Below are 47,165 nucleotides of genomic sequence, written 5' to 3' on the forward strand. Positions count from 1 at the left end.
CAAAAACTACAATTGGAATGACCAATAGAATACTTCTCATAACTGAAAAAAATAAATTTTTCAGTCAAGGGGGAAGTATGCCCAAAATACCAGAGTTGTTCTATTGAAAATTCAGTTATTTTATGAATTGGCTACGGTTCTTAATTAAATACCGTTATTTTCAACTAATTTAACAAATTTTATCAAATGGGATTTGTAGCTATGAATATTTCAGGATTAGATTAGATTACCCTGAATTATTAACAGAAAATTATCGAAAGAGTTTTTTGTCGACTTGGATTTGACTCATCCGGATACAATGGGGATCAAGAATCTTCGGCGTATAATACTTATTATGACACTATAGGTTTTCATCCATTGGTCGCCTTTGATGGTGAGACTGGTACGAACTCTTTGTTTTCCAGAAGGTCAAAAAAACATGCAGATTGATGCGATACGTTCTCGGTAAATTAAAGTGGTAAGAAAAGTCGTGAAATCAGCCAGTTCACTTGACTTCAAAATATCATCGAGTTTTGAGTATCAAAAATTCTTGTAGGATGTACTGAATCAAATTCAATAACTGCAATTGGAATAACCAAAAGAATGCTTCTCATAACTGAAAAAATAAGTTTTTCAGTCAAGGGTGAAAATGCCCAAAATACAGGAGGTAGCAATTGAAGATTCAGTTATTTTGATAAGTTGGCTACAATTCTCCTCTAAATACCGTTATATTCAACTAAGTTAACAGATTTTCTGGGGCTTCAGGATTATTAAAAATATCCTTGTCTGGTAAAAAATATTGAGGTTTGAATGTAAATTTTTTGAAAGGTTTTGGTGGTTAACCAACTATTACTTTGGAAAAAACGTCAATTTATGTTGGGAATCCCCTGTTAACCAAAAAATACTTATACTACAGAATTTTTACTAAGATAATGATTTATTTTAAAAAAATAGTCGTATTCCAAAATGTAATATGAAAACTTATTAAGATTTTCAACCCTTTTTCTCGTTCTTGTTTTCCCTTATACTAGATATAAGGGGGGTAAGTCGATGGCAAGAGAACGGAAATTTACAAGAGATGAAATCTTTCAAGCTGTCAAAATATTACTTCTTGAACACGGGTACGAAGCGTTTACTTTTAGTTTGTTGGCAGAGTACTTGGACGTGGCCAGAGGGACAATATATAAATATTATGACAATAAAGATGAACTGATTACCGAGTTCATGATCAATGAAATGAACGCTTTTATGAACGATTTAAAGAAAATAGATACGTATCCGAATTTTGATGCACAATTCGATTACTTGTTTAGCATTATGTTTGAAAATACCTCCATCCACCAGCTTATTGAAATTGGCAAACAGATGATGGATAAAAATAATGAAAAAGTGGTAGACAACCAAAGGACATTAGAGCGTCTTCACCTGAAAATGTATCATTATCTCGATGACTTGATAACGGCAGGAAAGAAGGAGCAAAAAATTAAACAACAACTTCCTAATCCATTAATCTTGGGATATATTTTTCAAGCGGTTGCGATTCCTAATCATTTTGGAGTTCCTCATCAACAATGGGTAAAAGGGTTAAAAGAAATCATTAAATATGGCATGAGTGCGGAATCAAAATAATTGACACTACTGTCACCTTGATCGATAATAGAACTGTTAAAAACTGGTCGTACGTTTAAAATGACAGTTGTGTCACTTTGGTTTTTATCGTTGTTAACATAAAAAGGAGGAGAATAGATGAGGAAATTTTTACAAGCGGTAACAGATCGTGTATCAACAAAAAAAGGAATGTGGATGACCCTTGCCGCATGGTTCATTATTACGGTGCTTCTTGCAATCTTTACTCCGAGTGTAAGGGATTATGAGGTTTCCAGTATTGATTCATTACCGGATGATGCAAAGTCAGTCATTGCCCAGAAAAAAATCGATAATTATTTCAAAGACAATGAAGGAATTCCGGCAATCCTAGTCTTTCAATCAAAAAATGGTCCAATTCAGCTAAATCAACTTGCTCAAATTCTTGAACAAATAACAGCCGGAAAAATCAATGGTGTAGAGCAAGTTGTCCCGTTAGCACAACTTCCGCCGCAAGCAACGGCCGAATTTTTTTCTGAAGATCAAACAACGGCAATCATTCCATTAACGTACAATGCTTCAATGGAAAGTAAAGAAATAAAAGAGGCGAATGAACAATTGCAAAAAATCGTGCAACAATCATCTGATTATACCCTTTATATTACCGGACCTGCCGGGATTGCTGCCGATACGTTGTCACTTTTTTCGAGAGCCGATTTCGTGTTGATTATGTCTACAGTCGGACTTATATTAGTTTTACTAATTGTTATATATCGTTCACCATTGTTAGCTTTCATCCCGTTATTTGCTGCGGTATTTGTATATGAAGTGGTGACACAAATATTAGGATTAATGGGAAAAGCGGGTCTCATGATGAGCAAACAGACCATTTCGATTATGTCAATTTTACTTTTTGCAGCCGTTATTGATTATTCATTATTTGTTTTTTCCCGTTATCGAGAAGAGTTGAAACAGCATGAAGACAAGTTTGTTGCAATGAAAGAAGCAATGAGAGAAACGGGTATGCCGGTATTTTTCTCAGGCGGTACGGTACTCGTAGCAATGCTTGTATTATTTTTTGCCCAATTTGGCGATTATCGCAACTTTGCGCCGACGTTTGCTACAACGATGGCCGTTATTATGATTGCCTCCATCACCCTTGTTCCGGCACTATTCATGTTGTTCGGGCGGAAATCATTTTGGCCGAAAATCCCGCACGTCGGTGATGAATCAGTTGCCAGCCACTCATTTTGGAGTAAAGTTGGTCGCTTTGTTGTGAAAAAACCATGGGTAGCCATTGGCGCCATTAGTATCGTCCTCTTGCTATCTGCCGGCCATTTATTTAAATTGGAATATGAATTCGATACGATGAAATCTTTCCCGGAAGACATGCTGTCGCGTCAAGGTTATGAAATTTTGGAAGAAAAATTTGCAAAAGGTGATTTGGCGCCGACGACGGTTCTATTGGAAGGGTCAGAATCTTTTCATCAAGCCCAAATTGCCAAAGTACAGGAAGAACTTAGCAACCAATCGCTGGTCGATAATGTACGAATCAATGGGGTAACGGAAGATGGAAAGGCTGTTAATTATAGTCTGACCTTTGCCGAGAGCCCTTATGCGGTTGAAACAATTGATGCAATGGAAAAAATCATTGGCAACTCGGATGAAATCATGCAAAAGAGTAACGTGGACGGAGAACTGTTTTTTGCGGGAGAAACGGCCAGTCTCGTTGATGAGCGTGGGATTAATAACCGCGATGTTATCGTTATTGTTCTCCTTGAGACAGTATTGATTTTTATAATGCTCATTGTGCTAACAAAATCAGTGAAGATGCCGATTTATATGATGGGAACCATTTTAGTTTCGTTCTTGGCCGCACTTGGTTTAGGTACGTTTCTAACAAATCTCTTTTTCGATATCAGTACGATAAGCGATCGGGTTCCGCTGTATGCTTTCGTATTTCTTGTCGCACTCGGCATTGATTACAATATCATATTGATTTCCCGATTCCAAGAAGAAAGGCAGAAACATCCGGTTAAAAAAGCCGTTGAAATCGCCGTTGCCAATACAGGAGGGGTTATATCGTCCGCCGGTTTGATTCTTGCTGCTACATTTGCTGTCTTAATGACCCAGCCGATTGAGCTCCTGTTTGTGTTTGGTTTTACTGTTACCGTGGGGATTTTATTAGATACTTTTTTAATCAGAGGCGTATTGTTGCCGGCTCTCGTCACTGTTATTGAAAAAGATAAACATGAAGATAAGAAATTAGCGACCACGCCTCATTGACATGATGACCAAACTGATGAGAGGAAATATTGAAAATGTTCAGCCCGCCATATGAATAAGCGGCGGGGAACATTTTTTATCGCAAAGAATTTGGAAGTTCACAACTCATCAGCAATCCCGAGTAGCGCAATCCCGATCAACACAATGACGACAAATATATAATGTTGTGTACTTAATTTTTCCTTTAAAAATATTCGTGACAAGATGACTGATACAACACTGTAAGAAGCAATTAACGGTGCAGCAATGATCGCTCTATCTGTCATGGCATACACATAAAAGAACTGGCCGGCCGTTTCAAAAATAGCTGCCGAGGCCCGAGTTGGCTGTTTGAACACATTGAACCGGTCTTGCTTAATGAACCGAATATAGATATAGGACACCACAGCAATGATTAGCCAAGTAAACTCATAAGCCAACAATGCCGCATCTTCACTGATTAAATTCAACTCATCTAAATAGATTCCATCCGCAAATGTACCGAGCGCATCAAACAACGCATATAAAATCGGGAATGTGATGGCTAAAACACTTAATTGATATTTCGGATCAATCTCTGCTTTTTCCGCCCTAAGTACTTCCGTTTGTGCCCTTTTTTCCAAGATGGCCAACCCGATGACACCCAATGTAATAACAATAATTCCAAAAACGTTTATCCATCCAACCGGTTGCGGGAAAAAGATATATAATAGAATCGCCGTGATGGCACCGGACGAATTTTGTACCGGAGAAGAGATTGACAATTCAATGTAACGTAAACCAAAATACCCGATTAACATGGAAAGAATATACAAGGCGGAAACCGGTAAATATTTCAGCAAATCCATTGGGGCTAACGTGATCCCTTTAATAAGCATGTAAAGTGTACCGTGAATCCCCATGACCAAACCGACCATAACACCAATTTTTAGATGACTAAGGGAATCCTTGCTATCAGATCCTTTTTTATAAAAAAGATCGGCAATCCCCCATGATAAAGTTGTTAAAAGTGCAAAAAGAAACCACATAATGACAAACTCCTTTACTAAAATACAACTGAATACATACGAAACGATTAAAAAACGGTATAATTATATACAAAATTACGTACGAAATCTAGAAAAAAGTTCTTTTTGGAAATGAATGGAAGGTATTGTCATAAAAGAATATTAAATGTATGGTTATTATAGAAAAATATAAACTTCTAATTACATATATGCACTAGGGCAGTTGTCCAGAATTTGCGATTTGCAAATCCCCGCAATCCCTAGTGAAGCGATCGACACTGCCTGGCCGGAATCAGAAGCCGAATCTGCATTATTTCTATATTATGAAAGGACTTTTTTTATGGATCGGATTAGTTATTTTGTTGATGATATGGCCCCTTATTTAATGATTGCACTCCCAATTATTTTAGTTGTAAGATTCATTCACTATTTTTCAAAAAGGAAAAACGGATTTCAAACAACTTTATTTCATGAACTTCTAATCATCCTTTATTTTTTATTCCTAGTAGGACTGGCCTCCCAAACGATTTTCCCGGATTTTGTGAATGGTCCGGACGGCTTAAAAATAGTAGAAAGTGAGGTACAGCGGTTCAATCTCGTTCCGCTTAATAAAATAAAGGAAATAAAAAATGCGATTATGTATGATAATGTAGACTATGTTATCATTGAAGTGTTCGGGAATATTGCCATATTTGTAATTATCGGTTTTTTAACCCCCTTACTCTGGAAAAAGTATGAAAAAATGAAAAATACAGTGGGTATTTCCTTCTTGATTTCACTTTTTATCGAAACGACGCAAATCTTTCTTCCCCGTGCGACCGATGTGGATGATCTCATTATGAATACATTGGGCGGTTTGATTGGATATATTTTGTATTTGCTTGTAAAAAAAAGGTTTCCTCAGTTTTCTAATCGATGTAAAGCCGATAACAGAAAAAATCAGGTGGTCGGTATGGCGGAAGAGCCATAAATACACCTTTTTGTTGACAGTCATATTTTGATATAGTAGTCTAGTAATATAATTTAATCGAAAACCTCACTACTTTTTTGGTGAGGTAGAGGCGCGGTATTTAACAGTCTTTAGTGGAACTCGAGATAGTGATGAAACTAAAGAGAAGGAAATATCGCCGAAGCTTGCAATATGATCTCGCTATTGCTTGCTGGGCTTACAGTGAATAACTGTAAGACTGTCTCAGGTAGAATGGTCCCGGTTTGCCTGAGTTGTGCTATCTCCAAAAAAAAGGGAATGTAGTGGGGGGACTAGGTGCAATCTGAAATCATGCGACCTGAGTTCATCTCAGGTCGCTTTTTGCATTGTTGTTATTTTCTTCATTGACAATATATTAGAAGGAGAGTAAATCATGAGAAGAAAATTGTTGTTATTGTTAACTTTATCTTTATTGGCTATGCTCACACTCGCAGGCTGTGGATCAAATACTTCTTCAAGTAAAAGTAATGGTTCAAATGGAAATAATGACGATACCTTTAAAGTTGGCATGGAAGCGGGTTACCCTCCATTTAACTGGACGCAAAAGGATGATGCCAATGGGGCTGTGGCTATTGAAGGAAGCAAGGAATATGCCGGTGGTTCTGATGTCGAAATTGCGAAAAGAATTGCGGAAGGTTTAGGGAAGAAATTAGTTATTGTAAAAACAGAATGGGACGGTTTGATCCCGGCATTACAATCCGGTAAAATTGATGCCGTTATTGCGGGGATGTCGCCAACCGCTGAACGGAAAGAATCTATTGATTTCTCGGATAACTATTATAAATCTGACTTGGTTATGGTTGTAAAAAAAGGAAGTCCATATGAAAATGCGAAATCCATTCAAGATTTTAGCGGTGCAAAAATAACTGCTCAATTAAATACATTCCATTATTCAGTTATCGATCAAATTAAAGGTGTCAAAAAACAACCGGCAATGGACAACTTCCCGGCCATGCGGGTTGCCCTTGAGTCCGGTGTAATTGACGGTTATGTATCCGAACGTCCGGAAGCGGTCAGTGCTTCTTCAGCAAATGAAAACTTTGTTATGGTTGAATTTACGGAAGGATTTCAAACATCTGAAGAAGATACAGCCATTGCGGTCGGACTTCCTAAAGACAGTGATTTAACAGAAAAAATTAATAAAATTTTAGCCGGCATTTCAGAGGAAGAACAAACCGAAATCATGGATACGGCCATTAAAAACCAACCGGCAGCAGAATAGAACTCGAATTTCAATTAGATAAAAATAAAGTGAAACTTCCATCAGTGGGGTTCTTCACCCCACTGATGGTTAGTTGAACCAATCGGGCACAAGCAGGCAGTCCGTCCCCACCTATCTTTTTTGTAAACTCGGGAAATCTTGAGATGGGCGTCTCGCCTCGCTGTTAAAGTGGGATCAAACAAAAGAGAAAGGAAGCCACAGAAGTTTCTGTGGCTTTATACCTTTGAAGCGTTAAAAATTCTAAATTTTAGGAGGATCGATATGAGCTTCGATTGGATAATAAAGATTTTTACAGAAAATTGGCCAATGTTTATTAGAGGGGCCGGAATTACGCTCTTAATTGCATTGATCGGTACAATTATCGGTGCAATGATCGGATTAATTATCGGTGTGATCCGCACGATTCCGATTCCGGAAAAAGGAATGAAACGGGCTTTATTGAAGTTCATAAATGCGATTTTATCCATTTATATTGAAATTTTCCGTGGTACGCCAATGATTGTGCAGGCAATGGTTATTTATTACGGTATGGCCATAGCGTTTGGAATCGATATGGACCGATTACTTGCGGCATTTTTTATCGTTTCCATTAATACGGGGGCATATATGTCGGAAATTGTCCGTGGCGGGATTTTATCGATTGATAAAGGACAATTTGAGGCCGCCCACGCCATTGGTATGAATCACCTGCAAACGATGACCAATGTCGTTTTGCCCCAGGTGTTACGGAATATTTTACCTGCCACCGGGAATGAATTTGTAATCAATATTAAAGATACCTCGGTTTTGAATGTCATCTCTGTTTCGGAACTGTTTTTTGCAACCAAATCGATTGCCGGAAACAACTTCAAATACTTTGAATCCTTCTTTATTGCTTCTGTTATTTATTTAATTATGACCTTTACGGTGACCCGGATTTTGCGCTATTTAGAACGAAAATTGGAAGGTCCGGAAAATTACAACTTAGCTGGAAACCAAATGCAAGTTGATACACCGAAAATTCCGTCTAATCATTAATGAAAAGGGGGGTAACGAATGGAAACGATGATTACTGTTCAACATTTAAGTAAATCATTTGGAACTCATGAAGTTTTGAAAGATATTAATTTTTCCGTAAAAAAGGGGGAAGTTGTCAGTATTATTGGTTCTTCCGGTTCAGGAAAATCCACATTGCTTCGTTGTATTAATCTTTTGGAAAAACCAACCGGCGGAGAAATTATTTATAAAGGTGAAAATATTTTGGATGATAAACATAATGTCAATCAGTATCGGACAAAATTAGGGATGGTTTTCCAACAGTTTAACTTGTTTAATAACCATGATGTGTTGAATAACTGTATGGTCGGTCAGGTGAAAGTGTTGAAACGTTCCAAGGAAGAAGCACAGAAGTTAGCCATGAAATATTTGAAAGTCGTTGGCATGGATCAATACATTCACGCAAAACCAAAACATCTGTCTGGAGGGCAAAAGCAGCGGGTTGCAATTGCTCGGGCGCTCTGTATGGAACCGGATGTCATGCTCTTTGATGAACCGACGTCGGCTTTGGATCCGGAAATGGTCGGTGAAGTATTGAAGGTTATGAAAGAATTGGCGGAGAGCGGATTAACAATGCTGGTGGTCACGCACGAAATGGAATTTGCCCGCGAAGTATCCGATCGTGTTGTTTTTATGGATAAGGGCGTCATTGCCGAGGAGGGAATACCGGAGCAAATTTTCAATCATCCGACACAAGAGCGGACACGGGAATTTTTAAAAAGGACATTAAAGCAAAATATTTAGATTTTACAATTTGAGGGATGGTTCATAAATGGATTTGAACACATCCCTTTTTTGCTTCTGCTAATATGCGGAATTTCGGGCGGGAACTCGGGTCTGGGACGAGAGACCTGTCCAACTAACTATATCCGCTCGTACACATCCTTCAATGAATCTATACCTTTGTCTTTTACTTTTTCAATATAAACCGTCCAGAGTTTGGCGGCTAAAAGGGCATCACCGAGTGCATGATGGCGATTGATGACCGGAATCCCATTATGGTCACAGAGATCCTCCAATTTTACTAAATTCAGATCCGGTTCTGCTATCCGATATAAAAAAGAAGTGTCAATTATCCGTAGTTGCAGTGGTTTTCGGTATAATTTCCAAAAAATATTTTGCAGGAAGGATTTCTCATGTACTGCATGATGGGCGACAAGCGGGAGGTCTTTGCTGAAATGTAAAAATTGACCGATGACTTCGGGGAGGCTTGGTGCATCCAACAATTGGTCATTATTAATTCCGGTTAAAGTTTCAATTTCCGGAGATATTTCTATTTCTGTATGAACAAGGGAATAAAAGGTTTCCTCTTCCCGAATTTCTCCGTGAATAATTTTTACAGCACCAATGGATATCATTTCATCTCCCTGATACGGATAAAACCCCGTTGTTTCTATATCAAAAACGACTAAATCTAATCGATCGAACGGGATATGCAAAACGTCTTTCTGTTTGATTTCCCTCTGCAATTGTCTCATGTAGGCCATTTGTTCTTTATTTTGTACAATGGGTCTTTCCGGCGATGTACCTGTGGAGAATTTATGTTGGATGCCCCGAAAGAATTCGATAAACGGTTCAAATGCCATTTTGAACACCTTTCTTTACCTGATTAATCGTCTGTTTATGCAGTTTTTGCCCCTCTTTTATAATCTGCTTTAATAACGCTTTTTGATGGTTTGATAAGTTTCGAGTGTTTAAATAATGGGAGTCTTCATATGTGTCTTCTTTTATTGACAAAAGGCGAAGTTGCAGTAAAGCTTCAAAATGTTCCTTTTTTCCGTGCAATAATCGTGCCAATACCATGTTCTCCATAAGTCTGTCCATTCGATCACAGGTCGAAGTTTCATATAGTCCTTCCTTGATGGCTAAAAGACGAATGCTGTTAACATAGGGAAGGAATGCAGTGTATTTAATATTTATTGATCCATGATGTTCCCCTTTTTCTTCAATTAAAATATTCCCCATCGGTCCGACACCTTTTTTCGTATGCTTGACATTTTCAGCAAATCGAACAATTAATGCTCGATCGTCTTTTTGATATTGAAAAATCAAATCTTTTAACTGGTGGATCATTTGGTTGGTACCAACGATATTTCGGGCATCATAAAAGATTTGTAAATACCGGATCGTCTCCCAACTTTTTTCCTCCATCCATGAGTATAATTGTTTTTTCCAACTATCAAACGATTTACACCAGAGGGGATTGGAACTCATGATATTGCCGGTACAGTACGGATAACCGACTGCGTTCAATCCGTCCGAAAGTTCTTTTCCGAGTGTAAAAAAATAATCATGGTTTTCTTTATTTTCAATTTCATAAATAAGACCGTGGTCCTGGTCGCTTGTTACCCCCTGTTCCAAGCGACCGCCACTGCCTGTAATAAACCAAGAAAATTTGCACGGTGGCTGACCTTTATCTATTTTTTGTACCGCCGCTTCAAAAGCTTTTTTCATAACCGTATCATGAAAATCATTTAAGCTGCGTGTATCCGTCATAGATTCTCGGATATGTTGATCTTTCCACTCCTGGATCTTTCTATAAGAATGGTCAGTCATATGTGATCATCCTTTTCACATTCATAATCAAAAGAGGAGGGGAAGAAGTCTTCTCCTCTTATTCCCATTATATCAGGAACTTATTTTCGAAGTTGAATTAGCTGACATTTGTTCCGGATAGCCATAGCTTCCATGTTCGCTTATATCGAGACCCATGATTTCCTCTTCTTCTGATACGCGGATACCGACTAATTTTTTCATAACGAATAGGATGACAAAAGAAATGATAAATGCATATAAACCCGAAGTAACAACGCCTAATGCTTGAACGCCCAACTGATGGAGTCCGCCACCGTAAAACAATCCGGCCTGACCAACCGTTGCCAGTTCTTCTGTAGCGAAAAATCCGGTTGATAAGGTTCCCCACACACCGGCAGTTCCATGAACCGATAGTGCGAAAATCGGGTCATCAATTTTTCTCTTTTCAAAAAATCTAGCACTATAGAAAACTAGTACGCCGGCAATGAACCCGATGACAACTGCTGCCCATGGTTCAACAAAGGCACAGGATGCGGTAATGGCAACTAAACCGGCCAATGCACCGTTTAAAAGCGTTGGGACATCAGGTTTTCCAAGTACCAGCCATGAAATGAATGTAGCTGCAACAGCACCGGCACCTGCCGCCAAATTCGTATTTAAGGCAACAAATCCGAAAAATGCCCCGTCGACAGAAACCGTACTACCTGCGTTAAATCCAAACCAGCCAACCCAAAGGATAAGGACAGCTAAAGCGGTATAAACTTGGTTATGCCCGGCAATATTATTGGCAGAGCCGTCTTTATTATATTTGCCAATCCGTGGTTTTAAAAGAATCGTAGCTGCAAGGGCCGCCATAGCACCGGTCAAGTGAACGACGGTAGAACCAGCGAAGTCTTGTTTCCCGTGCTCTGCTAACCAACCGCCGCCCCAAATCCAGTGGGCGATAACCGGATAGACAAGTATGCCAAAAAGAATCGTAAAAACAACATAAGCGGAAAATTTAGCTCGTTCAGCAAAACCGCCAAGAGCAATGGTGATGGAAATACCGGCGAATGCTAATTGGAATAAGAAAAATACCGTGTCAGCCAAGCCCCCGTCCTCGGCTAACGCACCATTATAAAAGAAATCACTCATGCCAACAAAAAAGTTTGCGTTATCGCCAAAAATAAATGCATAGCCGATAGCCCAGAAAACAATGGATGCTAAACCAAAAGTGAAAATGGTTTTACCGGCAATATGTCCCGCGTTCTTCATTCGAGTTGACCCGGCTTCCAGTAATATGAATCCAGCAATCATAAAAATAACTAAAATTGCACTAACCATGGTCCACAAACTGTTCATTAAATACATTTCATCCATTTACATTTCTCCTCCTTGTATAATTTTTATTACATTATTATGTTAGAAAACATAACATAATGTTTATAATACACATTTTAATATTAGCACTTTGAATTGTCAATATGTTTTTGAAATATTATGTGAGAAAATATAACGTGATTTTTAATAAAAAGGGTTGTTGTTAGGGGAAAATAAAGAAAACTCGGCAAATACCGAGTTTTCTTTAAGAGTGGGGTGTTCTTCTATAAACACCCCTATTTGATTTGTTGAATTACATCATTGTTTTTCTTTTTCTTCTGTATTGGAAATAGACAGCAGCTACACCAATCATAACGAGTACAAAACCAATGATAAAATAATTATTGTATGGTGTCGCTGTATTTGGCAATTCTCCGCCATTCTTTCCACTGTTTTGGTTGGAACCATCATAAATACTTTGGTTTTTATCGCCAGCATCTTTTGGACTAGGTCCCTTAGGATCTTCTTTTCCACTAGGATTTGGTTCTGGAACAGGATCTTGCCCGCCAGGAGTTGGTAATGGAACAGGATCTTTCTTATTCGGATCTTTTGCGAATACTGCGAATGTACTAAAATGATTTATCCCAACGGAAACTTTGCCGTCTTTATGCACCGCATTTGGTATAAGCTCCCATTTTTTCATTTCTTCGTTGTAGTAATATACGTTTAGCTTGTCTGTGCTTTTAACTTTGTCATTATCGACAGTAAACACGAGGATAATTGGCTCACCAAAATCACTCACTACCTTATCACCGGCATAAATGGTAAAGTCGTAAACGCCACTAACCGCTTGATCTGCACTGGCTACATCGTCTACTTTTCGTACGTCAATAGAAATATCCTCACCATCCGCTAAATTATTCGATGGGATTTGGATTTCGACAGCGTAATTCCGGATAATCAAAGATACTTGTTTTTCTTTTAGTGTTTTAATTTGATCTGCTGTTAGGAAGACGCGTACTTTATCTGCTTTACCAAGTTCAATAATGAAGGTTCCGCCATTTTTCACTCTATCAATATCATCATCCGAAATTGTTGCTACACCATTTGCAATAGATGGTGTTGTAATAACGATCTCTTCTTTTTCCACAACTTTAATATTATCAATCGTAATAGTTTGTACTGCTTCTGCACCACCACTGTTTTGTGCATAAACAGTGTACGTTCCATTTTCAGTTACATCGAATTGTTTCGCTTCAAGGTCGATTGGATTTCCGGCATTATGAAAAGCGTCCACATTTTGTTTGCCTTCTAACCATTTTAATTCGACAAGCGCCGAAGTACTGTCTGCATCAACTTTAATAGATACCGGTCCCTCTGTTTCTTCCGTTGTAGAAGGTGTTAACGCAATACTTACCGCAGGAATGACAATATTGTTAATTTCAATGGTTTGAACTACTTCCACACCTTTACTATTTTTTACATAAACGGTATAGACACCGTTTGTAGTTACAGAAAAGCTGCTTTCTTCAAGATTAATTTCGTTTCCGGCATTGGCAAAGTCTTCCGTTGCCTTCTTGCCTTCCAACCACTTCATGGAAACAAGATCTGCTTCACTGTTCGTTTCAATTTTTACCGTAACCGGCCCTTCCGTCGGTTCAACTGTTGAAGGTGTTAATGTAACGGTGAATTCATCAGCTGGTTTTGTGATATTTTCAATTTTTATCGTTTGAACAACTTCCGCGTTTTCACTATTTTTTGCATAAACCGTGTAGATACCATTTTCGGTTACATCAAAGGTTTTCTTGTCTAGGTCGATAGCATATCCGGCATTAGCAAAATCTTCCGCTGTCTTTTCCCCTTGTAACCATTTAAGTGCCACAAGATCTGCTTTACTGTCTGTGTTAACAGAAATAGTAACCGGCCCTTCTGTTGGTTCAGTTGTTGACGGTGTTAATGTAATTGCAAAATTCTCAGCTGGTTTTTTAATGTTTTCCACTGTAATGGTTTGAACAGCTTCTACATTCTCACTATTTTTCACATAGACAGTGTAGGTGCCGTTTTCTGTTACATTGAATTCACTCTTTTCAAGGTCAATGTCATTTCCGGCATTGGCAAAGTCTTCTACTGTCTTTTCTCCTTGTAACCATTTCATAGAAACTAGCGGAGATGTACTATCTGTGTCGACTTTTACTGTAACCGGCCCTTCTGTTGGTTCAGTCGTTGACGGTGTTAATGTAATGTGAACATCTTTTTGCTCGCCCTCAACGTTTAGTTTTACTTCCTTGTCACTAGCGTTTGCAACAATATCTTCTACATGTAGTGTTACTGTATTTTCGCCTGCTGGAAGTTTAGTTAAGGAAATCGCAAATGACCCATCTTGTTTTAGCGTAACAGGACCACTTCCCACATCATTTCCATCTTTATCCGTAACACGATAAGTGACGGTTAATTTCTCATTGACATCATATGGGATACCAAAAGCTTCCTCTACAGCGGACTTGAAATCAATAAATTTATCGTTAATGGAACCTGTAAGCTCGTATTCCGATCCTTTGATTTCTTCCGTCTTATTAAATTCGATTTCCGGTGTTGATGTTTTCACAAATAATGGACCGTCATCTGCAAGGAAAGTAATCGTTTCGTTTGCAAGATCCCATGAATTATAATCAACCGTGTATACGCCTTCCGGTATTTCGGTTTTTTCTCCCGTTTCCCAATCAAAGTATGTTCCATCAATTTTGAGTTTCCAATCCCCGGCTGGTAATGGCTGGAATGCAAAATAGCCTAAATAGCCATCGCCAAACGGTCCGCCACTCGGATTTTGAGCATCCCATAATTCAAGGGACATCAATTCTTCGTCACCTAACAAACCGAATTGGAGAGCGGTTTCTTCATATTTACCATCCCCATTTGGTGAGATTGCATTATCCAGAAGTTGGTAATATGATAACCCGGCTGGACCTGCTGTTGAGAAAGCGGCAGCGAATGGTAAGATTAACTTAGTCGTACCATTTGTCAAATGAATGTATCCATGCATTTCATTATCTGGAGATTCCTCCCCGGCAGGAACAGTCAATGTTACATTTAGTGTTTCCGTTCCATTTAAAGTAAACGATGATTTATCTACGGTTACACGAGCATCTGCCATTTCGCCTGTAGCTGCTTTGGTCACTTCTACACTGACATCAAAATTACTAGGTTTACCTACTAAGTCTTTAACTGCAATTTGTTTTGTGATTTTTTTCTCACTTTCAGGATCTGGTGCAACTTTACCAAATGTCACCGTTCCTTTTTCATATTCAATTGTTTTTTCTTCAAAGGATGTTGTATCGAGTGCATAGGCAAGAGCTTCTGCATTCATGGCTTCAAGCGGTTGAGCACGTCCCGGACCTTGAGCAAATACATCATATAATTTAGTATCTAATTGTTTTGCTGTATTCGATATTGCTACTTTTACATCAAATGGTGTCCAATCAGGATTTTTTGATAAAAGTAATGCTGCTATACCTGCAACCTGTGGTGTAGCCATGCTTGTCCCGGTAAAACGATCATAGGCTTCAGAGTAATCAGCATCAGGGTAATCTTTTCCATAGGCCGGAACAGATGACATAATATTTGTTCCAGGTGCCGAGACATCTGGTTTAATGTCAAACGTTGGTGTAGATGGCCCGCGTGAACTGGAATCATTGATTTTATCCCCTTCAGTTGTGCCTTTTTCATATCCGCTAATGGTTACTTTTCCTGTTTTATTGGCTGTTGCCTCAATTGCTTTTCTAAATGCGTTCCCATCTTTTGTTGAAATGTCAAAGGTAGGAATAAAGGCAAATGAATTACCAAGTAAAATACCTGATGGTGCTTCACCAACATTATTATGAACCAGGAGACCCGCTGCACCATGATTTTTAGCTGCCGCAATTTTATCGACAAAAGGAATTTCTCCACGTGATACGAGGGCAATTTTTCCTTTTACATCAAGACCTTCGTAGTCTGATTCCGTCCCAAAGCCGGGAACAGCTACGACGTCGTATTCACCTGTTAATGTTTCGGATGGATCTTTTCCAAATGTCCAGCCCATTAAACTTGCCTTGTATTCATCGCGAAAATCTCCCGCCTCAACAGTGAGTGTTGCTTGGTATGTTTCTTCTGGCAATGTCGAGTTTCCTACAGAAATTGCCAGTGCAGCAGATGCTGGGTTGCCAATCGTACTACGACCAGGACCGCTGTTTCCGGTTGCAACGACTGCAGTGACACCTGCTAAAGTCGCATTGTTAATAGCAATTGCATCTGGAGCGGTTTGGCTATTACTACCGCCACCTAAAGATAGATTGATTATATCCATATTTTCTTCAACTGCTTTGTCAATACCGGCAATTATTCCTGATGTTGAACCGCTGCCATATGCACCAAGTACACGATAAGCATACAAATCAACTTTTGGTGCAACTCCTTTAATGTTATATTTATTATTTCCTTGTGCAGCAATGATGCCTGCTACATGTGTTCCGTGGGAAGTATAAAAAGCATCTCCGTCTTCATCGAACTCCGGCATGTTATCTGGTCTATCTTCCGGTGTTGTTTCATAAGGATCATCTTCTGCACGATCACGAGCATAATTACTGCCATGAATGATAAAATTATGGCCACCTTTATAAACATCTTTCAATTCCGGATGGTTGTAATCAATTCCTGTATCAAGAACAGCAACTTTTACGCCTTGACCTTCATATCCCATCTTCCAAATTTCCGGGATCTTAAGGTGTGGATTACTGTCCATCATTGCTGCTTTTACCGTATCATCTTTTTTTACTTCCAATGCATGAACTTCTTCATCCGGGTGTATGCTTACAACCCCATTTAACTTTAACAGCTTCTGTATTTCGCTTTTATTTACGGTAAGTGACATCCCATTAAAAGCTTGATGGTATGTAAAGCCTTTTTTATAATTAATCTTTTCTGCTTTCAATTGTTTCTCAAATCTTGCTTGTTGATTTAGTACTTTGTTTTTAACAGTACTTGCCTGTTTTTGAGAGAAAGATTTACCCTTTACTGTTTGCTTTCCTTTTGCAAGTGCGACTGGTTCTTCGGAAAGCTGAACAATAACTTTAACTTCACCATCACTTTTTGCCATTTTTAAGGATGAATCTAAATATGGATCTTTCTTTAAAAGCTCTTTTTGTTGATTGATGATATTTTTTAATTGTGAGATTCTTTCATCACTGTTTACTTGTTTACTAGATTGGATGTTCGTGTTTGTTTGAGCATGGGAAAATGCCGGTTGAAACAGTGTGAAAATAAGTATAAAGATTAGTAAACTGCTAAGTAATTTTTTAAAACCTTTCCTGTTCAATACTCCTTCCCCCTTTTTCCTTAGTGAATGAAAGTTTTTCAACGACTTTATCCCTTATTTGACAACACCCCTTTTATTCCTGTCTTTTTACTTCTGTTAAATCAGGAAAGTAGTTTAATAGTATCATTTTTTTTAAAAATATCAATAGATAATTCAGAATAGGGCAAATGTTACATAAATGTCTTAATATTAGACATATTTTGCTATGAAATACAGGAGGAGAAAAAAGTCAATTATCCAAAAGACCTAAATCTACCCTAAAATCAGACAAATTCAGATCATTTTTAACAGGTGCCTGAGACCTCCAAAATTATTTTAAAAACGAAAATAATTGTTCTTTATTTTGCCTTCCAAAAAAACTTGCACGATAGGATTAATAGAAACCAAGTTTTACATAAAGATGGTTCTGCCAAATAGGTCGGCGTAAACCAAAGTTTCCAATGCTGAAGTTGTTTTGGCTCTTAAGGTAATTGTTAGCAACTTTTCAAAAAAGAGATTCTGGCGGGGAGTTCCTTTGTGGTAACCTAAAATTACAGAGGTTGTTTTTAATTTTTCTATTGTACGAACTATGGGTAGATCGAATGCGTAGGACGTTTCATAAGGAGGGGACTCATATGAGGAAACTGAATGATGGTCCAAAAATTCAAGAGGAAAAAGAAACAGTGCAGAAAATGATCGAAATCTACTGTAGAAAAAAACATCACCAAAATGAATTATGTGATGACTGTCAAGATTTGTTACATTATGCACATAAACGATTATCTTATTGCCGGTTTGGAGAGGAAAAATCAGCTTGTTCCAATTGCAAAGTCCATTGTTACAAACCGGTTTATCGCCAAAAGATAAAGGCCGTCATGCGCTATTCCGGCCCGTGGATGCTTCTGTATCACCCGGTATATTCGGTTAAGCATTTACTTAAAAAATGAAAGCTTGAAATCGATAATGACATCTGTAGTCAGAAGTTCTCATGCTTTTGAAGAAATAAAATTGAATTGATACATGTACTACATCAGTGTCTTCTTAAAAAGTCAGATGGTTACAGTCTAAAAAACATCCATGGTTGTTCGAACAGCCATGGATGTACACACTTCATTTATCCTTTTTTAATCGTCACTTGCAATTCGAGTTCGACATTTCCTTGAATAGCTCTACTGATCATGCATGATTTTTCTGCTTTTTCCGCTAATCGTTGAGCTAATTTTTCATCCTCGAAAGTTGCATCTTCTTTTAAGATAATTGTTGGCCGATGAATGATTTTTTTATATGTAAATACACCATTCGTCACATCCACAATTCCTTCTGATTCCATCAATAAATCTTTTTTATCCAAATGACTTCTTTGCATCATGGCAGCAAGGGTAATGATATAGCAAGTTGCCGCAGCACCCAAAAGCATTTCATCCGGATTTGTTCCGACACCCGGTCCATCCATCTCCGGCGGGATGGAGATTTTGGTCACCAAATTCCCGACAGCAATATCACCAACGTCATTCCTTAACCCCGGCCAATGTGCCTGCAAATGAAAATGATGTTCTGCCAATTTTATACACTCCTTCAAAAAGGAAGCAAAACCCTAATGAAATGAGGGACCTGCTCCTAAATTCCGATAAACTATTATAACACAAATTCGTATACGCATAAGAAATGCATAAGACTTCCAAGCAAAATGAACAGATGAAAGATTTCATGAAAGCCCATATGTTTAAAGGTTAAAAATTTTGGCTTGGCTCCGTATATAATTCCGCCGATTGTGTAAATGACCCCGCCTAAGATTAAGAAAAGAACGCCACCAATATGAATTGATTTTGCTAGTGGAGAAATTGCAAAAATGGCAATCCAACCCATCCCGATATAAATCGCTGTTGATAACCACCTGGGACAGTTAAACCATACCATTTTAAACACAACCCCGGCGACTCCGAGTCCGGTTATAATCCCAAACATTGTCCAACCAAGCGTTCCCTTTAAGCTAATTAAACAAAGTGGTGTATAAGTTCCGGCAATTAATACAAAAATCATGGAATGGTCAATTTTTCGCAAAAAGGAAATCACTTTATTGTTAGAAATGACCCAATGATACGTTGTTGAAGCTGTATATAATAAAATTAAGCTAATGCCAAAAACGATGACAGCTGTCAAACTTGTAGCCGACCCGGAAGTTGTCACTACCTTAACAATCATAAGAACAAGTGCGGCAATTGATAAAAAAATCCCGACCAAATGCGTTAAACTATTGATTGGTTCACGAATATATTTTTCCAAAAACAACATCTCCCTGTAATGATAAGTAGTTATTAAAACTACTTATAATTATACACACACAACATGACGCAGTCAATATTTACTTGATGCAATTTTATCGATCATTCATGAAAAAAATAATATTCATAAATTCAAAACTATAGTATAATTAAAATAATATTTATAATCATAGGAGTTGAAACATATGATCAATTTAATTGCCCCGGAATATTATAATTTTACCGAGGAAGTAGAGAAGTTTTCCAAAGATCCGCATAAAGTAGCGATTAAATGGGTGGGGACGGACGGATCAGAAAAAAATATTACATATGTCTCCTTAGTCGAAGAAATGAACCGATATGCGAATGCTTTAGTTAATCTCGGATTGAAAAAAGGCGACCGTGTTCTTATAATCACACAAAAAGTACCTGAATCTTATTATATCTATTTGGCATGTCTAAAAGCCGGCCTCGTGATGATCCCTTGTTCTGAGATGCTTCGGGCCAAAGACTTAACTTACCGAATAAACCATTCAGAAGCAAGTGCCGTAATTGTTTATAATCATTTGACAAATGAAGTCGATTCAATTACCGAACCAATTCCGACTTTGAAATATAAATTAATTATCGGTGAACATGAGACAGAGGGATGGACATCTTTAACGAGGTTTGCAGAAAATGAAAGCGCATACTTCGTCGGTGAAAAAACAAAAAGAGATGAAATGGCCCTGTTACCATATACATCCGGAACGACAGGAAATCCGAAAGCAGTCGTCCATAATCATGGCTGGTTTTTTGCTCATTTACAAATTGCTCCGTCCCTATGGCTTGATATTAAAGAAGGGGATCTTGTTTGGGCAACCGCAGCCCCCGGTTGGCAAAAATGGATTTGGAGCCCGTTTGTTTCAACGATCGGCATGGGGGCAACCGCATTTGTCTATAATGGACGTTTTGATGCAGCAAATTACTTACAACTTTTGCAGAAATATCAGGTAAATGTACTATGCTGCACACCGACAGAATACCGGTTTATGGCAAAATTAAATAATCTCTCAGACTATTCGTTGCCGGCATTAAGAAGTGCAGTTTCTGCTGGAGAGCCGCTGAATGTCCAAGTTATTGAAACATTTCAAAAGGAGTTTGGTATTACGGTTCGGGATGGTTACGGCCAGACTGAAAACACTTTATTAATCGGAACGCTACCGGGAACCAAACTGAAAAAAGGATTCATGGGTAAGGCGATACCGGGTTATCAAGTGGAAATTATTAATCACGAAGGAAAACCGTGCGCCATCGGGGAAGTAGGTGATATTGCCGTCCATAAAAGCACTCCGACCTTATTTAAGGAATACTATAAAGATTTTGAACGGACACAGAAGGCTTATCGCGGGGATTGGTATTTAACAGGAGACCAAGCGAAAAAAGACGAAGATGGCTATTTTTGGTATGAAGGTCGCAGTGATGATATCATTATCAGTTCGGGTTATACAATTGGACCATTTGAAGTAGAAGACGCATTGACGAAACATCCGCTCGTTCGTGAATGTGCTGTTGTGGCCAGTCCTGATCCTGATCGAGGCAATGTCGTTAAAGCTTTTGTCGTTTTGGTTGATCCGCATATGGAGAAAGGGGAAGACCTTATTGCCGAACTTCAAGAGCATGTAAAAAATTTAACCGCCCCGTATAAATATCCGAGGAAAATCGAGTTTGTCGAGGAACTTCCTAAAACTGCCTCGGGGAAAATCCGCCGCGTAGAACTAAGGCAAAAAGAAATGCAACAACCGCAAAAATAAAGGAAATCTTCAATCCGTGGGGGCCACTCTCCCACGGATTTGTTGGTTGCCCGTCGAAAGTGGTTATCGATTCCGCGAAAGGCGCCTCTCCTGACGGGGTTGTTAGTTACCCGTCAACAGTGCAGTAATGGTTAACAATTTTACAAAAGGCCACTCTCCCACGGATTTGTTAGTTGAATCAATCGGGTTCGGGTGCGGCAGCATTTTCCCCGTCTTTGCTACTATAATTTGCTTTAAAATCCCTTAACCTCGATATGTAGTTTTTTGGACTATATAGGAGAATGGGCTGGACTGATCATGTAGTTAACATTTACTTTTTCTATAAAAAAAGATAAAATTTATGTAGAATGAAATATATATGGAGGGCTATTATTGGAAAATGTAGAGCAATTTCTTGAACAATTGCAACTTGATAAAAATATTACACTTGATGATATTCCAAATATTGATTTATATATGGACCAAGTCATTCAGTTATTTGAAAGTAAATATAGCGGTACAAAAAGAAATGAAGATGATAAAATATTAACAAAGACGATGATTAATAATTACGCAAAAGGAAAATTGTTTTTCCCGATAAACAATAAAAAGTATTCCCGGGATCATTTGCTTCTTATTAGCATCATTTATCAATTAAAAGGCACTATTTCTATTAATGATATAAAACATGTACTGGAAAAATTGAATGAAAAGATTGTTAAAGAGAATTTTCGATTAGATCTACTATATACAAGCTTTCTAGCACTTGTAGAACAAAATGTGAATCAATTCAGACGGGACTTCCGGGAATTGGTCTCCGGTACAACGGAGGAGATTCAGCACTTCGAGGATGAAGACTCCGATTACTTAGAAAAGGTATTGTTGATTTCTTCTCTATCTTATATGAGCAATTTATATCGGCGGACTGTGGAAAGATTGGTAGACGAAATTCATCGTGAGGAGTGAAAAAATGGAAACGATTTTAATTGTTGGTGGGGGCATCACCGGTCTCTCTGTCGTGTATACGTTAGAAAAAGAAGCTGCAAAACAAAAGCGGGATTTAAAGTTATTGTTAGTCGATTCAGCAGCCCAACTGGGAGGAAAAATCCGGACAGTAAAAGAAAACGGTTTTATTATGGAAACAGGGGCAGATTCAATCGTTGCGAGAAAGATGAAAGATTCCGGCCTCATTGAAGAACTGGAGCTTGAAGAGGAGGCTGTCTATAATGCGGTCGGTACATCTTTTCTTTTTAGAGAAGGTGAATTAAAACAAATACCGCGAGATTCGGTCTTCGGTATTCCGACAAGTATTCAATCACTGGCGGAAAGTCCATTATTATCGGATCATGGAAAAGTGGAGGCATTAAAGGATTTTTACATTAATGATAGAAAATTTACAGAGCATGATTCAATTGGAGAGTTTTTAGAATATTATCTTGGCAAGGAACTGGTCGAAAAGCAAATTGCCCCTGTTTTATCAGGTGTTTATTCCGGAACATTACATAATTTAACAATTGCTTCAACATTGCCATATGTATTGGAGTATAAAGAAAAATATGGAAGCATTATGAAAGGTTTTGCAACAAATAAAAATCAGTTTTTAGGTAAAGATGACAAAAAATTCCTCTCGTTTAACAACGGATTATCAACGATTATTGATGCGATGGCAAACCGGTTGGAAAAAACAGAGATTTGGTTGGAACATGAAGTGGAGCAAATTAATAAGACGGATGGTAAGGGATATAAGGTCTATTTTACTAACGGCAAAGTAGTTGAGGCTGATTCCATTGTTTTGAGTATTCCCCATAATCATGCCAGCCGCCTATTTTCTGATAAAGAATTACATGAAGAGTTTTCAAAGATAAAGACAAGCTCTTTGATTAGTGTGTATGTAGGATATTCGGTTTCGGACGGGGTGTTACCTGAAAATGGGACAGGCTATATAGCGCCAGATAATGATCTGTTTTGTAATGCTTGTACATGGACAAGTCGGAAATGGGAACATACTTCAAAGGGTGGAAATTTACTCATCCGTTTATTTTACAAAAGTAGTCATCCAACGTTTTCTGAAATTAAAGATTTGAATGACAAAGATTTATTAAAAATTGCTAAGGCGGATATTGAAAAAAGTTTACATATAAATGCGGAACCGGTTGTGAGTACAGTAACAAAGTGGACAGACCAAATGCCGACATACCAAATTACCCATCCTGATACTGTATCTTCATTGGAGGAGCAGTTCGCGCAAAAATACCCGGACATCTTTCTCGCAGGCTGCTCTTATTACGGTGTTGGCATTCCAGACTGTATTGAGAACGGTAAAGAGATTGCAAAGAAAATAAGCGAAAATGTTTTGTTGAAGTAAAGGTAACTAGGTCGTCTATGGGACAAAACAACGAGGAAAACAAGCAAAATAGTCTCATAGAACAGCGTCATCAGCCGTCTATGAGACAAAGTGGTACAAAAATCAAGGAAAACTGTCCCATAGAAAAGCTCTATGGGACAAAACAACGAGGAAAACAAGCAAAATAGTCTCATAGAACAGCATCACCAGCCGTCTATGGGACAAAGTGGTACAAAAATCAAGCCCAACTGTCCCATAGAAAGGCTCTATGGGACAAAACAACGGGGAAAACAAGCAAAATAGTCTCATAGAACAGCATCACCAGCCGTCTATGGGACAAAATGGTACAAAAATCAAGGAAAACTGTCCCATAGAAAAGCTCTATGGGACAAAACTACGAGGAAAATAAGCAAAATAGTCTCATAGAACAGCATCATCAGCCTATGAAATAAAATAATCAAAAAATCCCAGAGAACTGTCCTTTTATCATATACAAAACTTTATACTAAATAAATAATGAAAATACAAACTAACCAAAGTTTTAAAAAGCCGGACTACATAACAGCCCGGTTTTTCCTTTTACAAAATTCCTCGTTTGTAAATCGCATTCATGATCGGCATACCTATGACCATCACAGCAAACTCGCCAACCGCAGTTAATAGCCATGTTTCCCAGAAAGGTACACCAATTGCTAATTTCAACTCATATGCAACAATAAAAATCATTATTGAAAAGACAAATGAATTTGCGAGCATTCGCCCCCAAATATTTTTAATATAACGACTTAATAATATTGTGATAGAAAGGGAAATAACTGTGTGAGCTACTCCAAAAATTAAATCATATGGCAACAATGTGGAGAAAAATAAATTGGATAAAAAGACACCAATCACGACCCCGAAGAAGTACTTTTTGTTAAATACAACGAGGTGATTAAAAATTTCCGGAATCCGAAACTGGATGTTCGAGAAGGCAATTGGTTGAATCACGGCAGTAATCGCAATGTATAACGCCGCAACAATTCCGTTAATAGTAATTGTTCTTAATTTCATTTTAACAAATTCCTTTCCTTAGTTTTTTTACGTGGGATGGTTTCGAACCACGGACAACGAAACTTATCATATCAATATTTATCTGCATTTGTAAATAGAATGTGTAAAAAAAAGTAAAAAGCTGTGATATTAAATTATGGGAAAATGGAAATTGATGAACAAGAGGAACAATTATAAAATCGCAAATAATGATTGACCTCAGGAAGTGAACAAACCTTTTTTATATGTCATATAAAGTAATTCAGGGGGAAAACATAATGACCCCTAGCCAAATGGTCAGGGGGATTTTTAAATCTATGTAAATAATATTATATGATGTTAATAGATACTACAGCTTTTAAAGCACGTAGCATATCAAACGTGTTTATGTATGGAATATTAAAAGCTTTACAGACATTAGGGATAAGTACTCTTTTTTTTGCATCTTTGTTATATTCTTCGTGTGTAACTATTGTATGATTATATGCTAAAGCATAAGCGATTAACCAGCTATCTGCAACACTTGCAAATTCAGCCTTAGCATATTCCCTAAATTGCACTTGCTTTTGTACCCATTCTATAATTATCCTATATGCAGAGAAAACATTTTGATCATCTGTTGACATAAACCACTGATCAAAATTGGTTATTGCCCAGTTTCTAAGAGGATCATCATTATTACCTTTTTTTAGTTCATTTCCAATTCTATCAATACTAATAATTTTTCCACTTTCAGCAAATTTCTCTAATAGTTCCCAAAAAGAAGGGGCAATATCAAAGGAGTAGTATCTTCGGTATGCTTCAATAAATACATTCGCATCTAACAAAAACTTTACCTTATTTTTCATTCGTAAAATGCCCCCTCCTGCCTATTTACGAACTCTTCAAAAGTGCTGTTAGTAAGCCCTGTTAAACGATATGCATCTCGATATAGGAGCTTTCCAGATTTGACATTGCTTATCACAGCTTGAGAAAAACGGCGTCCCACTCGTAAAGTTTGTGTGGCGTAGAAGTTGCCGCCATCACTACTTTTGTTATTCCATTCATCTTTTTTATTTCTATAATATTCAAAATACTCTTGTTGAGGAATTAATCTTAAATCAGCAGCTCTTCTAACAACTACTAATTCGCTTACCTTAAATTTCCTTGCAATAGTTTGATATCTGTTTGTATCTTTGTGATGTAATTTCCAATGATTCAGAAATTCTTGTTCTGGTACCAAAAATTCTGCGGCTGTTTGATTACATGCTTGTTCTATTTTATCTACGGATGGTTGCAATTGTTCTAAATCAAATATTGCACTTACACCGTACCAAATATGTGCTAACTCATGGGCTAGTGTAAACATCTGTGCTGCCTTTCCATCAGCCCCATTGATAAATATCAAAGGTGCATATTCATCAATAAGAACAAACCCTCTGAATTCATTTACATTTAATTTTCGATGGGTATTGTTCCCGACAATTCCACTTACCATTATTAGAATTCCAATATCCTCGATTCTAGCGATTAAGTTTCGTAATGCATCCTCCCAAGTACCTCTCTCGGCCGCCCAACCATCTTTTAATCCTAATTTCTCTTTAATATTTGCAGCAACTTGTTTGGGATCATCAGATAATTTTGCTGTACCGATAAAACTTAATGGTTCGCTTCCTAAATCTATTAAATAGTCACGCATCCATTCTTGTCTACGTTCCATGGTGCGTATAGTTTCTAATAAATCAGCACTAGGCTGATCAGTACTACGGGTAGATATGGTCCGATAATGCGGAATTGTTAATTTCTCTTGAGGTGGTTCGGATAGAAAAAAATAACCGATAGGAGTCGCTGTTGCTTTGGCAAAAGTTTCCAGTTGTTTGAACGTTGGTTGGCTTTTATTGTTTATCCAATCATTTAGTCTTGGAAAACGACTTTCCAATACTTGTATGCCACCAACACGATCAGCAGCCCATTTAAGTATCTTAGGATTTATTTCAACTTTAGCCACGTTTACCCCTCCCTTCATTAATTATAATATGAAATAAATACTGTATTTTCAATAATAAAATGGCTTGTAGGGAAAACATGTGCATAGGTAAAGAAAGGCATTTGAAATGACAATAGAAAAAGAATCCAAACCGATTTTTCAACAATTCAGCGTAAATTCAACAGTCCAGAACAAATTTCAACAATCGAACCTGAATTTCAACAATGTCTCAGCAATAAAAACGCCAGACTTCAAAAGGAGCCTGGCAAAGCACACTGTAATAAGTTAAATCCGTTTCATTTGTTCACTTCACGTTCTGTCCCAATCCTGATATTGTAGGTATAAAGTAACAACAAGTTAAAATCCGTCTTCATTTGCTGTAAACGGGATGTTGAGGCGATTTTCAACGTTACGTAACCGTTGATTTAACCGTTGTAATCTGCGTGTTTGTTGTTGGTTGACATCATTTAATCTTGTCACTTCACCATTTAATCTTCTTATTTCTTGATTGATTCTTCTAATTTCCTGATTCAGTCTGCCAATTTCATTATTTTGTCTCGTCAGTTCTTCGGATTGTCGTTCGTTTTGCCGTTCAAGTTGGGTAACGCGACGTTCCAACGCAGGGGGTTGTCTGTAAAAGTATTCTTCATCAACTTCCATCATGTTATTATATCCGTCCCCTTCAATCGGAGTAACCGGATAAGTCGGATAATAATAATACGGGTACACGGGCAAGCACTCTCCTCTTTTTATAGTCAATACCCTATATTTTTATGAAAATAACCAAGAAATGACCGGGCGTATTTCCCATTTTCCTAAATACAACCAATGACAATGTAGCGATAAAATATTGTTTTCAAATTGAAAGGGGTCGGTTTTAGGTGATAAGTCAATCTGGTCCAAAAACAAATAAAAATAATAATTTTGGAGATTGTTGGGAACTGCAAAAAATTAGAAGATTATGCTTGCAAAGGAGAACAGGTAATTTTCGGAGTCTGTTCCCATCTATATCAAAACGAAAAACGATCCCTGCAAAGACACCGGATAATTTCAAACAAATCTAAACTGCAGTATTTTAAAAACCCGTTGCATGAGCAAAATTCATTGTATAAACTGAATGAGGAGCGATTTTGACATCGAAAAAAAAGACTTTCATTGTTTAAACTGGATATGACAATTTTGACAAGACAAAAAAACCGCAATTCAAACAAACAAAGTTCATTTTTTAAACTGAATATGAAGCGATTTTGACAAAGTAAAAACCAAGTTTCAAGCTTATATGATTCGAAAAAAGTGGGGAACGAGAATGGAGAAAAATAGACAAAATTTCATAGATGTAAGTGAAATATGTTTACTGGCAGGAGAAATCATGTTGGCAAGCGGGGCGGAAACATATCGGGTAGAGGATACAATGGTCCGAATTGCACATGCTTACGGTGTAGAGAATGCTGAAAGTTACGTGACTCCCACCGCAATTATCTTTGCCGTCAACGGAGAGTTGTATCCGGCCGGAACGAAAATGAAACGAATTGAACGGCGAACAACTGATTTGAATAAAATTGCTACCGTCAACAGCCTTTCCCGGGAAATTAGTGAAGGAAAATGGACAATGGAATCAGCATACGAGCGACTAAAACAAATAAAAAAGGAAAATATATCTTTTTCCGTCCCGATCCAACTATTAGCTGCCGGTATCGCCAGTGGCTGTTTTGTTATTATGTTTTTAGGAAAATGGATCGATGTCTTACCGGGGATCGTTGCCGGTAGTATCGGCTATTTCTGTTTTCTTACCATTCATCAAATCGTGAAAGTTCGTTTCTTTTCTGAGTTTGTTTCATCATTAATTATTGGATTTACTGCGAATATTTTTGTTTATACAGGAATCGGCGACCAAGCAGATAAAATTATTATCGGTTCGGTTATGCCGCTTGTTCCCGGACTGCTGATTACGAATGCCATTCGAGATTTGATGGTTGGACACTTGATTTCCGGATTAGCGAAGGGAGCAGAGGCATTGTTGACAGCTTTTGCCATCGGAGCAGGTATAGCGGTTGCTTATGCGATTTTTTAAAAAGATAAGAAAGTATAAAAATACAAGTAAATAACTTGGGATTAGTTTTATTGTCTAGCTCCGAGCGCCAGCGACTAGCAAACTTCACTCCCCTCCACTACGATAAGTCAACATCGGCTCGTCACTCGCCGTGTTTTCCTTTTCCTCGAAAATGCATTCGCATTTTCTTCGTGCGATGCCTATTCGGGGAAGCAAATCTGTTCTCATTGCGGGGCGCTCCAGTTTGTACGTCGCTAAGCGGGCGCTCTGCGCTTTTCTTAACGAATCCCATTGAACAGAAGATGATTAGAAAAACCGGTTAAGGATGTGGAAACATTGATTGCCCAATTAATTACTAGTTTTCTTGCAACAAGTGGCTTTGGAATCCTCTTTAATGTACCAAAAAACGCGATTATAAAATGCGGACTTGTCGGTATGATTGGCTGGTTTATTTATTTTTCTATGGTTGAAAAAAGGATTGATGCAGTTCCGGCAAGTTTTGTCTCAGCGTTTTTTATTTCGGCCCTTAGTCATGTTTTTGCAAAAAAGTATAAAACCCCTGTGGTTATTTTTATCGTTGGAGGTATTATCCCACTGGTACCGGGTGGCCTTGCTTATGATGCCATGAGGAATTTTGTCAGCAATGAGTATAGTATAGCCATTGAACTCGCTGCCAAAGCATCGTTAATTGCCGGGGCAATTGCCATGGGGATTGTTTTTTCAGAAGTGTTTAATAATACCATTAAACAAGGTGTTTCAGTAAGGAAATCAAAAAAGATGAATGAATGAAGTTAGCGAGCAGCATGGAAACATGATAAGTCACAAAAAAATTTTACATAATCCCGTTTCGTTCATAGAAAACTAAATGGGAGGTGGTTTGATGAATAAACCGATAATAACAGCACTTGCAACGATTGGAATTGCACAGTTTTTAAAAATGCCAATCAGAAAAATAACAGGAGGAAAGTGGGATTGGCGTTTGTTCTTTGAAACAGGCGGGATGCCAAGTTCCCATTCGGCAGGTGTTTCTTCACTTGCTACATATATAGCTAAGAAAAGAGGGGTAAAAACGATTGATTTTGCCCTTGCTTCCATATTTGGCCTGCTTGTCATGTATGATGCCCAAGGTGTTCGCAGGCAGGCTGGGGAGTTATCGATTAAAGTAAATGATTTGGAAGAAGAAGTGGAGCGGTTACGTGGCCAAAAGGATTATCATTACCATGATCGCAAATCAAGAAAACTTCGTGAAAGATTAGGACATCAGCCGGTTGAAGTTTTAGTCGGTTCGCTATTTGGCATCATCAGTGGAATCATTTCTCACAAGTTTTTTGAATAGTTTATTTCAGGGTCAGGTGAAAAACGCTTGACCTTGGTATTGTTATGAAATTGGAGAAAATTAACATGACCATGACAGGTAAAAACGCTTGACCTTGCGTATATTTATAAAAAATTATAATGACGGTAAAAACGTGTGACCTTGGTATTGTTATGAAATTGGAAAAATTAACATGACAGGTAAAAAACACTTGCCCTTGCATATTGTTACGAAATTGAAAGGAAATTAATATATAATAGAGAACAAAGTTTGTTAGAATAGTTATTTATTGAATGGAATATGTTAATATGAATGAAATAATAAAAACCAGGTGGTCAAAATGTTGGAAAAACAATTCATTACGAAGACGTATTACCGGTCGCTTATTCATGAAAATGATTCCCGTCACCCAATTGAAATTTTAGGGGAATTATTTGCTGAGGAAGAACAGAAGGAGTTTCCCGATGCATCCGAAATTCGTTTTGCCCAAGGTGAAGTCTATTTTCATAATAAAGATTATGAAGCAGCCATCTTTAAATGGGAAAACGTGCATAACGAATTAGAACCATGGGCGAAGAAAAATATTGCCGATGCCTATTTGGAACTTGCCATCTATCCGGAAGCAGAAAGTATCTATCAATCGATTAATACAGAGTCCCTCACTTTACGTACAGAAGTTTTATTGCAACTATTTTCTCTTTACATCCAACAAGAAAAATACCAAAATGCCAATCAAATGATTAAGAAAATGGTAAAATTAAATCCGGACTATCCCAATGTAACCAAATTAGCACGTTCATTTTTTGAGAAACAAGAAGATTGGCAAAGTGCTATGGAATTAGCAATACAAGAAGGGGTTCGGACTGAAAATCTTAGTTGGTTTGAACTTCTAAAATCATATATTAAAAACGGGCATGCGAAACAACAATTGCCAAACTTTTTCTTTGATGCTTTAACCGTTGCCAGAAAAAATGCCCCGGACTTATTTGAACAACTGGTCATAGCGTTATGGAATAATTATGAAACCGAACAAGAATTTTTCCAATGGTTGAAAGCTTTTAATACGTACTTAAAAAACTTGGGGTGGGAAGAGGAAGATTACAGCTATAATTTTCTTTCCAAAAAGTATAAAGAAACATATGACGAATTGATGGGCGGCAGTTACTCATTAAAACAACTTACCGATATGATCCCTGATTTATTAAATGCATGGATAAAAATTGTCGGAAAAGAGGAAGAAGTTCTCCCTTCATCGGCCATTTTTGCTTGGAATGAAATTGTCCCTGATCGATTTCAGGCTGATGCATTAAAAATAGCAGAAAAAATCTTGTTTAATGCCGAGGTCAATGTTGATGTTCTTGAAAAAAGCAAGGATCTAAATATCGTCATTGATAACTGGACGGATAAACACAATCTCGATCATAATATTCGAATCCAAGCGTTATCCCGACAATCGCTGGATTTTCATCATCAACTTACCGGTGTCATCAGTTTCAATCATGATACAAAGACCGGATTTCTTAATCACTTTTTGCAAGAGGAAATGGTTGTGCGGAACAACCGGGAAGGTGCCGTTTCCATTTATAAATACAGTGATGAAATGAAAATTATTCAATACCGGGATTATCAAGAACAGGAATTATCACTTGATCAATATATGGCATCAATGGAACGAGGGAAGCCGGCGAAAATTTGTTATGAAGTAAATGTACCTAATCAATTGCTGGAACGTAATCAATTGGTAATTGTGGAATTGCCGGAATTGAATCGCGCATCCGGATTAACAGATGCATTCATTGAAACGATGCAAATTTTGGATAGCTTACTGGTTGTGGTAGATGTAAACCAAGGCTTGCCAGAATCGAGGCAAAAATGGATTGAAATGATTCAACAGCAGTTTCCTCAGTTAAAAACATATTTTATTCAGGTTGGCACCGATGCTAACGAAGAAACAAAAAGTTACCTAGGTGCGGAAGTTTTCGTTTACGATTATACAATTGAACACCGGGAAAAATTGGCCGATTTCCTAACAACCGATTGGCAACAAAATAAACTGGTGCATCAACGAATGAAAAAATACTTATTTTTGATACAAAAAAAGATAAGAAACTTGTTCGATCAACGGATGAAAATGAAAAGTCAATTGGAAGAAACGATTCAAAGTAAACAAGACTTGGCCCGAAAAGTAAACGGTGCAATCAACCAGTTGGAAGACCTGATAATAGAAAAAATTAATATGATTAGAAAATCGTTTATTTTAGCAAATGAGGAGACAAGAAAGGAATTAGTAAACGATATACCTGTAATTTTAAAAGCTACGGCTAAAACAATTACAAAAAAACGTGATTTCCAGCGCATTCATATCGAATTGAATGACGAAATGAATAAGAAAATCGAAACGTATTTGAATGAAGAATGTATGCCGAAGTTTTTATCAAGAATTCGTGATTGGCTTGTGTTGTGTGAAACCGAGTTGAAAGATGGAAAAACATTCCTCGATGAGATTGCTGAAGGGTTTAATTCTTTGATTGGATTTGATCGTTTACAACTCCCTTGTGATTTTATGATATTGGAAGATTGGGAGAGAGATATTGACCGTTTGACAAGCGGGGTCAATTATGAACCGGTAAACATTTTGCTTCGTTATACGCCAAGGCAAGTATTATTAAAAAGTGCCGGTAAAGTGTTTGGTAAAATTATTCAAAATAAAGAGATGTTTGTTAATGGTTTTAAACAGCTGATTGAAACTGGAAATTACGGACCGATAGTAGAAACTATTGCTGACCGCTTTTTTACACCGTTTCATTTAATTGAGCAAGGCATTGAGCGGGATTTGCGACTGTTTTTCAAAAATGCTTTTGAAGAGTTAAAGGGCTTGGCAGAAGAAACTGATAAAGAAATAAATGAAAAAACGATGGAACTGGTGGAAATGAAGGAAAATCCGGAAGCATTCCGTGATCCGCTGAAAATCTTTGAAATTACCAGGCTTCAATATAAATATATTTTAGAAATTGATGAAATGGCCTATTCTCAAGTCAATTCATGAAAAAAATCACCCAACCGCATTTTCGGTGGGTGATTTTTTGTCTTAAATGAACAAAAAACTTGCCCATGTTCGAAATAAAAAACAACTGTTCTATTTTCCTTTTTCGATCATAAAAATGGTTATAAACGTATTGGTGATTTTTGCTCTGATTATGATTACAATTTATTTCAAACGGGGGAAGTGGGTATGGTGAATTTTGAAAAAACACAAGATTTCATAACGGAAGAGATGGTGGAAAAATTTTTTCAATTAAATAAACAGGCAAAGGAAATCGACAAAGAGCTATCCCGATTGAAAAAAGCATTTAATCAATATTTTGATTTAACGGTTGGGGAAAATCAAAAAGGAGTCCTCACTTTTGAATCATTTGAGCTCCAACGACAAATACGGGTTGCGGAAAAATTCCGTGAAGAAGAAACGGTGAAGAAATTGGAGGAAATGAATTTAACCGATTGTATTAAGGTTGTCAAACAAGTGGACGAGGAAAAAGTAAAGGCGGCAGTAACGCTTGGTATCCTACCGGCAGAAATCTTGACCGATTATAAAGACAGAAAGCATATTCCAGTCATTGCTGTGAAGGAAAGATAATCAGGTTGGCGATGCCGGACAGACTCGTTTCCATCCGGTTTATGCCAATTACAGGAAAATAGTATAACCAATTTGCTCTTATATGTTAAAATAATAGTAAAAATCGCTAGGAGAGGAGCAAAATGGAAGACAGTGGGAAAATTACTTTTTTAAACTTTGATAACAGTTTAACGGAACAAACATTTCTGCAAAAATTTCCTCATCATTGGGTCGACTGCTCAAATATTCCACACACGAACGGCTTTTGTGAACAAGATGCATTAGACGAAATTCGCAACCGACTTATCAAGCAAAATGTCCATTCATTCGTTTTAATTGGAAATGGAAATTATCATTATGTCACTTATTTACTGATGGAAAGGATAAAAAAACCGTTTTCTCTTGTCTTGTTTGACCACCATGATGATATGATGGATCAGGGAGAAGGATTGATTTCTTGCGGGTCCTGGGTTGCCTATGCATTAAAAAATAATCCTTTCCTTCAAAAAGTTTGTATCATCGGTGTAAATGATCATAATATTTCTCCTATACCGCTTGAGCATTTTGGGGATCATGTCAAGATCAAATGGATCACCAAGAAAATACTCCAACAAGTTCCTTTATATGAAATTGCACAAGATGTCCGTACTTTTCTTGATAATGAAACAAATCTTTATATTAGTATTGATAAAGATGTTTTATATAAAAAAGAAGCCTTCACGAATTGGGATCAAGGAAATATGTCTTTGGTCCAATTGCTTTATCTGTTGGAAGATTTTGCTCAACATTATGAAATTGTTGGGATGGATATTTGCGGGGAATATTTGCTTGATTACCGAAATGAATATCATTCGATTTCATGGGAATATGTGAAAATGAATGAACTTGTCAATCGGGTGATCATTGAATTTATCTTGGAGCTGGAATTGAAAACACTTTAATTGAGGACAAGCTAAAAATAAGCATTTAAAAAACGATCCATCTAAAAATTGCAGTCATTTTCGTTTGAGGACAAGCTAAAAATAAGCATTTTAAAAAACCGATACAACATAAAATAATTGCAAACATTTTCCTTGGGGGACAAGCTCTAAAGTGGTAAAGGATTGAAACTTCCTTCTATTGATGACACAGGGCATGCCACCGGTCCAAAAATTTTAAGATCAAGAGGTTATTTCTGATTTTTTATCCCCATTCCTGTGCATAAAGTGGTAATATTTAACACATAATGAGTTTGCAGAATACGGGAGGTTATTTTTTTGAAGATCAAATTATTTACCGATACAGATTTAGATGGTTTAGGATGTGCGATTGTTGCCAAACTTGCCTTTGGTGACGATGTTGAGGTCACCCACTGTTCTTATCGTAATTTAAATCAACGGGTCGAACACTTTTTGCAAAATGAAGATAATAAAAATATAAAATTATATATAACCGATTTGGCCGTTAATGAACAGGTCGAAAAAAAATTAAATGAACGCTATCATCATGGCGGTCACGTACAAATGATCGACCATCATGTAACGGCTCTCCATTTTAATCAATATCCATGGGGCTTTGTCCAACCGGAATATGATAATGGAAAAAAAACGTGCGCCACATCACTGCTCTTTGAACATTTTGTAGAAAATCAACAATTGGAACAAACACCGGCATTGGTTGAATTCGTTGATTTAGTCCGCCAATATGATACATGGGAATGGGATGAAAATGATAATATTTTGGCAAAACATTTGAATGATTTATTTTTCATGTTCGGTCGGGAACAGTTTGAAGAAGATTTGTTAAAAAGGCTAAAAGAAAATCCGGATCTTTTTCAATTAACGGATATGGAAAATATGCTCATGGATGTGGAAGAGAAAAAGATTGAACGGTATATTTATGCAAAGAATAAGCAGATCGTTCAACGTTTTGTCGGCAAATACTGTATCGGAATTGTTCATGCAGAGCAATACTTGTCCGAGCTTGGTAATGCACTAAACAAAAAGAACCCGCATCTGGATATGATTGTATTGGTAAATGTAGGGACGAAAAAAGTAGGTTTCCGTACTATCCATGATGAGGTTAATGTTGCACAGTTTGCCAAAGAACTGGGCGGTGGCGGCCATCCAAAGGCATCGGGATGTGATTTGAATGAAGAAACGTTCAAACTCTTTGTCACAGATGTTTTCCATCTCGAACCAATTAAGCCGGACCCTGAGAAAAATGAAGTGAATGTAAAGGATGCGCTTCACGGTACATATTATGAAAATCGAAATGGTGAAATTAGTTTTATTAAGAAAAACAATATGGGAAAATATATATTAGTTCATCAAGGCAGGCTACAAGAGGTGCAGTTTAAAACATTTGAAGAAGCGGAAAAATATGTAAAACGAACCTATCAATCATGGCTTCAATTTGATCGTGATATGAATAAATACCATAAAAACTGACGAAATAAGGCGACTGGACAGGATCATTTCCTTTTCAATCGCCTTGTTTGCAGAATATGAAAGTATAAAAATATTGGCGAAGAATGAATTGATTAGCAACTTCCGCATTTTTCGCCACGAGATTAGCTCTTGAGGCCAAATCAAGCGGACAAAAAATAAATTTTCGAAATGCTAATTTCTATTTATTGAACTTTCAATAAACTCTTCCAATGGCAAGGGACGGCTAAAATAATATCCTTGAGCAAGAATATTCGAAAATCTATTAATAAACGCAAGATGTTCCTTTGTCTCGACTCCTTCGACAACAATATCCAAATGTAAAAGTTGCCCCATTATAATAATTGCGTTCGTTAATTTAGCTATTTTTTCATCGCTTAATACATGAAAAACATAAGATTTATCAATTTTTAATGTATCTACGGAAATATGCTTTAAATACCCAATCGAAGAAAACCCTTTTCCAAAATCGTCAATCGCAATGCGAAATTGTTTATTTTTCAATTCTCCAATCGTCTTAATTAAGTCGCTATCTTCTTGTAAAGTCACCGTTTCAGTAATTTCAAATTGAATTTGTTTCGCATTTAGTCCATATGTTTGGAGAATTTGATCAACTGTCGGTATAAAATCAGGATGTTTTAATTGTTTTAAAGAGAGATTAATGCTGACAAACAAGTTTTCAAACCCTCTTTTGTTTAATTCGGCCAGATCCTGACATGCTATCTGTACAATATACGTGCCAATCGGAATAATCAATCCGTTACTTTCTGCGACGTCGATGAATTCCTGGGGCGAAATTGCACCTTCCTTAGGGTGGTACCAACGGGCAAGAGCCTCTAAGCCAGTAATTACCTTTGTTTTTGGATTTACGATTGGTTGATAGTGAACGGTAATCTCATTATTAAATAAGGCATTGTTGAGATGATGTTCGATCCAGTTTTTGCGAACCCGACGATATTCCAAGTCATCATTATAAAAAACATATTGATTTTTACCTAATCTTTTTGCTTCAGTAAGAGAGATATCGGCCATTTGAATTAATTTTTCACTATCAACTCCATCATAGGGGAATAAACAAATACCGATGCTGATGGAGAGAAAAACTTCATTATGTTCAATTGGAATAGAAGTGTGCAAATGATTGATTAAATTTTCTGCTTGTTCTTTTATTTCATCCTTATTCCCACCCATCAAAATGGCAAATTCATCACTGCTCATATGGGCAATAAATGCATGATGATAAAGACTCCTTAACTTTCTAGCTACCTCAATGAGCACGATATCACCAATTTTGTGCCCGTAGGAATCATTAATATTTTTAAAATCATCAATATCAAGTAAAATGAGCGCAAATTCACTATTAAAGTCGCTCTTGATAATTTTCTCATCTAATTTCTCCAGAAAATATAGCCGATTCGGTAAATCCGTTAAAATATGATGATAAGCTTGATGCTTGATGCGGTTCAAGTATTCCTGTTGCTTTGAAATATCTTGAAACACGACAACCGAGCCAAGAACGGTATTGTTTTCAATTAAAGGAGTAGCAACATAAGAAACCGGAAAAGTCCGTCCGCTTTTATGAATAAAAATATCCTCATCGATCCGTATCGTTTCCTTGCTCTCCACACCTTTACAGATCGGGCATTCCGAAACATGAAGGATGTCCCCGGATTTACTGCCGTGTATAAGACTGTGGATTTCTTTTCCTAAAAGTTCATGGGACTGATAACCTAATAACCGTTCTCCTTCCCTGTTGATAAACGTCAGTTGACGATGTTGATTGATAACGAAAACGCCTTCACCAAGCGAGGCCGTAATCGTTTTTAATCGTTTTTCATTCATCTCGAGTTTTCTTCGTATATAAATAAGTTTTTCAAATGGATCTTTAACCGTTGATAAATACAGAACCCTCATGAAAAATAGAAATCCTAGAACTTTGTAAACATGTCCCAGCAAATTAAGAGAGTCATAGACGCTTTTATATAGTGTAAAAATAAGTTCACTGAGTAGTAAAAAAGTAACAGCAACAATGAAATGTAATGTAACGGTTTTCCTAAATTTTTTATAAATGATCGCTAATTTAATCATCGAAATAAATAATAGAAAACTAATCACATATTCAAGAAAATTTTTTAATGTTGTCGTTCCTTGACCTTCAATGACGAGTACCGGAAGTTTGTTCTGCAAATAAGAAAAGGTTATCAATATGACAATAATAGTAAGTAAGGTATTCAAGAAATAAACTCTTTTCTTGGCAAAAGATACGGTTTTCACTTTTGCATGTAAAATATAAACCATAAAAATTGCTTGAGTAAATCTTGCTAAAATCCAAAACCAAGTAGCATTATTTGCTGAACTGTCAATAACCATCGATCCCGGCATGCCGTTATATGTGAGTAAATGAAATAGATCAAAAACAGCGATGAGCGTAAATCCTGAAAAATATAGTAAACGATCCTGATATTGTTTATAAGAAAAAACAATCCAAGACTGAATAGCGATACTGGCAGAGATGATAATACTGGCCAATTCAAGCACGATATGCATAAATAAGAAATCCGTGTAATTAAATAAAATTGGGTTCTCTTTCAATAAAATCAAGATAATTAAATAAAATATAATACCACCTGACAAAATGAGAAGGTTCTTTTTTTCATTTCTAATCAACTTCATCTCATAATGACCGCCTTTGAAATGGATTTTTTCTAAAGTGACAGCAAAAGTGATGTAATATTCCTAATATATAAGATACAGGAAAAATCGAAATCTGTCGAAAAAAAACTATGTAAATTTATGCTTGTAGAAAGAAAGCTCCTTGTATAGTTTATAAGGATGCGCTTACACTTTAATGTATAAAAAATGTTCACAAACATTTGCCGGATTCTATTATAAAATAGTACTTAGTGAACAAATTAACAAGTTTTGTTTGTGAATAAACGTCACGAGTCACTTGACGGTTATAAAAATAAAAAGGATTGAGTATAAAATGGCGACAATATCTTTATTTGGAATCATAATTCGTTTTTTATTGGGTGGAGGTGCTGTGGTAGCTTGTACGGTTATTTCGAGGAAAGCCGGTACGAAAATCGGCGGTATATTTGCTGCTTTTCCCGCTGTATTTCTCGCTGCTCTATTAACCTTGCGACTTGATATGAAAGGAATGGATTTAATTCATCAATCAATTATTCTTTCCCAAGGTGCGCTTGTCGGAATGTTTATAAATATTATCTGTGCGATGGCAGTTGTCTATTTTAGCGATCGTCTTGGCTGGAAAAAAGGTTTGACTCATTCGCTAATCGGGTGGTTTATTGTCTCACTTGGATATGCTGTCTTTCTCGGCTAATTGAAAAAGGGGTTATCGAATAAAACCTTTCTTTTAAAAACTTTTTATCGGTATGTTAAGCAGCCGGCTGTGTAAAAGACATCAAGATTAAGGGTTTAGAACTAGAATGAAAGAGTTACTTTGGAGGGACCGGAATTGGATACAAAAGATTTACTGTACCGCTTTTTATTTGGCGGTTTAGCTGTTGTTTTAAGTTACGTAGCATCTGTTTTATTGCCCTGGAAAATTATCGGTGGTATATTCGCCGCATTTCCAGCCGTTATGATTGTTGCGGTCATGATGGTAGGGATAAAAAAAGGGTCTAAGGAGGCTGCAAAAACGGCAAATGGGTCGGTATACGGGATGATTGGCTGTTTTATTTGTGTCATTGCGGTCCTATTGATGCTAAAATGGACTGACCTTTGGCTTGTCAGTTTATTAATCGGGCTTGTGGTTTGGTTTTTTAGTTCAATTTTCCTTGTTCATTTGCGGGAAAATGGAGTTAGAAAATAGTCTGAAGTTGATCATCAGGTGAAAAGGACAAACAAAGGCAACCCTTTCATAATAGAAAATAAGGGTTTGCCTCTACTTAAAAGGGATCGACATAGATACTTTTAACCGAAGCAACCCGCTACCATTCGTTATCATTTGTTATCGTCTTCGTTTTCACGATAATGGTATTTCTAGTTTTTTTCGCTTCATACAATGCTTCATCGACCCTCCGATAAATATCATTGAACTGGTCATTTATTTCCCAAACTGTTACCCCGATACTAACGGTGATGTTTATGCATTGTTCATTAATAAGAATTGAATAATCCTCCATTTTCTGATGAATTCGTTTCGCAAGTTGTACCCCTGCTTGTAAATAAGAATTTGGTAAAATAATAATAAATTCTTCTCCGCCAAATCTGCCGAGTATATCGGTGGTTCGAACGGAACTAAGGAATATCTGGGCTGCCTTTTGAATAACAATATCACCTACATCATGTCCATATCGGTCATTTACGGATTTGAAATGATCGATATCAATGAGTAAAATGGAGAATGGTTTATGTTCATTATTTGCTTCTTTAATCAGTGAGTGTAGGAGGCTGTCAATATATCTCCTGTTGTACAACCCTGTCAAAAAGTCAGTTCGAGCTTCTATTGAACGAATCTCATTAATTTTTTCCAATTCTTTAATGGTCTTTTCCAATTTTTTGTTTTTTTCTTCCAATTCCTGTTTTGCATTCGTCAACAAAACATTTAATTGACGGTTTTCTTTAAGCAAGATAAATAAACGAATAAACAGGAGGAAAAAGCTAAAAATTAATCCGATAAATAACTCATCAATTCCCCTATTATAAATTCCGTATATAATAATTAACAGAACGATACTAACTAAAGGAAGGAAATGGGATTGCGTCAAATCCTTTTTTCTGCTATTCATTCTCTCTGGTAACTGATCATTATCTGCATATAAAGTTGCCATACTTATATAAAACATCCCCATCGTATATAAGGGATTAAGATAAATTAATAAATCTTCTAAATTATAAATCAAAAAGAACAGATAAATACAAGTGCTGATCAACATCGTTACGGTGCTTAAAGCAAATATGTTTAATGATTTTTTTGAAACGATCGCTTGTTTTACGAAAAAGCGTGCATGAAAGATACCAAATAATATAAGCAGTTCCAAAAGCGGATAAGATAGTAAAATGGTAATCTCGGGAATCGTTGCGTTAAGGTGAGTGAAAAATGGTCCCACCAATAAATACCAACTAAATGAGGAAATGACCATAACGATAATTAGAATATCAACGATCGTAATCGCCATCCTCGTTTTTCGTAAATCATGGGAGACAAGAAATATAAACGCAGCCAAATAAAAGAGCGGTTTCAGGGAAAATATGATATTGGCTAAATTAGGTGATAATGGAATTTGTTCCATCTTTAAAAAATAAATATCCCAAATCAATTCCCCTAGAAAATAGAAAACTGTCCCGAGAAATAACAATCCCCATAAAACTTTTTCAGCACTTCTCTTTTTCCTAACTGTAAAAAATAGAATGACGGTTGATACGAGTGGTCCGGTTATTGAAAGGATTCCGGCAATAAAATATTTTCCTGGATGATCAGGAGCAAAGATGATGACAATATAGTAAAGCAAAATATGGACGGGTATATAATATAGTAAAAATTTTTTAAGGGAATTCTTATTTATATGAGTCATTATTCATTTCTCCCTAAAAATTATGGTAAATAAAACAAACACAAACGGAATACAGTTATAGTTATTTATACCTAAATTTATTGTATCAAATATCGAAATTATGTCCACAATTAATGGGAAATACTGAAAAAGAAGACATTGGTACCACAAAATTGAAAATAAAGCAGCGAAGTATAGGTATAAAGAACTACTATGTTCGTCTGTTGTTTGATAAAGAAAATTTGGCGACTCGTGAGGAAAAATGTGAATTTTTTTTTATACGTTAAGAAAGTATAAATTTCCAGCAAAGAAGCGAATTCGACGTAGTTGGAAATTTTAAGAATTAAGTATAAGTGCAACTACGGCTCTGCTCTCGCCTAAAGGCTCGGCAGTCGCCGAGTTTTCTTTAACTGCAAAGCCTTCCCTGCGCCACAAAATTTCCATCTACATTTTTATGTAAAAAAAGAGCCGGGGAAGGGTAAAGGAAATCGCCATTAACCCGCCACCAGCTCATCATCTCGAATATATTCTATGAAACAGCTTATATATTTTTTGCAACAACTTCTTTTCGGGTCCATGGTTTTGACAGCCAACGCTTATAAGCAAATATGCCGCGAACCCATTCATCCAGACCTTGTGCGATCCAAACACCCAGCAATCCAAGACCGAACACAATCCCTAAGAAATAGCTGAAGAGAACAGCTACACCCCACATAGAGATTACGCCGATAATGACAGGGAAGCGAACATCGCCGGCAGATTTTAACGACCCCATTAACACGATATTCATCGCACGCCCCGGTTCAATAAAAACAATTGCCCATAATACCGGTAACCCGATGGCAATAATTTCCGGATCGTTTGTAAATAGTTCGAGTAACGGTTTACCAATAAGTGCGATTACTAAAGAGGTCGCAAGTGAGACAAACATGGAAATTTTCAATGTTTTTATTCCCCGTTGCAGAGCTCGATCATATTGTTTTCCACCAATGTAACGGGCAACTAATAATTGAGTCCCTTGGGCAATGGCCGTCGTGAATAAGAAACAGACCATTGATATGTTCAAAATATAAACTCTTGCTGCTAAAGCACTGGAACCAAGCAAGGCAACAAAACTGGTAATAACAATTTGCGAAAACTGATAAGATAAATTTTCTCCGGCAGAAGGGAGACCGATTGCCAATAATTGTTGAATATCCGTTTTGTCAAAGTTAACTAAGTCTTTTATATAAAGTTTTAAAGTTAGTCTTCTATAAACTAAGAAAATAAATGCACAGATAACAAAGATACGCGCAATAACGATCGACCAGGACACCCCGACGACACCGGTAACAGGGAGACCGAAAATACCTGTGACGGAAAGGATGTTACCGGTAATACTGATAAAATTCATGATAACCGTCACAATCATCGCATCTTTCGTGTAACCATGGCTTCTTAATACAGCACTTAATGCTAATGAAACGGCTTCTAAAAAAAGTGAAATTCCCGTAATTTTTACAAATGTTGAAGCATAAGGAAAGACATCGTCCTCAAGTTCATAAATGGAAAGGAAAACATCACCAAATAATAAGATACTAATAGTAATGATAATTCCAACCCAAAAGTTAAAACCAAAGGCCGAACGGGATAATTGCCGAGCACGATCAAGCCGGTTGGCACCGAGATTTTGGCCGATTAAAATGGTTGCCCCAATCGATGTGATGTTAAACACTAAAATGGCGATATTTAAAATTTGGTTAGCCACACCAACACCGGCGACCGCCTGATCGGAATAATGACTCAAAATAAGCGTCGCAATAATTCCAATACTCATATGTAGAGTAATCTCAATAAATAACGGCCATGTAATACTGAACAATGTTTGTTCTTGATATTTGTTTGTTGTTTCTGTCACGCTGCTCCCCCTTTGCTGTTTCTCATATGAAGATTGTATACCTTTATTCTCGAAATGGGAATAAGAAAAACGTGACATTTTTGTTGAGATAAAAGGAAGTGGAAAATTACCATCGTAATGGATTATTTTGTCAATTATAAATAACCATGATATGCTATAATCAAGAATCATGTATTGTCATAAATTGGAAAAAAAGTGTTATTTTGAAAGGATAGTGGAGGGGTGAACCTGCTTGGAAATAATTCCACATTTGGATTTAGTGGAGATAATGAAACAAATAACTGATGCTTTTTTTGTCCTTAATCGGAATGGGAAGTTTAAGTTTATCAATAAGAGGGGGGCTGAAATTTTAAATAGAAATCATCCGAATGATTTGATTGGAAAACTGATTTGGGATGAGTTTCCTGAAGTATTAAAAAGTAATTTCCATCTTCATTATTATCGTACAGTCATGGAAAAACAGATTCCGGTAGAATTTGATGAATTCTTTCCAGAGCCGCTTAATCGTTGGTATCATGTACGTGTTTATCCAATAACAGATGGAATCACTGTTTTTATTCATGACACAACGGATAAAAAACTAAGGCAAAAACGAAATGCTGCTTATTACGAACAATTGTTTATGAAAAATCATGACGGCATTCTTTTATTGGATGTTGACGGCAAGATTACCAATGTTAATGATGGGATTGAGCGAATCTCCGGGTATAGATCTTCTTATTTTATTGATAAACAATATTTTGACCTTGAGGTGGTAAAAAGGGAGGACCTCGGTCTCCTGCGTACTGCATTTCAGAAAGTGAGAAAAGGGGATATACAACATGGTATCATCGACATTTTTCACCGCAATGGGTCTATTATCCATTGTGATATAACCAGCTTTCCTGTTGAAGTCATGAATGAGATCGTCGGTGTTTTTGCGATTGTTAGAGATGTGACGCAAATAAAAGAATTAGAATGTAGTCTCCGGAGAAGTGAACAGAGATACCGTTCGTTAAAATACCATAACCCTGAAGGCATTTGTTCTTTTGATTTAAACGGGAAGTTGATCGGGGTGAACCCTGCATTGGAACGAATGAGCGGCTATTCAAAAGAGGATTTTTTGCAATTGCATTTGGAGCAGTTATTTCACCCGAAAGACATACCAACATTGAACAAATGTATCCAAGGTATTTTAGATGGCAGGGGCACGGTTGATTCGTTTGAAATAACAATGATCAATAAAGCAGGACATTATGTTCATACGGTTGTCACTGTCGTACCAATTTATATTGATGAAAAGTTGGAAGGCTTTTACTTAATTTTTAAAGATGTGACAAAAGCAAAAATGACGGAAGAATTACTTATTCAATCGGAAAAATTATTTGCCGTCGGACAGCTGGCGGCTTCCATTGTTCATGAAATCCGCAATCCGCTAACATCCTTAATGGGATTTTTACAGCTAATTGAACATAGTGATGGAGAAAAAAATGAATATTTAAAAATTATGTCCGACGAATTGATGAGAATCCATTCGATTACCAATGAATTACTCGTATTGGCAAAGCCGCAAGCAAAAAAGACAAATAGGGAAAATATTCCTTCACTTTTGAACGATGTAATGAAATTGATGGATTCTCAAGCAATAAAGGTGGGAATTGAGCTGGTTTTATACAGTGAAGAAAACGTACCGGATATTATGTGTGATGGGCAACAGTTAAAACAAGTGTTTATCAATTTAATTAAAAATGGGATTGAAGCAATGGATGAAAAACCGGGAAAAATTACGATTCGGGTCGTGAGAAAAGATCATCACATTATCCTTTCTTTTACTGATGAAGGAATTGGTATGACGCCGGAACAAATTAAGAAGCTGGGCGAACCGTTTTTTACAACGAAACAAAAAGGCACAGGTCTCGGTATGTTAACGACTTTCAAAATTATCGAGAATCATGAAGGAAACATTGAAATTGAAAGTGAAGTTGGAAAAGGGACAACCATCCATGTGATTTTACCAATTCAAAGCGAATAAAAATTCCTGGAAAGATCTTTCCAGGTCGGTTTTCAAAGAGATTGTTGCTTATTGATTATAATAAAAGCAATTGGCGAGCACCCAATTGCTTCTAGTCTGACTTCTATTAAAAAGTTTTACGGAGCTGCTTCTGTATCCAATAGCAACAAAAATTGTGGAAATGTCCCTTTCAAAAAAGGATCTGGTTTAAGTGCTTTTTCGTTAAACTAAGCTTTTTTTAAACAAGAGTTTTTATTTCTCGTCCTTTTTTAATCGCCCGCTTTTTTTAGCCGCTTCCCGGAGAAGATATTCAATATGACTATTGACACTGCGAAATTCATCCTGAGCCCAACGTTCAATAATGGCAAAAAGTTCAGAATCGATTCGGAGCGGAAAGTTTTTCTTTTTCGGCATTATGTATTCACCGTCAATATAAGCTTCCTACATTAATAACCGGTTGCGTTCCACGATCTGAAATGATAGCTACCATAATGTTATTGACCATATGGACTTTCCGCTCTTCATCGAGATCCAAGACCCCGTTTGCTTCAAGTTGTTCCACCGCCATTTGAGCCATGGAAACAGCACCCTCAACAATCTTTTGCCGTGCAGAGAGAATAGCCCCCGCTTGTTGACGTTGAAGCATGGCACTGGCGATTTCGGTGGAATAGGCAAGATGTGTTAACCGGGCTTCTATCACTTCAACGCCTGATACTGCTAACCGTTCTTGAATATTTCGTGCCAATTCCTCAGAAACGATATCGGAATTTCCTCGCAGTGTTACCTCTTCATCAGCAAATGTATCGTACGGATATTTTCCAGCGACATGACGGATAGCTGTCTCACTTTGAATTTCAACAAACTCTTCATAATAGTCTACTTCAAAGACTGCTTTTGCTGTATCAACTACCCGAAAGACAACCACTGCCGCAATTTCAATCGGATTTCCTTCCACATCATTCACTTTCAATTTTTTACTGTTAAAATTACGGACACGTAAAGACACGGTTTTTCTTAATGTTAGTGGAACAGTTAAAAATAGCCCGCTGTTGCGAATGGTACCCATGTATTTTCCAAAAAAAGTAATCACTTTTCCTTGATTAGGCTGAACAATTGTAATTCCGGTAAAGAGAATAGCTGCAATGAAAGCAAATAAAATAACGAGAAAAATGTTTTCAATAGAGACAAAATATACAGCTGCCCCGGCAAATAAAACAATTAACAAAACGCCGATGAACCCATTGATTGCAAACGCATTTTCTTCTCTCATAACACCACGTCCTTTTAATATTATTTTTATATTATTATGATATCATACTAATATAAAAATGGCAATTTTTAAACAAAGTTATTTTTGGATTGAATGGACAGATGCGGGGGGAACGAAAAAATGGTTATTTATGAACATGTTTGGCGAGAAATTACAAATACTATAAAAGTCCAAAGATTATTCTTGGTAGGAGGGAAAGCATGGGTAAAAGGAAAACAGAGGATTTACTGACAGATACACAGAAACAACCAACGATCACCGTTAGTACAGAGATGAATTCAGCACACCCGTTTCAGGCACAGCATTATTATCCCGGCGATTCGGTTAATGAACATAAAAACTTGGAGGAGGCCAACCTGTTAATAAACCAGGGGGAAATCGGCCAGCAAAAGGAAAATAATTAATTGAACCATATGGTTTTCGACTTAAATGTCCCTTTATAGGTGTTCTATGGGACATTTTGGCTT

The 47,165-nt window shown here is 37.0% G+C and carries 37 protein-coding genes, 2 pseudogenes and 2 riboswitches; of the genes and pseudogenes, 23 read left to right on the forward strand and 16 right to left on the reverse strand.

The window, feature by feature from the left end; translation table 11 throughout:
* Positions 1-253: 253 nt before the first annotated feature.
* The 4 genes and pseudogenes from BT1A1_RS19220 to BT1A1_RS03690 all read left to right on the forward strand — a co-directional run.
* Positions 254-384, forward strand: a pseudogene (locus tag BT1A1_RS19220) (transposase); the annotation flags it as partial.
* A pseudogene (locus BT1A1_RS18505) lies at positions 383-535 on the forward strand (IS1380 family transposase); the annotation flags it as partial. The pseudogenes BT1A1_RS19220 and BT1A1_RS18505, both read left to right, overlap by 2 nt.
* A gap of 494 nt (positions 536-1,029) precedes the next feature.
* Entirely contained in the window at positions 1,030-1,608 is a 579-nt protein-coding gene (locus BT1A1_RS03685; RefSeq protein WP_034768260.1) for a TetR/AcrR family transcriptional regulator, read from the forward strand.
* Between the two features lie 117 nt (positions 1,609-1,725).
* On the forward strand, positions 1,726-3,849 hold the full coding sequence (locus BT1A1_RS03690; RefSeq protein ID WP_034768262.1) for an MMPL family transporter: 2,124 nt from the start codon (positions 1,726-1,728) through the stop codon (positions 3,847-3,849).
* A gap of 98 nt (positions 3,850-3,947) precedes the next feature.
* Here the strand turns inward: BT1A1_RS03690 and BT1A1_RS03695 are convergent, their stop codons facing one another.
* On the reverse strand, positions 3,948-4,856 hold the full coding sequence (locus tag BT1A1_RS03695; RefSeq protein WP_034768264.1) for an EamA family transporter: 909 nt from the start codon (positions 4,854-4,856) through the stop codon (positions 3,948-3,950).
* Positions 4,857-5,175: 319 nt separating this feature from the next.
* On the opposite strand from BT1A1_RS03695, the gene BT1A1_RS03700 reads away from it, so the two are divergent.
* The 4 genes from BT1A1_RS03700 (at position 5,176) to BT1A1_RS03715 (ending at position 8,824) form a co-directional block, all read left to right on the forward strand.
* The gene (locus BT1A1_RS03700; protein WP_156103169.1) at positions 5,176-5,805 is read left to right on the forward strand and encodes a VanZ family protein; all 630 of its coding nucleotides are present in this window, start codon (positions 5,176-5,178) and stop codon (positions 5,803-5,805) included.
* A 78-nt stretch (positions 5,806-5,883) separates the two neighbouring features.
* Positions 5,884-6,072: riboswitch (Lysine riboswitch) on the forward strand.
* A 124-nt stretch (positions 6,073-6,196) separates the two neighbouring features.
* Positions 6,197-7,045: a transporter substrate-binding domain-containing protein gene (locus BT1A1_RS03705; protein WP_034768266.1), complete on the forward strand. Its 849-nt coding sequence runs from the start codon at positions 6,197-6,199 to the stop codon at positions 7,043-7,045.
* Positions 7,046-7,306: 261 nt separating this feature from the next.
* On the forward strand, positions 7,307-8,062 hold the full coding sequence (locus tag BT1A1_RS03710) for an amino acid ABC transporter permease (protein WP_034768268.1): 756 nt from the start codon (positions 7,307-7,309) through the stop codon (positions 8,060-8,062).
* 18 nt (positions 8,063-8,080) lie between these two features.
* Positions 8,081-8,824, forward strand: a complete 744-nt coding sequence (locus BT1A1_RS03715) for an amino acid ABC transporter ATP-binding protein (protein WP_034768270.1) — start codon at positions 8,081-8,083, stop codon at positions 8,822-8,824.
* A gap of 119 nt (positions 8,825-8,943) precedes the next feature.
* On the opposite strand, the gene BT1A1_RS03720 is transcribed toward BT1A1_RS03715, so the two are convergent.
* The 4 genes from BT1A1_RS03720 to BT1A1_RS19445 all read right to left on the reverse strand — a co-directional run bounded on the left by BT1A1_RS03720 (position 8,944) and on the right by BT1A1_RS19445 (position 17,264).
* Entirely contained in the window at positions 8,944-9,666 is a 723-nt protein-coding gene (locus BT1A1_RS03720; RefSeq protein ID WP_034768271.1) for an exonuclease domain-containing protein, read from the reverse strand.
* Positions 9,656-10,636, reverse strand: a complete 981-nt coding sequence (locus BT1A1_RS03725; RefSeq protein ID WP_034768273.1) for a DUF294 nucleotidyltransferase-like domain-containing protein — start codon at positions 10,634-10,636, stop codon at positions 9,656-9,658. The genes BT1A1_RS03720 and BT1A1_RS03725 overlap by 11 nt, the downstream gene beginning before the upstream one ends.
* A 72-nt stretch (positions 10,637-10,708) precedes the next feature.
* Positions 10,709-11,974, reverse strand: a complete 1,266-nt coding sequence (locus BT1A1_RS03730) for an ammonium transporter (protein WP_034768276.1) — start codon at positions 11,972-11,974, stop codon at positions 10,709-10,711.
* A gap of 253 nt (positions 11,975-12,227) precedes the next feature.
* Positions 12,228-17,264 carry a S8 family serine peptidase gene (locus BT1A1_RS19445; protein WP_051988991.1) on the reverse strand — a complete coding sequence of 1,679 codons (5,037 nt, stop codon included), beginning with the start codon at positions 17,262-17,264 and terminating at the stop codon, positions 12,228-12,230.
* 614 nt (positions 17,265-17,878) lie between these two features.
* Here BT1A1_RS19445 and BT1A1_RS03740 point away from each other — a divergent pair.
* The gene (locus BT1A1_RS03740; RefSeq protein WP_034768279.1) at positions 17,879-18,190 is read left to right on the forward strand and encodes a nitrous oxide-stimulated promoter family protein; all 312 of its coding nucleotides are present in this window, start codon (positions 17,879-17,881) and stop codon (positions 18,188-18,190) included.
* A gap of 167 nt (positions 18,191-18,357) precedes the next feature.
* Here BT1A1_RS03740 and BT1A1_RS03745 read toward each other — a convergent pair whose 3' ends face one another.
* Both BT1A1_RS03745 and trhA read right to left on the reverse strand, forming a co-directional pair.
* Positions 18,358-18,804 (reverse strand): OsmC family protein, encoded by a 447-nt coding sequence (locus BT1A1_RS03745; protein ID WP_034768282.1) that lies wholly within the window; start codon positions 18,802-18,804, stop codon positions 18,358-18,360.
* 74 nt (positions 18,805-18,878) lie between these two features.
* Positions 18,879-19,526: a PAQR family membrane homeostasis protein TrhA gene (trhA, locus tag BT1A1_RS03750; RefSeq protein WP_156103170.1), complete on the reverse strand. Its 648-nt coding sequence runs from the start codon at positions 19,524-19,526 to the stop codon at positions 18,879-18,881.
* A gap of 184 nt (positions 19,527-19,710) precedes the next feature.
* Here trhA and mbcS point away from each other — a divergent pair, with 184 nt between their 5' ends.
* The 3 genes from mbcS (at position 19,711) to hemG (ending at position 23,641) form a co-directional block, all read left to right on the forward strand.
* Complete coding sequence (gene mbcS / locus BT1A1_RS03755) at positions 19,711-21,297, forward strand: acyl-CoA synthetase MbcS (protein ID WP_034768286.1); 1,587 nt, start codon at positions 19,711-19,713, stop codon at positions 21,295-21,297.
* 372 nt (positions 21,298-21,669) lie between these two features.
* Positions 21,670-22,242 carry a DUF1836 domain-containing protein gene (locus tag BT1A1_RS03760; protein WP_034768288.1) on the forward strand — a complete coding sequence of 191 codons (573 nt, stop codon included), beginning with the start codon at positions 21,670-21,672 and terminating at the stop codon, positions 22,240-22,242.
* Positions 22,243-22,246: 4 nt separating this feature from the next.
* The gene (gene hemG, locus BT1A1_RS03765) at positions 22,247-23,641 is read left to right on the forward strand and encodes a protoporphyrinogen oxidase (RefSeq protein WP_034768290.1); all 1,395 of its coding nucleotides are present in this window, start codon (positions 22,247-22,249) and stop codon (positions 23,639-23,641) included.
* 558 nt (positions 23,642-24,199) lie between these two features.
* On the opposite strand, the gene BT1A1_RS03770 is transcribed toward hemG, so the two are convergent.
* From BT1A1_RS03770 to BT1A1_RS03785, 4 genes are all read right to left on the reverse strand, one after another.
* A complete protein-coding gene (locus tag BT1A1_RS03770; protein WP_034768293.1) occupies positions 24,200-24,673 on the reverse strand; it encodes a QueT transporter family protein in 474 nt (157 codons plus the stop codon).
* Positions 24,674-24,685: 12 nt separating this feature from the next.
* A riboswitch (PreQ1 riboswitch) is annotated at positions 24,686-24,730 on the reverse strand.
* A 251-nt stretch (positions 24,731-24,981) separates the two neighbouring features.
* Positions 24,982-25,500: a DUF4411 family protein gene (locus BT1A1_RS03775; protein ID WP_034768296.1), complete on the reverse strand. Its 519-nt coding sequence runs from the start codon at positions 25,498-25,500 to the stop codon at positions 24,982-24,984.
* Positions 25,497-26,639 carry an ImmA/IrrE family metallo-endopeptidase gene (locus BT1A1_RS03780; protein WP_034768298.1) on the reverse strand — a complete coding sequence of 381 codons (1,143 nt, stop codon included), beginning with the start codon at positions 26,637-26,639 and terminating at the stop codon, positions 25,497-25,499. Before BT1A1_RS03780 ends, BT1A1_RS03775 begins: the two co-directional genes overlap by 4 nt.
* A gap of 336 nt (positions 26,640-26,975) precedes the next feature.
* Entirely contained in the window at positions 26,976-27,347 is a 372-nt protein-coding gene (locus BT1A1_RS03785; RefSeq protein WP_375293585.1) for a hypothetical protein, read from the reverse strand.
* 577 nt (positions 27,348-27,924) lie between these two features.
* On the opposite strand from BT1A1_RS03785, the gene BT1A1_RS03790 reads away from it, so the two are divergent.
* The 7 genes from BT1A1_RS03790 (at position 27,925) to BT1A1_RS03820 (ending at position 36,025) form a co-directional block, all read left to right on the forward strand.
* Positions 27,925-28,689: a threonine/serine exporter family protein gene (locus BT1A1_RS03790; protein ID WP_034768310.1), complete on the forward strand. Its 765-nt coding sequence runs from the start codon at positions 27,925-27,927 to the stop codon at positions 28,687-28,689.
* A 315-nt stretch (positions 28,690-29,004) separates the two neighbouring features.
* The gene (locus BT1A1_RS03795) at positions 29,005-29,457 is read left to right on the forward strand and encodes a threonine/serine exporter family protein (protein WP_034768312.1); all 453 of its coding nucleotides are present in this window, start codon (positions 29,005-29,007) and stop codon (positions 29,455-29,457) included.
* A 91-nt stretch (positions 29,458-29,548) separates the two neighbouring features.
* Positions 29,549-30,004 (forward strand): divergent PAP2 family protein, encoded by a 456-nt coding sequence (locus tag BT1A1_RS03800; RefSeq protein WP_034768315.1) that lies wholly within the window; start codon positions 29,549-29,551, stop codon positions 30,002-30,004.
* Positions 30,005-30,326: 322 nt separating this feature from the next.
* On the forward strand, positions 30,327-33,029 hold the full coding sequence (locus tag BT1A1_RS03805) for a GTP-binding protein (protein WP_156103171.1): 2,703 nt from the start codon (positions 30,327-30,329) through the stop codon (positions 33,027-33,029).
* A 186-nt stretch (positions 33,030-33,215) separates the two neighbouring features.
* Positions 33,216-33,617, forward strand: a complete 402-nt coding sequence (locus tag BT1A1_RS03810; protein WP_034768319.1) for a hypothetical protein — start codon at positions 33,216-33,218, stop codon at positions 33,615-33,617.
* 122 nt (positions 33,618-33,739) lie between these two features.
* Complete coding sequence (locus BT1A1_RS03815) at positions 33,740-34,537, forward strand: arginase family protein (RefSeq protein WP_034768321.1); 798 nt, start codon at positions 33,740-33,742, stop codon at positions 34,535-34,537.
* A gap of 315 nt (positions 34,538-34,852) precedes the next feature.
* Positions 34,853-36,025 (forward strand): DHH family phosphoesterase, encoded by a 1,173-nt coding sequence (locus BT1A1_RS03820; RefSeq protein ID WP_227139798.1) that lies wholly within the window; start codon positions 34,853-34,855, stop codon positions 36,023-36,025.
* Positions 36,026-36,196: 171 nt separating this feature from the next.
* Here BT1A1_RS03820 and BT1A1_RS03825 read toward each other — a convergent pair whose 3' ends face one another.
* Positions 36,197-38,695: a bifunctional diguanylate cyclase/phosphodiesterase gene (locus tag BT1A1_RS03825; RefSeq protein ID WP_034768323.1), complete on the reverse strand. Its 2,499-nt coding sequence runs from the start codon at positions 38,693-38,695 to the stop codon at positions 36,197-36,199.
* A gap of 313 nt (positions 38,696-39,008) precedes the next feature.
* On the opposite strand from BT1A1_RS03825, the gene BT1A1_RS03830 reads away from it, so the two are divergent.
* A complete protein-coding gene (locus BT1A1_RS03830) occupies positions 39,009-39,365 on the forward strand; it encodes a DUF3147 family protein (protein WP_034768325.1) in 357 nt (118 codons plus the stop codon).
* 135 nt (positions 39,366-39,500) lie between these two features.
* Positions 39,501-39,857, forward strand: a complete 357-nt coding sequence (locus BT1A1_RS03835; protein ID WP_034768327.1) for a DUF3147 family protein — start codon at positions 39,501-39,503, stop codon at positions 39,855-39,857.
* Between the two features lie 118 nt (positions 39,858-39,975).
* Here BT1A1_RS03835 and BT1A1_RS03840 read toward each other — a convergent pair whose 3' ends face one another.
* Both BT1A1_RS03840 and BT1A1_RS03845 read right to left on the reverse strand, forming a co-directional pair.
* A complete protein-coding gene (locus BT1A1_RS03840) occupies positions 39,976-41,562 on the reverse strand; it encodes a GGDEF domain-containing protein (RefSeq protein WP_034768329.1) in 1,587 nt (528 codons plus the stop codon).
* A 520-nt stretch (positions 41,563-42,082) separates the two neighbouring features.
* Entirely contained in the window at positions 42,083-43,438 is a 1,356-nt protein-coding gene (locus BT1A1_RS03845; RefSeq protein ID WP_034768330.1) for an MATE family efflux transporter, read from the reverse strand.
* 232 nt (positions 43,439-43,670) lie between these two features.
* On the opposite strand from BT1A1_RS03845, the gene BT1A1_RS17350 reads away from it, so the two are divergent.
* Positions 43,671-45,449 carry a PAS domain-containing sensor histidine kinase gene (locus tag BT1A1_RS17350; protein WP_051988992.1) on the forward strand — a complete coding sequence of 593 codons (1,779 nt, stop codon included), beginning with the start codon at positions 43,671-43,673 and terminating at the stop codon, positions 45,447-45,449.
* Between the two features lie 231 nt (positions 45,450-45,680).
* Here the strand turns inward: BT1A1_RS17350 and BT1A1_RS17745 are convergent, their stop codons facing one another.
* Together BT1A1_RS17745 and BT1A1_RS03860 are read right to left on the reverse strand one after the other, a co-directional pair.
* Positions 45,681-45,842 (reverse strand): type II toxin-antitoxin system antitoxin, encoded by a 162-nt coding sequence (locus BT1A1_RS17745; protein WP_034768332.1) that lies wholly within the window; start codon positions 45,840-45,842, stop codon positions 45,681-45,683.
* 13 nt (positions 45,843-45,855) lie between these two features.
* The gene (locus tag BT1A1_RS03860) at positions 45,856-46,698 is read right to left on the reverse strand and encodes an SPFH domain-containing protein (protein ID WP_034768334.1); all 843 of its coding nucleotides are present in this window, start codon (positions 46,696-46,698) and stop codon (positions 45,856-45,858) included.
* Between the two features lie 200 nt (positions 46,699-46,898).
* On the opposite strand from BT1A1_RS03860, the gene BT1A1_RS03865 reads away from it, so the two are divergent.
* A complete protein-coding gene (locus tag BT1A1_RS03865; protein ID WP_034768336.1) occupies positions 46,899-47,102 on the forward strand; it encodes a hypothetical protein in 204 nt (67 codons plus the stop codon).
* The last annotated feature ends 63 nt before the right edge of the window (positions 47,103-47,165 follow it).

Origin of the sequence: Caldibacillus thermoamylovorans (assembly GCF_000751775.1) — a bacterium.
GTDB lineage: Bacteria > Bacillota > Bacilli > Bacillales > Caldibacillaceae > Caldifermentibacillus > Caldifermentibacillus hisashii.

What these genes read in the sequence shown, in the direction of transcription:
- BT1A1_RS03740 (WP_034768279.1), top strand. Translation starts at nt 17,879, where the DNA reads ATGAGGAAACTGAATGATGGTCCAAAAATTCAAGAGGAAAAAGAAACA.
- BT1A1_RS03860 (WP_034768334.1), bottom strand. Translation starts at nt 46,698, where the DNA reads ATGAGAGAAGAAAATGCGTTTGCAATCAATGGGTTCATCGGCGTTTTG.
- hemG (WP_034768290.1), top strand. Translation starts at nt 22,247, where the DNA reads ATGGAAACGATTTTAATTGTTGGTGGGGGCATCACCGGTCTCTCTGTC.
- BT1A1_RS03710 (WP_034768268.1), top strand. Translation starts at nt 7,307, where the DNA reads ATGAGCTTCGATTGGATAATAAAGATTTTTACAGAAAATTGGCCAATG.
- BT1A1_RS03770 (WP_034768293.1), bottom strand. Translation starts at nt 24,673, where the DNA reads ATGAAATTAAGAACAATTACTATTAACGGAATTGTTGCGGCGTTATAC.
- BT1A1_RS03840 (WP_034768329.1), bottom strand. Translation starts at nt 41,562, where the DNA reads ATGACTCATATAAATAAGAATTCCCTTAAAAAATTTTTACTATATTAT.
- BT1A1_RS03695 (WP_034768264.1), bottom strand. Translation starts at nt 4,856, where the DNA reads ATGTGGTTTCTTTTTGCACTTTTAACAACTTTATCATGGGGGATTGCC.
- BT1A1_RS03825 (WP_034768323.1), bottom strand. Translation starts at nt 38,695, where the DNA reads ATGAAGTTGATTAGAAATGAAAAAAAGAACCTTCTCATTTTGTCAGGT.
- BT1A1_RS03725 (WP_034768273.1), bottom strand. Translation starts at nt 10,636, where the DNA reads ATGACTGACCATTCTTATAGAAAGATCCAGGAGTGGAAAGATCAACAT.
- BT1A1_RS03830 (WP_034768325.1), top strand. Translation starts at nt 39,009, where the DNA reads ATGGCGACAATATCTTTATTTGGAATCATAATTCGTTTTTTATTGGGT.
- BT1A1_RS03865 (WP_034768336.1), top strand. Translation starts at nt 46,899, where the DNA reads ATGGGTAAAAGGAAAACAGAGGATTTACTGACAGATACACAGAAACAA.
- BT1A1_RS03690 (WP_034768262.1), top strand. Translation starts at nt 1,726, where the DNA reads ATGAGGAAATTTTTACAAGCGGTAACAGATCGTGTATCAACAAAAAAA.
- BT1A1_RS03800 (WP_034768315.1), top strand. Translation starts at nt 29,549, where the DNA reads ATGAATAAACCGATAATAACAGCACTTGCAACGATTGGAATTGCACAG.
- BT1A1_RS03705 (WP_034768266.1), top strand. Translation starts at nt 6,197, where the DNA reads ATGAGAAGAAAATTGTTGTTATTGTTAACTTTATCTTTATTGGCTATG.
- BT1A1_RS03815 (WP_034768321.1), top strand. Translation starts at nt 33,740, where the DNA reads ATGGAAGACAGTGGGAAAATTACTTTTTTAAACTTTGATAACAGTTTA.
- BT1A1_RS03730 (WP_034768276.1), bottom strand. Translation starts at nt 11,974, where the DNA reads ATGGATGAAATGTATTTAATGAACAGTTTGTGGACCATGGTTAGTGCA.
- BT1A1_RS03720 (WP_034768271.1), bottom strand. Translation starts at nt 9,666, where the DNA reads ATGGCATTTGAACCGTTTATCGAATTCTTTCGGGGCATCCAACATAAA.
- BT1A1_RS03790 (WP_034768310.1), top strand. Translation starts at nt 27,925, where the DNA reads ATGGAGAAAAATAGACAAAATTTCATAGATGTAAGTGAAATATGTTTA.
- BT1A1_RS03715 (WP_034768270.1), top strand. Translation starts at nt 8,081, where the DNA reads ATGGAAACGATGATTACTGTTCAACATTTAAGTAAATCATTTGGAACT.
- BT1A1_RS03810 (WP_034768319.1), top strand. Translation starts at nt 33,216, where the DNA reads ATGGTGAATTTTGAAAAAACACAAGATTTCATAACGGAAGAGATGGTG.
- BT1A1_RS03685 (WP_034768260.1), top strand. Translation starts at nt 1,030, where the DNA reads ATGGCAAGAGAACGGAAATTTACAAGAGATGAAATCTTTCAAGCTGTC.
- BT1A1_RS17745 (WP_034768332.1), bottom strand. Translation starts at nt 45,842, where the DNA reads ATGCCGAAAAAGAAAAACTTTCCGCTCCGAATCGATTCTGAACTTTTT.
- BT1A1_RS03700 (WP_156103169.1), top strand. Translation starts at nt 5,176, where the DNA reads ATGGATCGGATTAGTTATTTTGTTGATGATATGGCCCCTTATTTAATG.
- BT1A1_RS03775 (WP_034768296.1), bottom strand. Translation starts at nt 25,500, where the DNA reads ATGAAAAATAAGGTAAAGTTTTTGTTAGATGCGAATGTATTTATTGAA.
- mbcS (WP_034768286.1), top strand. Translation starts at nt 19,711, where the DNA reads ATGATCAATTTAATTGCCCCGGAATATTATAATTTTACCGAGGAAGTA.